The sequence below is a fragment of the Phycicoccus avicenniae genome, from assembly GCF_018139485.1.
Taxonomy (GTDB): domain Bacteria; phylum Actinomycetota; class Actinomycetes; order Actinomycetales; family Dermatophilaceae; genus Phycicoccus; species Phycicoccus avicenniae.
In genome coordinates, this window is the sequence record NZ_JAGSNF010000006.1 from 55462 (window position 1) to 113132 (window position 57671).

A 57671-nucleotide genomic window follows, 5' to 3' on the forward strand; every position below is an offset into this window, starting at 1 on the left:
GGCGTCGTTGACCGAGGTGCAGACGTGGTGCCCGAACGGGCCCCGCCCGAAGGACGGCTCGTAGTCGACGTAGCAGGACAGGGCGCCGGCGTCCTCGATCATCGCCTTCGCCCAGCCGTCGATCTCGAGGAGGTTCGTCCCCGGCCCGCACCGCTCCCGGAGGGTGGCGAGGATGCGGCCGACGAGCGCCCCGGTGCGGCGGGCCCGGTCGACCTCGGACGGGGCGAGGATCTCGATCACGGCTCAGACGTCCGTCGTGCCGAGGAGCATCCGGACCTCGGCGGCCGTGACGACCGAGCCCGTCGCGAGGACGCCTCCGCCCACGCCACCCTCGTCGGCGAGACCGGCGGCCGTGTCGAGCGCGTCGGGGAGGTCCTGGACGACCGTCACCCGGTGCTCGCCGAAGATGTCCGCGGCGATCTGGCCGAGCTCGGACGGACGCATCGAGCGCGGCGAGGAGTTGCGGGTGACGACGACCTCGTCGAGCGCGGGCTCGAGGGTCTCGAGCATCTCCGTCGCGTCCTTGTCGGACATGACGGCCAGGACCCCGACCAGCCGGACGAACGTGAAGGCCTCCGACAGCGCGGTCCGCAGCGCCCGGGCACCCGCCGGGTTGTGCGCGGCGTCGACGACGACCGTGGGGCTGCGCCGGACGATCTCGAGCCGTCCCGGCGAGGTGACGGCGGCGAGCCCGGCGCGCAGGACGTCGAGGTCGAGGGGCTGATTCCCGCCCCCGACGAACGCCTCGACGGCGGCGACGGCCACGGCGGCGTTCTGCGCCTGGTGCGCCCCGTACAGCGGGAGGAAGAGGTCGGGGTAGTCGGCGGCGAGGCCGCGCAGCGAGATCTGCTGGCCGCCGACGGCGACGTCCTGGGCGGTGACGCCGAAGTCGTTGCTCTCGAAGACGATCCGGGCGCCGACCTCGGCCGCGCGCTCGACGAGCACCTCGGCGGCGTCGCGGTCCTCCTGCACCCCGCTCACGGCGATGCCGTCGGCCTTGATGATCCCGGCCTTCTCCTGGGCGATCTCCTCCGGGGTGTCGCCGAGGAAGCGGCGGTGGTCGACGTCGATCGGGGTGACGACGGACACCGGGGCGTCGACGACGTTCGTCGCGTCCCACGAGCCGCCCATGCCGACCTCGACGACGGCGACGTCGACCGGCAGGTCGGCGAAGGCCGCGTAGGCGACGGCGACGAGGACCTCGAAGTACGTCATCGCCGGGCCGCCGGCGGTGATCGAGCGGGCGTCGACCATCTCGACGAACGGGATGACGTCGTCGTAGGCGGCGAGGAAGCGCTCGGCGTCGATCGGCTGCCCGCCGATCGCGATGCGCTCGAGCATCGAGTGCAGGTGGGGGCTCGTGAACCGGCCGGTCTTCAGCCCCATCTCGCGCAGCACCGACTCGGCGATGCGGGCGGTGGACGTCTTGCCGTTCGTGCCGGTGACGTGGAGGACCGGGAAGGTGCGCTGCGGGTCGCCGAGCAGCTCCATGACGGCCTGGATGCGGTCGAGCGAGGGCTGCAGGTCGTGCTCCGGCGCGCGGGAGAGGATGGCCTCCTCGACCTCGCGGAGGCGCTTGCGGACCTCGAGCTGGTGGGCGGCCTCACGCTGGGCGGCGTCGGGTGCGGGACTCACCCGCCCATCCTCCCGCAGCCGGGTGGGCGGGCGCACATCCCGTCCCCACGAGACGCAACCCGACCACGCGCCCCACCGGCCTCCACATTTCGGGGTGACCCCGAAATGTCCGGTGAGACAAGACCTCGGAGGTCCTGCCTCACCGGACGTTCTCTTGTCTCGCAGTCAGGTGCCGACCGGTCAGGGCTGTCTCGGGGTCAGGTGCCGACCGGTCAGGGCTGCCTCGGGGTCAGGTGCCGACCGGTCAGGGCTGTCTCGGGGTCAGGTGCGCACCGGTCAGGCCCGCTTCGTCACCCGGAGGTGAGCCTTGTGACCGTCGCCGACGGCCGCGACGACGACGCCGTCACCGTCCGGGGACTCCAGCTCGACGACCTCGTCGGCGAGGGTCTCCCCCGCGACGAGGGTCCGGTGGGCCTCCAGCGCCTCGAGCACCTCGGGGTCGCCGCCGACCGCGAGCACGATCCGGTCCGACACCTCGAACCCGGCGTCCTTGCGCGCCTGCTGGACGGCCCGGACGAGGTCGCGGGCCAGCCCTTCGCGGGCCAGGTCGGCGCTCACCTCGGTGTCGAGGACGAGGAACCCCCCACCGGGCAGCATCGCCGTCGCCCGTGACCCGCCGGCCGCCGCGTCGACGACGGTGTCGAGCGTGTACTCGCCCTCGAGGAGGACGAGGCCGCCGGCCGTCACGGTGCCGTCCTCGCCGACCGACCAGTCACCGGACTTCGACCCCTTGATCGCGCCCTGGACCTCCCGCCCGAGGCGCGGACCCGCGGCCCGGGCGTTGACGGTGAGCCGCTGGCTGATGCCGAAGTCGGCCTCCGACGCCGTCGCGAGGTCGACGACCGACACGCTCTTGACGTTGAGCTCGTCGCGCACGATGCCGGCGAACGGCTCGAACGCCGCCGGGTCGGCCGTGACGACGGTGAGCTCGCGTAGCGGCAGCCGCACCCGCAGGTTCTCGGCCTTGCGCAGCGAGGACCCCGTCGAGCAGACCGCCCGCACCTGGTCCATCGCGGCGACGAGCACGTCGTCGGCCGGCAAGTCGTCCGCGTCCGGCCAGTCCGCGAGGTGCACGGAGCGACCGCCGGTGAGCCCGCGCCAGACCTCCTCGGTGACGAGCGGCAGCAGCGGCGCCGCGACCCGGGTGAGCACCTCGAGGACCGTGTAGAGCGTGTCGAACGCCGCCTCGGCCGCCGAGGAGTCCCCGGACCCGGTGTCCCAGAACCGCTCCCGCGAGCGCCGGATGTACCAGTTCGTCAGCACGTCGACGAACCCGCGCACCGCGTCGCACGCCCCGGCGACGTCGTAGGAGTCCATCTGGCCCGTCACCGTCTCGACGAGGCGGCGGGTCCTCGCGAGGAGGTACCGGTCGAGCGGGTCGGGCGAGCCGGTGGACCAGCGTGCCTCGTACCCGGCGCCGCCGGCCATCGCGTTGGCGTAGAGGCCGAAGAAGTACCAGGAGGACCACAGCGGCAGCAGCACCTGGCGCACGCCCTCGCGGATGCCCTCCTCGGTGACGACGAGGTTGCCGCCCCGCAGGATCGGGCTGGCCATGAGGAACCAGCGCATCGCGTCGGCGCCGTCGCGGTCGAACACCTCGCGCACGTCCGGGTAGTTGCGCAGCGACTTGCTCATCTTCTGGCCGTCGTTGCCGAGGACGATGCCGTGGCTGATGCACGCCTCGAACGCCGGCCGGTCGAACAGGGCCGTCGCGAGGATGTGCAGGGTGTAGAACCAGCCGCGGGTCTGCCCGATGTACTCGACGATGAAGTCGGCCGGGAAGTGCGCGTCCTGGCTGTCGGTACCGGCGAACCAGTCCGCGTTCTCGAACGGGTAGTGCACCTGCGCGTAGCTCATCGAGCCGGAGTCGAACCACACGTCGAGGACGTCGGTGACGCGGCGCATCGTCGAGCGGCCGGTCGGGTCGTCCGGGTTGGGCCGGGTCAGCTCGTCGACGAACGGGCGGTGCAGGTCGGGGTTGCCCTCGCGGTCGCGCGGCAGGTCACCGAAGTCCCGCTCCATCTCGGCGAACGAGCCGTAGACGTCGATCCGCGGGTACGCGGGGTCGTCGGACTTCCACACCGGGACCGGGCTGCCCCAGAACCGGTTCCGCGTGATCGACCAGTCGCGGGCGTTCTCGAGCCAGGTGCCGAACTGGCCGTCCTTGACGTGCTCGGGCACCCACGTGATCTGTTGGTTCAGCGCGACCATCCGCTCCTTGACCGCGGTGACCTCGACGAACCAGGACTCCACGCCCTTGTAGATGAGGGGCTCGCGGCAGCGCCAGCAGTGCGGGTAGCTGTGGTCGTAGGTCTCGCGGCGCAGCAGGACCGTGCCGGGCGAGACCGACCCGGTCGGGCCCTCGCCGCGGGTCATCGCGCGGAGGTGGTCGATGACGAAGGCGTTCGCGTCGAAGACCTGCATGCCCTCGTAGTCGGTGACCGGCGCGGTGAACTTCCCGTCCCGGCCGACCGGCATGACGGCCTCGATGCCCTCGCGGTCGGTCACCTGCTTGTCGACCTCACCGAAGGCGCCGGCGGTGTGCACGACCCCGGTGCCGTCGGTCGTCGTCACGGCGTCGTCGGCCGCGACGACGCGGAAGGCGTTCTCGTGTCCCGCGTAGTACGAGAACGGCGGGGTGTAGGAGCGCCCGACGAGGTCGGCTCCGCGGTACCGCCCGAGCACCTCGGGCTCCCCGTCCCCACCGGCGAGCTCGCGGGCGTACGCGGCGAGACGGGCCTCGGCGAGCACGTACCGCGCCCTCGCCTCGGTCCCGGGCACCGGTGCCTCGACGACGACGTAGTCGATGTCCGAGCCGACCATCGCCGCGAGGTTGCTCGGCAGCGTCCACGGCGTCGTCGTCCACACGAGGAGGTGCGCGCCGTCGAGGAGCCGGTCGGTGCCGGTGTCGTCCAGGAGGTAGCCGACGGTGACGGAGGGGTCCTGCCGCATCCGGTAGGTCTCCTCGTCCATCCGCAGCTCGTGGTTGGATAGCGGGGTCTCGTCGTTCCAGCAGTACGGCAGGACCCGGAAGCCCTCGTAGACCCAGCCCTTGTCGTACAGGGACTTGAAGGCCCAGATGACCGACTCCATGTAGTCGGCGTTCATCGTCCGGTAGTCGTGGTCGAAGTCGACCCACCGGGCCTGGCGGGTCACGTAGTCGCGCCACTCGCCGGTGTACTTCATCACCGACTCGCGGCAGGCGGCGTTGAACTTCTCGATGCCGAGCTCGAGGATCTCGTCGGTCGTCTTGATGCCGTTCAGGCGCATCGCCTCGAGCTCGGCGGGCAGGCCGTGGGTGTCCCAGCCGAAGCGCCGCTCGACGCGCTGGCCGCGCATCGTCCGGTACCGCGGGACGACGTCCTTGACGTAGCCGGTCAGCAGGTGGCCGTAGTGCGGCAGCCCGTTCGCGAAGGGCGGGCCGTCGTAGAAGACGAACTCGTTCTCGCCCCGCTCCCCGGGGTCGCGCTGCTCGACCGAGGCCCGGAAGGTCCCGTCTGACTCCCAGTGCGCGAGGACGGCCTCCTCGACCTGCGGGAAGCGCGGGCTCGCGGGCACGCCGAACGCGGCGCCGGTGTGCTCACCGGTCGTGGAGACCTTGGGGTACGTCATCGCGGGGCTCTCCTGCGGGGGCTCGACTCGTGGGGCCACGAGGACGACGGGTCCGGCCGCTGGGCCGGGCACCACCGCGGTGCCACCTCGCTTGCCGCCCCATCGGGACGGCCGCTCTTGCGGAAGGTCGTGACGTGACCCCGACGTCCGGGTCTAGTGAGACGAGGGCTGGGCCCTCGCCCGTTCTTCCGGAGGCTCGCCGCTGATGACGGCTCGGTCGCCTGTGCCCTCGATGATAACGGCAGGTGGTCCCCGGTTCCGACGGGGTTGCGCAGGGGGTACAGTCCAGGTCGTCGCCCCGGTGGCGACACCCACACGCACCTCACGGGGGAAGCCGGTCGAAGTCCGGCACTGTCCCGCAGCCGTAGGCCACGTCAGTGGCGAGTCGGAATGCCCGAGGGATGCGAGCGGCTCCACACACACCGTCGAGGAACGCGGGACGGAGCCCGGCAGGCCGGCGCCGTCCGGCGGTTCGGGTCATCGTCACGAACCGCTCAGGAAGGCCCCATGCCCACCACCACGCTCCGCCCCGGCGCCCGCGCGCTCGGGGCCCTGCTCGTCTCCGCCGCACTCGTCGGCGCCCCCTCGGCCGCCCTGGCCGACGAGACCCCGAGCCCCACGTCCACGCCGACGTCCACCGCGACCGCCTCCCCGGAGCCGACCGCGACCACCACGGACGAGGCGACCCCCACGACCTCCTCCACGCCCGAGGCCACCGCGACCCCCGAGCCGCCGGCCACCACCGAGCCGACCACGGACGCGACCGGGGCCACGGACCCGACGCCCGCCGAGCCGACCCCGTCGGCGTCCGACGACGCGGCGACGACGGCCCCGATGGTCCCCGGCGGCGACGCGGCGCGCTACGGCGTGCAGGCCGTCGAGGGTCCCGCGACCTCGACCGACCCGGTGCTCGTCGGGGCGAACTACCTCGAGGAGGAGCTGCGCCGGGGGGACCACGTCCTGTCCCAGGTCTTCGACGGCGTGTCCTACCCCGACTACGGGCTCACCGCCGACGCGGTGCTCGCGCTCGCCGCGTCCGGCACCGGGCAGGACGAGGCGACGCTCGCGACGGAGGCGCTCGCGGACAACGCCCTGCAGTACGTCGGCTTCGGCGACCCGAACGAGATCGCCGCCGGTGCCGTCGCCAAGCTGCTCAACGTCGCCGTCGCCCAGGGGGTCGACCCGACCGCCTTCGGCACCTACGACCTCGTCGCAACGCTCCAGGCGCGCGAGAACGCGCAGGGCCGCTTCGTCGACCAGTCCGCGTACGGCGACTACTCCAACACCTTCGGCCAGTCCTTCGCCGTCATCGGCCTGCACCGGGCCGCGCCGGGCGGCGCGAGCGCCGACGCGTCGGCCTACCTCGCCGCGCAGCAGTGCCCGGGGGGTGGCTTCGCCCTCACGATGACCGACGCCGGCTGCTCGGACGACGCGAACGCCGACCCCGACGCCACGGCGATGGCCGTCCAGGCGCTCGACGCGGTGGGCGGCTACTCCGCCGAGACGGGCGCCGGGCTCGACTACCTCGCCGGCCTCCAGGACGCGGACGGGGGCAACGGCGGTGGCGGCCCCACCGCGCCGGTCAACGCCAACAGCACCGGGCTCGCCGGCCAGGCCTACCTCGCGGGCGGTCGCACGGCGCAGGCCCGGTCCAGCGCGTCCTTCCTCACCGACCTCCAGCTCGGGTGCGACGTGGCCGCCCCGCTACGTGGTGCCGTCGCGTACGACGAGGCGCGCTTCGACGCCGCGACGGCCGCGGGCCAGGACGCCGCACCCAGCGACCAGGACCGTCGCTCCACGGCCCAGGCCCTGCTCGCCCTCGCGGGGGTCCCGCTCGGGACGGTGACCGCCACGGGCGCCGCCGCCGAGGCCCCGGAGCTCGCGTGCGCCGAGCCGGAGCCCACGGCGACGCCGACGGCCACCCCGACCGCCACCCCCGGCGACCCGACGGCGGAGCCCACGGCCGACGCCTCGGACGAGCCGACCTCCGGCGCCGTCGGCGGCGGGTCCGACACCCCCGTCGCGGCGGGCCCCACGGGCGCGCTCGCCCAGACCGGCACGGACCCGATCCTGCCGGTCGCACTCGGGCTGCTGCTCCTCGTGCTCGGCGCCGCCGCCGCGTACGCCTCGAAGCGGCAGCGAGGGGCGCACGCCTGATGCGGCGCGGCATCGCCTCCCGTCTCCTCGGGACGCTCGCGGCGGCGGGGCTGGCCTCGGCCGGCCTCGTCGCCGCGGCGGCGCCCGCCCAGGCCGCCGCCTGCGAGGGCACGTCCGGCGTCACCGTCGTCGTGGACTTCGGCGGCTCCACCCAGGTCCGGTGCGCCGCAGGTGACCCCGGGTCCGGGCTCGCGGCCCTCGCGGCCGCCGGCTTCTCCGTGACCCAGGTGCAGACCCAGCCCGGGTTCGTCTGCCGGATCGACGGCGCCCCGAGCAGCGACCCGTGCCGCAACACCCCGCCGACGACGGCCTACTGGTCCTACTGGCACGCCTCGCGGGGCGGGTCGTGGTCCTACAGCAACCTCGGCGCGGGGTCCTACGACCCGGCACCGGGCAGCGTCGAGGGCTGGTCCTTCGGCGGGGGCGGTCAGCCCGGCACCGCCCCTCCGGCGCCGACCCGCACGACCGCACCGGCACCGACGACCACCCCGAAGAAGACCTCCACCCCGAAGCCGACGTCCGGAGGGTCGTCGACGACGCCGTCCCGCGGGGGGTCCGGTGGCGGGTCCACCTCCGGCGGGTCCGGCGGGACGACCTCCGGTGGCTCCTCGACGGGTGGCGGCACCGGCGGAGGCGCCGACGCCGACGACCCCACGGCCTCCCCTTCGGCGACGAGGAAGCCGCCCCGCGCGAAGGCCTCCCCGAGCCCGAGCGCGTCGGACAGCGTTACGCCCTCCTCGTCGGCCACGCCGTCGGACGCCCCCGGCGATGCACCGAGCGAGGACCCCCGGGAGCTCGCCGCGTCGCCGACCTCCGCCACGGGGTCCGGGTCGGGCACGGGCACGCTCCTCACCGGGCTGGGGCTCGCCGCGCTCGTCGCCGCGGGCGCCGGCTGGACGATGTGGCGACGGCGCAGCGCCTGAGGTGAGCACGCCGTGAGCCGCGCGCTGCCCCGGAGCGTCCACCCCGCCGCCTGGTGGGCGTGGGCGCTCGGGCTCGCCGTGGCCGTGAGCACGACGACGAACCCGCTGGTGCTGCTCCTCGCCCTCGCCGTGGCGGCCCTCGTCGTCGCCGCTCGGCGCGGGTCCTCGCCGTGGGCCCGGGCCTTCCGGCTCTACCTGTGGCTCGGCCTGGCGATCGTCGTCCTGCGGGTCGTCCTCCATGTCGTCGTGGGGCTGAAGGTCGGCACGGTCCGGGTCCTGCCGCTCCCGGAGGCGACACTGCCGTCGTGGGCGGCCGGCATCCAGCTCGGTGGGGACGTGTACCTCGAGGGCCTGCTCGGTGCCGCGACCCTGGGGCTGCGGCTCGCGGTCATCATCGCGTGCATCGGGGCGGCCAACGCCCTGGCGAACCCCAAGCGCCTCCTGCGCACCCTTCCCGGGGCGCTCCACGAGGTGGGCGCAGCGGTCGTCGTGTCGGTCTCCGTCGCGCCACAGCTCGCGGAGTCGGTCGTCCGCGTGCGCCGGGCGCGGCGGCTGCGGGGCGACGACCGGCGCGGTATCCGGGCCGTCCCCGCCGTCGCGCTGCCCGTGCTCGAGGACACCCTGGAGCGCTCGCTCGTCCTCGCGGCGGCGATGGACTCCCGCGGGTACGGCCGGTCGGGGACCGCGCCCGCGACGACGCGCCTGGTGAGCGGCCTGCTCACCCTCGGCGGCCTCCTCGCCTGTGCGGTGGGGCTGTACGGCATCCTCGACGCGACGACGCCCGCGCTCATGGGCACCCCGGCGCTGGTCGCCGGGCTGGCTCTCTGCGGCGGCGGGCTGTGGCTCGGTGGCCGGCACGTCACCCGGACGACCTACCGTCCCGACCCCTGGCGCGGCCCGGAGTGGCTGACCCTCGCGTGCGGCGCGGCGGCGGCCGCGGCCGGGACCGTCGTCCTGCGGACCGACCCGGACGCCCTGTCGATGCCCCTCTCCCCGCTCGCCGTCCCCGACCTTCCCCTCCTCGCGGTCGCCGGGCTGCTCGTCGCGGCCCTGCCCGCGTTCCTCACCCCCGAGCCGCCGGCAGCCCCGTCCCGCCGGCCGGCGCGGGGCGCGGGGACGGCCCGGGCCGCCCGGGAGGCGCGGCCCTCGGCCCCGGCCCCCACCCCACGGAAGGAGACGGCCGGTGTCTGAGCCCGCCGTCCTCCTCGAGTCAGTGTCCGTCGTCCCGGCGGGTGCCGACCGGCCGGTGCTGCGCGACGTCGACCTCGCGGTCGAGGAGGGCGAGCTCGCGCTCGTCGTCGGCCGGACCGGCTCGGGCAAGTCGACCCTGCTCGGCGCGATGTGCGGCCGGGTGCCGCACTTCACCGGCGGGACGCTCCACGGGCGCGTCCTCGTCCGGGGTCGCGACACCCGGCAGCACCGGCCGCGGGACCTCGCCGACGTCGTCGGGGTCGTGGGGCAGGACCCGCTCGCCGGCTTCGTCACCGACACCGTCGAGGAGGAGCTGGCGTACGGGATGGAGCAGCTCGGACTGCCCTCCGCCACGATGCGCAAGCGGGTCGAGGAGACCCTGGACGTCCTCGGCATCCCCGAGCTGCGCCACGTGCCGCTGCGCGAGCTGTCCGGCGGCCAGCAGCAGCGGGTCGCGATCGGGTCCGTCCTCACCGCGCACCCGCGGCTCGTCCTGCTCGACGAGCCGACGTCGGCGCTGGACCCCACCGGGGCGGAGGAGGTCCTCGCGACGGTCACCCGCCTCGTCCACGACCTCGGTGTCACCGTCGTCGTCGCCGAGCACCGGGTCGAGCGCGTCCTGCACCACGCCGACCGCGTCGTCCACGTCTCCCCCGGCGGAGAGGTCCGGGCCGGCCTCCCCGCCGACGTCATGGAGTGGAGCGACATCGCGCCGCCCGTCGTCGAGCTCGGCCGCTGGGCGGGGTGGCGCCCGCTGCCGCTGTCGGTGCGCGACGCCCGCCGCGCCGCGGGCGACCTGCGGGACCGCCTCGACGGCGCGCCCGTCCCGACCGGCCGCGGCGCCGCCGGCGCCCCCGTCCTGCGGGCCCGTGACGTCGTCGTGCGCCACCCCGGGGACGTCGTCGCCGTCGCGGGCGTCGACGTCGACCTCCTGCCCGGTCAGGTCGCGGCCGTCATGGGGCGCAACGGGTCGGGCAAGTCCTCGCTGCTGTGGGCCCTCCAGGGCAGCGGCGCCCTCACGGCCGGGCGCGTCGAGGTGCTCGACTCCGAGGGTCGGTCGGTCCGCCCGGCCGACCTCTCGCCCGCCCGCCGTCGCTCCCGGGTGGGGCTGGTGCCGCAGACCGCGACCGACCTGCTCTACCTCGACACCGTCGGCGGCGAGTGCGCCCAGGCCGACGCCGAGAGCGACGCCCCCGGCGGGACGTGTGCCGCGCTCCTCGAGCGCTTCGCCCCCGGCATCCCCGACGGCCGCCACCCGCGTGACCTGTCCGAGGGCCAGAAGCTCTCGCTCGTCCTCGCGGTGCAGCTGACGGCGGACCCGCCCGTCCTCCTCCTCGACGAGCCGACCCGCGGCCTCGACCCCGGCGCCAAGGCGGCGCTCGCCGACACCCTCCACGACCTCGCCGGCCGGGGCCGGTCCGTGCTCGTCTCGACCCACGACGTCGAGTTCGTCGCCGAGTGCGCCGACCGGGTGCTCGTCATGGCGACCGGCGAGGTCGTCGCCGACGGGCCGACCGCCGACGTCGTCGTCTCCTCCCCCGCCTTCGCCCCGCAGGTCTCCAAGGTGCTGACGCCCGCGCCCTGGCTCACCGTCGGCGCCGTCCGCGACGCCGCGTCCCGGGCGGGGGCGTCGTGAGCGCCGATCGGGGACCGCGGCTGCGGGCCATCGAGCTGCGCCCCCGCTCGACGGCCGCCGTCGCGCTCGTGAGCGTCGCCGGGCTCGTCGCCTTCGGCTGGCCGCTGTTCGTCAGTCCCGAGTCGGGCCTCGCCCACGGCGGGGACGCCCCGCTCGTCTTCGCCCTCGTCCTGCCGCTGCTGCTCGCCGTCGTCCTCGCCGAGATCGCCGAGGGCGGCCTCGACGTCAAGGCCGTCGCGATGCTCGGCGTCCTGTCGGCGGTGGGCGCCGCGCTGCGTCCGCTCGGCGCCGGGACGGCCGGGCTCGAGACCGTCTTCTTCCTCCTCGTCCTCGGCGGACGGGTCTTCGGGCCGGGGTTCGGCTTCGTGCAGGGGGCGGTGACGCTCTTCGCCTCCGCCCTCATCACCGGCGGCGTCGGTCCGTGGCTGCCGTTCCAGATGCTCGGGGCGGCGTGGGTCGGCTGGGGCGCCGGACTACTGCCCCGGGCGTCCGGCCGACGCGAGGTCGCGCTGCTCGCCGGCTACGGGGCGCTGTCGGGGCTCGCCTACGGGCTGCTCCTCAACTTCTCGTTCTGGCCGTTCGCGACCGGCGGCGACGGACAGCTGTCCTTCGTGCCCGGCGCGCCGGTCGCCGAGAACCTCCACACCTTCCTCGTCTTCAGCGTGTCGACGAGCCTCGGCTGGGACCTCGGGCGGGCGCTGACGAACGTCGTGCTCATCACGGTGACCGCCCGACCGGTCCTCGGGGCGTTGCGGCGGGCGGCCCGGCGCGCCGCGTTCGACGCCCCGGTGACCTTCGAGGACCGGCCGTTGGCACAATCGCAGCCATGAGCCCCCTCGACCTGGACCGCGACCCCGCCTGGCTGAGCCGGGAGGAGCTCGACCAGGCCCGCGAGCGCCTGCCGATCCTGTACGTCGACGCGGTCCCCGTCCGGGTCGACGACCGCGGCGAGGTGACCCACGTCGGCATCCTCCTGCGGATCGACGACGGCGGGACGGTGTGCCGCGAGCTCGTCGGCGGCCGGGTGCTGCACCACGAGCGGGTGCGGGACGCCCTCATGCGTCATCTCGAGAAGGACCTCGGGCCGGTCGCCCTCCCCCGCGTGCCGGTGGCGCCGCAGCCGTTCACCGTCGCGGAGTACTTCCCGACGCCGGGCGTCACCCCCTTCCACGACCCGCGCCAGCACGCGGTGTCGCTCGCCTACGTCGTCCCGGTCGCCGGAGACTGCGCCCCGCAGAACGACGCCCTCGACCTCACCTGGCTCACCCCCGACGAGGCCCTCGACCCGGGGGTGCAGGCCGAGATGGACCGCGGTCACGGCGTGCTGCTGCGCCAGGCGCTCGCCCACCTGGGCCACCCCGTCTGACCGACCCCCCGTGCCCTCCGCGTCGTCGAGGGCGGCGCCGGGTCAGGCCTGGGCGGCGACCGAGGTGTCGGCGCAGAGCACCCCGCGGTTGCCCTCGGGGTCGGCGAGCACCGTGAGGCCCGGCGACCCGCTGTCGTCGACGACGATCCCGCCGGCGGCGAGGACCGCGGCGACCCGCGCCTCGACGACCTCCCGGGCGACGTAGACCTCGACGTGGACCCGCTGGCCGGTGGGCCCGCCGTCGGCGCCGTCGTCGAACCACAGGTTCGGCACCCTGGCGGTCGCGTCCCGGACCTCGTCGCCGGGGCTGCCCCGACCCTGGTCCTCCGGGTCGCCCGTGAGCAGGGCTGCCCACACCGGGGCGCACGTCGCCGAGGTCGTGACGTCGAGGCCGAGCTCGACCTCCGACACCGCCGCCGGGTCGGCGGCGAGGCCGTGCTCGGCGGCGATCCCGGTGATCGTCCGGGCGAGGTCGACGTCCTGCCGGGTCACCCACTCGACGACGTACTCGCTGCCCTCGTCGTCGCGGTACACGGCGTCGTCGCTCACGAGCTCGAGGTCGACGTGGCCGCGTCCGACGACGACCCGCGGGTGGTGCCCGACCGCGTCGCCGGCCGCCGCGACGTCCGCGACGAAGCGCGCGCCGGCCGTGAAGCCCTCGGTCAGGTAGCGGGCGTGCAGCCCCTGCGCCAGCTTGCGCCAGTCGGTGAGCCCCGCCCCGGCGATCTCCGTCCCCCTCAGCATGTCCATCCCGGGACCCTAGACCCGTCGGCCCCCGGCCGGTACCTCTTCCGGGGCCCGGCACGGACAGGGGGTGCTCACGAGAAGCACCGGATCCGGTGGAGACGCTCCGGATCCGGAGCGTTCCGCACGACCCCAGGTCGGAGCAGCGGCGGGAGGGTCGACCACGCCGTGGCGGGGTGGATGCTCCCCACCGGGCACCCGGGACGGGGGCGAGCACCGCCTCGGGGACGGGGCGACCACGGCCTCGGGGACGGGGCGACCACCGCCCCGGACCGCGTCAGCCGGTGAACTCGTCGCGGGTCCGCCGCATGTCGGCGGCGTCCCGCTCGTGCGCCTCCTCGGGCGTCGGCGCCGTGCCGCCGAGCCGCGCGGGGACCCACCGCAGGTCCTCGCCCGACAGTGCTGGGTAGGCCGCCTGCTGCCGGTCGAGCAGCGCCTGCATCGCCGCCCGGACCCGGGCCGTCGCGGCCGTGACGTCCTCGCGGCGCTCGACCGTGATCGGCTCGCCGACCGCGACGAGGACGGGGATGTTCGCCCTGCCCCGCTGCTTCGGCAGCTCCTTGGTCCACACCCGGTGCCCGCCCCAGATCGTCGTCGGCAGGATCGGCACGCCGGCCGCCTGGGCGAGCTTGACGGCGCCCGGCTTGAACTCCTTGAGCTCGAAGGAGCGGGACATCGTCGCCTCGGGGAAGACCCCGACGATCTCGCCGGCCCTGAGCGCCGTCAGGGCCTCCCGGAAGGCCTGGCCGCCGCTCGCCCGGTCGACGGGGATGTGCTTCATCCCGCGCATGAGCGGACCGGCGACGGGGTGCCCGAAGATCGACTTCTTCGCCATGAACCGGACGTACCGCCCGTGCTTGCGCGGCGGCAGCCCGCCGTACATGAAGTCCAGGTAGGAGGTGTGGTTGATCGCCATGACCGCCCCGCCGGTCCGCGGGACGTTCTCCCGCCCCTCGAGGGTGAACCGGGTGCCCTGGACGAAGAAGAGCGTGCGCGCCGCTCCGACGACGGTGCGGTACAGCGGGTCCATGAAGACAGCCTAGGGCTCAACCGTGCCGCGGCGGCTGCCACGCGGTCTGGAACACCTGGTCGCCGAGGTCGCGGGAGACGATCCGCGCCCGGCCGGGAGGCTGCACGGACGGCTTGACCCGGCCGATGAGCATGCCCTCGTCCGGGTTGCCGGACAGCAGGACACCCGGGGCGCCGAGGTCGCGGATCGTCTGGAGCACCGGCTCGTACATCCCGCGCGAGGCGCCACCGGTGCGCCGGGTGACGACGAGGTGCAGCCCGACGTCGCCCGCCTGGGCGAGGAGGGGCACGAGGGGCCGCAGCGGCGACCCCGACGAGGTGACGACGAGGTCGTAGTCGTCGACGAGGAAGAAGACCTCCGCGCCCTGCCACCAGGACCGCGCGCGCAGCTGCTCCGGGGTGACGTCCGGACCGGGCAGCCGGGTCCGGAGGAACTCCGCGACGCCCTCGACCGCCTCGGTCGTCTGCTCCTCGGTCGTGAGGTACTCCCCGACGTGCGCCTCGGGCAGCTCACCGAGCAGCCCGCGCCGGTAGTCGACGACGAACAGCTTGGCGTCGTCCGGGGCGTACAGCCGGGAGACCTCGTGCGCGACGGTCCGCAGGAAGCCGGTCTTGCCGCTGTCGCCGTCACCGAGCAGGTACAGGTGCGGGTCCTCGCGCAGGTCCAGGCCGATCGGCGCGAGGGCGGCCTCGTCGACGCCCAGGAGCAGCCGCCGGTCGTCCGGACCCGCGAGCCCGCGCACCGCATCGAGGTCGACCCGCTCGGGCAGCAGCCGCAGCTTCGGGCCCTCGGGGCCGGTCCAGGCGGCGCCGACGCGCGCGACGAGGTCCTCGACGCCGTCGCCGAGGTCCTGGACCTCGCCGCTGCCGTCGAGCCGGGGCACCGCGCCGAGGAAGTGGTGCCGGGTCATCGTCAGCCCGCGTCCCGGCCGCCCCTCGGGCACGTTGGCCGCGACCTTGCGGTCGATCTCGGAGTCCGTCGGGTCACCGAGCCGCAGCTCGACACGGGTGCCGAGGACGTCGCGGATCTGGTTGCGGAAGTCCATCGAGCGGGAGGTCGTGACGACGACGTGGACGCCGAAGGTCAGCCCCCTCCCCGCGAGCTCCATGATCACCGGCTCGAGCTCGTCGAAGTCCGAGCGCACCGTGGGCCACCCGTCGACGACGAGGAAGACGTCGCCGTACCCGTCGTCGACCCGGCCGGCCGCCCGCCGGCGACGGTAGGTCTCGATGGAGTCGACGCCGTGCGCCCGGAAGTAGGCCTCGCGGGCGTCGACGATGCCGGAGATCTCGGCGACGAGCCGGCGGACGACCTCGGGCTCGTTGCGGTTGGCGACACCGGCGACGTGCGGCAGCCCGGCCATCGGGGTGAAGGTGCCGCCGCCGAAGTCCAGGACGTACACCTGGCTCTCCAGCGGCGTCGTCGTGAGGGCGATCGAGGCGACGACCGTCCGTGCGAAGGTGCTGCGTCCGGACCGCGGCCCGCCGACGACGGCGACGTGCCCGGCCGCGCCCCCGAGCCGCAGCACGAAGAGCTCGCGCCGCTGCTCCAGCGGCCGGTCGACGAGACCCACGGGCAGGACGTAGTCGCCCTTCTCCCGCCAGGACCGGCTCACGAGACCGAGCTCGGGGTCGGCGGCGAGGTCGCCGAACATCCGGTCCATCGACAGCGGGACGTCGAGCGGCGGCAGCCAGACCTGGTGGGCCGGGCGTCCCTTCCCGGCCATCCGGCCGACGGCGATGTCGAAGACCGCCCGGGTCTCCTCGGGCTCGGGCCCACCCGACGGGGCGACCTCCTCGGCAGCACGTCGCCCGGCGGCCACCGGTGCGAGCGTGAAGGGCAGGATGTCGCTCGTCCGTCCCGGGCCCTCGCCGGAGGACGAGCCCGGGCCCGGACCCCGTCGGCGGCCCTTCGGCGGTCCCGACACGTACGCGGCCTTGAACTTCGTGAGCGTCGTCTGGTCCGGCTTGAGGTAGCCCAGGCCCGGCACCGGCGGCAGCTCGTAGGCGTCCGGGACGCCGATGACCGTCCGGGACTCCCCGGCGCTGAAGGTCCGCAGCCCGATCCGGTACGACAGGTGCGACTCCAGCCCCCGCAGACGCCCCTCCTCGAGCCGCTGCGAGGACAGCAGGAGGTGCATCGACAGCGACCGCCCGAGGCGGCCGATGGCGACGAAGAGGTCGGCGAACTCCGGCTTGGCCGCGAGCAGCTCGGAGAACTCGTCGGCGACGACGAGCAGGGCCGGCAGCGGCTCGAGGTCGGCGCCCTGGGCCCGGGCCTTCTCGTAGTCGGTGACGTTGGCGAAGTTGCCGGCCGAGCGCAGCAGCTCCTGGCGCCGGGTCATCTCGCCCTGGAGCGCGTCCTGCATCCGCTCGACGAGCGTCAGCTCCTGGCCGAGGTTGGTGATGACGGCCGAGACGTGGGGCATGTCGGCCATCCCGGCGAACGTCGCGCCGCCCTTGAAGTCGACGAGGACGAAGTTCAGCGACTCCGAGGAGTGCGTCATCGCGAGCGCGAGGACGAGCGTGCGCAGCAGCTCGGACTTGCCGGAGCCCGTGGCCCCGATGACGAGGCCGTGCGGCCCCATCCCCTGCTGCGCGGACTCCTTGATGTCGAGGGCGACCGGGCGGCCGGCCTCGTCGACGCCGATGGGGACCCGCAGGCGGTCGCGCTGCAGCCGGGGCCGCCAGGCGGTCTCGACGTCGAAGTCGCGGACGTCGCCGGTCCCCAGCAGGTCGACGAGCTCGGTCGAGGCGGACAGCGCGTCCCGGGCCTCCGGCTCGTCGGCGGTGTAGCGGGGCGCGAGCCGGCGGGCGGCGGCCTCGGCCCGGGTCGTCGACAGCTGGTCCGCGACGCCGTGGGCGACCCCTCGGGCGAGGCTGATGATCTCGAGCGGTGCCCGACCGGCGTGCGGCCCGGTCTCGGCCGGTGGCCCGACGGCCAGCCGCAGCGTCGTCCCGCCGTCGAGCTCGCCCCACTGCTCGGGGAGGTCGAGGACGGTGACGCCGAGCACGCCGTCGGCGGTGACGACGGGGTTGCCCGGCGGGACGTCACCGCCGTCGACGACGAGGAGGACGTGCGGCAGGGTCGGTCGGTCGGTCGGGCCGAACCGCGGGCGCTCGACGATCTCCTGCGGCAGGAGGGGCAGCAGGTCGTGGACGGACTCGCCGACGAGCCGGACGGGCCCCACGGCGTCGCGCTCGCGGGGGCTGAGGGCGTGCGGCAGCCACTTGAGCCACTCCCACTCCGCGCGGGCCTCGCGCGAGACGACCGCGGCGACGACGAGGTCCTCCGGGGCGTGCTGCATCGCCGCGGACAGCACGACGGACCGGGCGAGGGCCCGCGCCGGGGCCGCGTCCCCGGTGACCTCGACGTGCGGCCAGGCGCGCAGGGCCGCGGAGGCCGGGAGCCCGGGCTGCACCCGGTGGGTCGAGAGCAGCCGGTGCAGACCGGACGCGGCGACCGGGTCGAGCTGGGCGAGCGGCGCCGTCTCCGGCGGCACGAGGTCGAGGCAGAGCGGCTGGGCCGTCGTTCCCATCCGGACCTGGAGGAAGTCACCGTCCGACGGCGTCCGTTCCCACACCCGGGTGCCCTCGGCGGCCAGGAGCGGCAGCGTCGCGGGGTCGGGGTAGTCCCAGAGGGCCGCGGCCCGCTGCCGTCCGGCGGCGTCGCGGATCGTGGCGCGGACCTCCGCGAGGTAGGCGAGGTACTCCCGCCGGGCGGCGAGGACCTGCGCCGTGTGCTGCGAGCGCTGCCGCACCCCGGAGGCGAGGACGAAGCCGACGCTCGCGACGAGGAACATCCCCGCCGTGAACCAGGCCCGTGGACCGGTCTGGGAGAGGGCGACGAAGCCGATCGTCCCGAGCGAGCCGAGCATCGGGACGGCCTGCATGAGCAGGCCGCTCGCCCCCTCGGAGGGGGTGATCTCCGGCGGTGGCTGGAGCTCGAGCCGTCCGCTCGGCACCTCGGGCGCCTGCTCCCGTCCCCCCGCTCGCGCGGCCACCGACATCCTCGGTCCTCCCCTCGTCACGTCCGACGGTCGGGGACACGCTATCCCGTGGATACTGTCCTCACGGCGAGAGCCGCGCACCGGGGCCGCAGCCGAGGGGAGGGCCGAGCAGTGAGCACGACCCAGCAGCTGACGCTCGTCGCCGACGAGCGCCACTACGACCTCGTCGTGCCCGTCGGCACCCGCGTCACCGAGGTCCTCTCCGTCCTCGGGATCCCGTCCGCCGCCGGGACCGGGTCGGTCGCGACGGCCGCCGGCCACGTCTACGGCCCCCAGGACCGGATCGGCGAGGACCTGCCGCAGGGCTCGGTCCTCACCGTCGTGCGGACGACGACGCACCGGGTGCACCGCGACGTCGTGAGCCTGGACCGCTCGTCGTCCGCCGCGGGGGCCCGGCCCTCGGCACCGGCCTGGGCCGGGGGGTCGCGGCTGCAGGCGGACGAGGGGCCCGCCGTCAGCCTCGTCGACGACGCGACCCGCCGACGGTCGGACGACCCGGACGCGACGGTGAGCCGGGCGGAGCTACGCCGGGCGAGGACCGACCGCCGGGTGCGCGCCGCACGTCCACGCCCCCCGGGCGCCACGACCGCCGTCGTCACCGGCGCCGGCCTCGTCGTCGTGCTCGCCGGTGTCCTGGGCCTCGCCGCCGATCCCTCCGGCCTGCCGGCCCCGGTCCGCTGGACCGGGGCCGCCCTGCTCCTCGCCGCCGCGGTGGCGGTCGTCCTCCTCTCCCCCCGCGAGCGTGCGACGGCACCGGTCGCGCGCCTCGTCGCCGCGCCCGCGCTCGCGGCCGCCGGCGGCCTCCTCACGCCCCTCCCCGACTCCCCCGCGCGGGTCGCGGTGTCCGTCGTGCTCGCCTGTGCCCTCGCGGCCGTCGTCACGGCGGTCGCCTCCGCGGACGGGTCGCCGGCCTCCCGGGCCGAGCGCACCGCCACGGCGTGCCTCGCCGGGGTGGGCGTCCTCGTCGCCGCGTCCGTGCTGTGGGAGCGGCCCCCCGCCGCCGCGGCGGCCGTCGTCGTCGGCCTCGTCCCGGTCCTCCTGCGCGCGCTGCCCTCGGCGAGCCTCGACGTCGACCCGACGCAGCTGCTCGACACCGACCGGCTGTCGACGACGGTGTGGTCGGTGCGGGCCCCGCAGGACGGCCGACGCCGTCGGGTCACCGACCTCGACGTCCGTGACCGGGTCGCCCAGGCCCGTGCCGTCGTGTCGGCCGGCACCGTCTACCTCGCCGTCGCCGCCGCCGTGGCCGGTTGGGTCCTCGCCGTCACGCCGGCCCTGTCGACGCTCGCCCCGTGGTCGCGCTGGGTCGTGCTCGTCCTCGCGGCCGTCGCCCTCGGCTACCAGGCGCGCCAGGTCCGCGACCGCACCGCCCGCTTCGCGATGCTCGCCGCCGCCGGCTCGCTCGTCGTGAGCGCCGCGGTCGCGGTCCTCGGATGGGACCGCGGTCTGCTGTGGCCGACGGTCGCCCTGGGCGTCGTCCTCGGCGGCGTCGCGCTGCTCGCCTCGGTGGCCCTGGCGGGCGGCTGGACCTCGACGCGGATGTCCCGCTCGGCCGACCGGCTCGAGTCCTTCGCCGTCGTCACCGTGCTGCCCCTGGCGCTCGTCGCGGCCGGCGCCGTCGAGGCCCTGCGGCGGCTCACCTCCGGCTGACGCGACCGGACCGCTCCGGCCGCCGGGGAGGAGCCCGTCAGTCCCAGACGGGGGGCGACGCGTCGTCCTCGCCCTCGAACCACGTGCTCTCGTCCTCGTGGGTCAGTGCGTCGACGTCCTCGGGTCGGCCCTCGTCCCGTCCGCCCCGGCCACGGCCACCGGCCGCGCCCCCGGCGGCGACGGCGGAGCCGCGACCCGGGGTCTCCCCCGGCCGCGGGAGGCCGGACCGGCCGCCCGTGCGCGTCCCCGCGCCCCGGACCCCACCCCCGGAGCGGACACCGGCACCGCCGGACCTGGCCGCCCCCTGCTGGCCCGCCGCGAGCACCGAGCGGCCCGAGCCGCTCGCCGTCCCACCGGACCCGCCCGGGGCCCCGCCCCGGACCCCGGCGCTCGTCGAGCCGCGCGCGCCGGAGGCCGCCCCCCGGGCCGTCCCCTGCTGTCCCGGGACGAGGCCGGGTCGCGGACCGCCGGCCGCGCCGCGACCGCCGAGGATCCCGCCGACGCCGCCCCCGCCGCGCAGTGCCCGTCCCAGCAGACCGGCGCCACCGGCGACGGCGGCACCGCCGACCCCCGCGGCGCCGACCGACCCACCGGGACCGCCCGTGCCGGGCGAGGTGCCGGACGGGGTCACGCCGCCGCCCGCACCGCCCGGCGCCGTCGAGCCCGTGCTCGGGCCGTCGACGCCGAGCCCCACGGGGGGCTGGGCGACGGGGTCCGGCCCGGGCGTCGGGTCCGGGGACCACGGGGGCACGTGGCTTCCCGTCGGCCCGTCCCACCAGCCGACGGCCGGGACCGGCGACGAGGGGCCGGAGGACCCCGGAGGTCCGGACGGCGCGCCGGTCGGCGGCCGGTACCCGCCGGGGGTCGACCCGGACGGAGGGATCCCCCCGCCTCCGCCGCCCCCGGCGCCCCCACCGGCGTCGATGCCGGCCGGGTCGTACGGGGCCTCGACCGGCATCGTGCGCGCGGCCCCGGCCATCGACCCGGTGAACTCGGCGAGCGCCGTCGCGGCCGCACGCTCCCGCTGCTGCCGCAGGTCGGCGACCGCACGGTCGTAGCCCGCCGCGTCGAACACCGGACGCTCCTGGGCCGGGCTCGTCACGGGGCCGGACGGCGCCCGGACGGTGGTGTGGTCGGCGCGGTCGACCTCCGTCGACACCGCGGCGACCCGGGTCGAGTACGCGGACCGCGCCGTGTCGGCGGCCTCGGCCGCCTCGTCGAGCGACTTCCGGATCCGCTGCAGCTCCTCGGCGTGCCGGTCGAGCGAGCCCGCGAGCGCGGTGAGGCTCGCGTAGGCGTTCTCGGCCGCCGGGCCCTCCCACGGCTCGTCGGCGTGGCGCAGCGCGTTCACGACCCGGCGCACGCTCTGCGCCAGGCCCGTGACACCGTCCCCCGCGAGCTGCCAGTCCTTCGCGGTGTCGCGCACGAGCGGGCTGGAGAAGCCGAAGACCTTGTGCAGCTCCCGCTCCTTCGGCCCGGCGTCGGCCGGCAGCGCCGGGACCGCCGCGCCACCGTCCCCGGACGGGATGGCCATCAGGCGTCCCCTCGCGCGTCGTCGGTGAGCGCGTCGCGCTCGGCGGCGCCCTCGCGCATCTCGTCCCCCTGCTCGGCCCGCGCGTGCCGGCGGTCGCTGTGGAACCCCTCGCCCGCGCTCCACCGGGGCGCGATGGCGGCGAAGGTGTCGGCGGCGAGGTCGTCCCGCTCCCGCATCGCACCCGCAGCCGCGGCGAGGGCGGCCCCCGCCTCGACGAGGTCCTCGCGGATCCCCCGGAGGGTCTCCTCGTAGGCCAGCGCCGCGGCCTCGTACACCTGCGCGTACGCCCGCGCGGGCGCGGCGTCGCCGAAGGTCGAGGTCGCCGTGAGGCTGGAGCGCACCCGGGTCACCTCGGTGTGCGCGGACTCGCGCCACTGCTCGCGGTGGTCCGCGGCCAACGTCCGCAGGACCGGCGGGTAGCTGAACCCGCCCTCACCCTTGTCGAGAGCCACTGCTCGTCCCTCCTCCCGGTCGGCCCGGGCGCCACGGGCCCCTCGTCGGGGCCCCGCTGGACGCGGCCCGTGCCGGCACCCTCGTCGGGTACCGGCACGGCCGCACTGCCTGTCGGGGCCTGCGGCCCCTCGTGCCCGTCGGAGGCGCTCAGCCCCACATGTTCGTGTTGCGCAGCTCCCCGGCGAGGTAGTCCTCCTTGGACTGCACGACGGCGAGGCGGACGTCCTCGAGGAGCGCCCGGCACTCCTCGATCTGCTTGTCCCACTCCTGCTTGGCGTGCCGGTACGCCTCCTGGGTCGTGCCCTCCCAGTCCGTGACGTACGGCTTGAGGTCGCCCTCCATCGTCGTCAGCCGGCTCTCGATGTCCGCCAGGCCCTTCTTCATGTCCTGGACCATCGCGTCGATGCCGGCTCCGCCGACCTTGATCCCGTCGCTCATCGCGTCGTCTCCCTCGTGTGTGGTGGTCAGCTCTTGCCGAGCATGCTCGAGTACTTGGACAGGTTCGACGCCACGTTGCTGTCGTCGGCGTCGTACTGGCGCTGCGCGCCGGTGAGGTTGGCCTCGAAGTTCTCGAGGGCGTCGACGATGTCCTGGGTCTGGATCCGCCACGCCTCGCTCACCGAGTGGAAGCTGCGCGCGCCCTGACCCTCCCAGTGGGCCCGGACGGCGTCCATCTGGCCCTGGAGCTTCTTGACCTCGGTCGTGAGGTCGCCCCGTGCCTGCCCGACGATGTCGGCGCTCTTCTTGACGACGCCGGCGCCTGCCCTGAACTGCTCTGCCATGACTGTCCTTCCCTCGTGCGATCGGACCTCGCGGTCGCTGTGACTGTCCCCCCGGGGGGCCGTGCCTCGGACCCGGGCCGTACCGCCCCTCGTCCTGCCCCGGACACTACGGTCGCAGACGGATCGCGCCAATGGGGAGAACTCCCCGCAACTGCCCCGTCTATGCTCGTCGCGGTCGGGTCCACGCCGCCGTCGGCGGCCGTCGGAGGGGAGCACTGTCGTGAGCGGGAGCAACGCCACCGCGTCGCTCGTGCGCGTCTCGGTGTCCTCGGGGACCCGACGTGCGGACCTCGGTGTGCCCGGGGGCATCCCGGTCGTCGAGATCCTCCCGGAGCTGGCCCGGGAGCTCGGCGTCCTCGACCCCGAGCACGCGACCCACGGGTTCCGGCTCGTCGCCGGCGGGGGCACCGTGCTCGACCCCGACCGCAGCCTCGCCGCCCAGGGGGTCCTCGACGGCGCGATGCTCTCGCTCGAGGTGCTCGACCCGAGCACGACGAAGGTCTACGACGACGTCGTCGAGGCCGTGGCGGACGTCGTCGAGACCCAGTTCTCGCCGTGGACCGCCCGGCACAGCGCCGGGACGGCCGTCGGGGCCGCGACCGTGTTCTTCCTCTGCGCCGCGTGGGCGCTCTTCACCGCCCGCGACGCCGGGGCCCTCGTCACCGCGGTGGCGGCCGGCGTCGCCGTCCTCCTCCTCGGCGCGGCCGCGCTGCTGCACCAGCGGACGCAGCACGGGGGTGCCCTCGCCCTCGGCGCGACGTCCCTCGTCTTCGCGGCGGTCGCCGGGGCGGCGGTGTCCCCCGACCGGCCGCTGTGGGGAGAGGGGCTGCTCTGGTGCGGCGGCGCCGTCGTCGTCGGCGGTCTCCTCGGGGCCCTCGCGGTCCCGGCGCACCGGCTCGTGCTCGGTGCCGGCGCGGTCGTCGGCCTCGGCGGGGTCGTCCTCGGCGCCCTCGGGGGCCCGCTGGGAGTGGACCTCACGACGGTCGCGGCGGCCGTCTTCGTCGTCGCCGTCGTCCTCGGCAACGTCCTCCCATGGGCCGGGCTCACCTCGAGCCGGCTCACGAGCCGCGCCCCGCGCACCGAGGCCGAGATCGAGGCCGACGTCCCCGCCGTCGACCGCGACGACGTCCGGGCCCGGGTGGCCGCCGGCCACGACGTCATGGTGGCCGTCTCGCTCGCGACCGGAGGGGTCGCCCTCCTCACGACGCCGCAGCTCGCGGCCTCCGGGGTCCCCGGGACGGCGCTCGTCGTCGCGGGCGCCGCCGCGACGCTCCTGCGGACCCGGCACAGCCGCACCCGCACCTCGGTCGTCCTCGCCATGGCGACCGGCGTCGGCCTGCTCGCCCTCGCCGCCGTCGTCGCCGCCCTCGCCCACCCGGGCTGGCGCCCGGTGCTCGCCGTCGTCCTCGGCACCGCCGGCGCCGTCGTCGTGACCCTCGCGGTGCTCGCTCCGCGCAGCCGCGTCCGCCTCGGCCGGGTCGCCGACGCCCTCGACGGCGTCGCGCTCGTCGCGCTCGTCCCGCTCGCCGCCGCCACCGTCGGGGTGGTCTGACCCCGTGGCGACGAAGAAGGACCTCGTCGAGGCCCAGTCGTTCAGCAGGCGACGGCTCACGACGGCGTTCGTCAGCGGCGCGCCGGGGGGCCGCGAGGTCGAGCCCGACCGGCCGCTGCGGGCCGTGGTCGGCGGCGTCGCCCTGTCGGTCGTCCTCGTCCTCGGGAGCATGGCGTTCGGCTGGCTGCGCTCGTCCCTGCCCGACGACTGGGGCGACAACCGGCTCGTCATCGCCGAGGACAGCGGTGCGCGCTACGTGTCGGTGAACGAGGTGCTCCACCCCGTCGTGAACACGACGAGCGCCCGGCTGCTCATCCCCGCCGACGAGTTCGAGGTCCTCGCCGTCCCGGACGAGGAGCTCGCGGACATCCGACCGGGACCGACGCTCGGCATCCTCGGCGCCCCGGACTCCCTCACCCCCCGGGACCGGCTCGTCGGCACCGGGTGGGTCTCCTGCCTCGGGGCGTCCGAGACGGTGACCACCACCATCGGGCCGGGAGGCGCGGCCACCCCCGCCGCGGGCCGGGCCGTCCTCGTGACCTCGGGCGAGGAGACCTTCGTCCTCGCCGACGGACGCCGCTACCCGGTCGCGCAGGACGACCTGTCCGCGGTGTCGGTCGCGCTCCGGCTCGACGGCCGACCGGCCGTCCCCGCCCCCGCCGCCTGGCTCAACCTCTTCCCCGAGGGCAGCCCCCTCGCGCCGCTGCGCATCGAGGACCTCGGCGCTCCCCTGCCGGGTCTGCCGTCCGGGGCGGCCGTCGGCTCGGTGCTGCGGCTCGACTCCGACGGGCGCCGCTACGTCGTGACGCCGGAGGGCGACCTCGAGCTGCTCCCGGAGGTCGCCCTCGCGATGTACGGGCTGGGCTCCGGGGCCTCCGGGACGGAGATCCCGGTCGAGGCCGCCCAGATCGCCCGGCTCGAGGTCCGCTCCCCCGAGCTCGCGCCGACGGACTGGCCGCAGGCCCTCCCGAGCGGCCTGGAGTCCGCCCCCTGCGCGACGCTCGTCGCCGCGGCGGGCGAGCCGCCCGAGGTCGCCCTCACGACCGTCACCGACGACCCTCCCGCCACCGACCGGGGACGGACGACCGTCGACACCGGCTACGGCGCCCTGGTCCGGTCCGTCACCGGCGCGGCGCTCTCCGACGGCCCGGTCTACGCCGTCGACCAGACCGCCACGGCGTACGCGGTCGAGGGGGCCGACACCGAGGTCCTCGCGCGTCTGGGCTACCGGACCGACGACGTCGTCCCCGTCCCGCAGGCGTGGACCGAGCTCTTCCGCTCCGGTCCCGCGCTCGGTGTCGACGCGGCCCGGACCGTCGTGTCCGGCGGCTCGTGAGCGCCCGCCGGACCGTCGCTCGGGTGCTGCTCGCCGGCGCCGTCGCGGGCGTCGTCACCGTCCCGGGTCCGGCCGTCGGCGCCGACTCCTGCGAGGAGGGGCGCACCCGGTACGTCGCGGACACCCCGGCGGGTCTCGTGCGCCTCGGGGCCTCGCAGGCGTGGCCGCTCGCCACCGGCGCCGGGACGACCGTCGCGGTCCTGGACTCCGGCGTCGCGGACGCCAACGCCCACTTCCCCGACGGGTCCGTCCTCCCGGGGCGCTCCTTCGTCGGGGGGTCGGCGACCGAGGACGTGCGCCTCCACGGGACCGCCGTCGCCGGGGTCGTCGCGGCCCGCCCGGTCGAGGGGTCGGGCGTCGTCGGGCTGGCCCGCGGGGCGAGCGTCCTGCCCGTCAAGGTCGTCGCCGACGACACCCGTGAGGGCCCGGACGCCGACGCCGGGGTGCTCGCCGAGGCCATTGCGTACGCCGCCGACGAGGGGGCCGAGGTCATCGTCGTCGCGTTGAGCACGTTCGTCGACGACGCGCGCCTGCGGGACGCGACGGCCGCCGCGCTGCGGAGCGGGTCGCTCGTCGTCGCGTCCGCCGGCAACCGGGCGTCCAAGGACGACCCCGCGACCGGTGTCCGCTACCCCGCCGGCTATCCCGGGGTGCTCGGCGTGGCCGCCACCGACGACGGTGACCGCGTCGCGGAGAACGCCGTCCGTGGTCCGCACGTCGACCTCGCGGCTCCCGGCGTCGAGGTGCTCACGACGTACGGCGCCTGGGGCGACTGCTACCTGAGCGCCGACGCCGGCTCCTCGAGCTACGCGACGGGGTACGTCGCCGCGGCCGCCGCGCTCGTCGCGCAGCGCTACCCCGGTGCGGGGCCGCGCGGCTGGGCCCACCGTCTCGAGGCGACGGCCGCCCGGGCCCGCCGGGACGCCCGCGACGACGTCGTCGGCTGGGGGGTCGTCCAGCCGGTCGCCGCCCTCACGGCTGTGCTCGACGGCTCGCTCGCCGGACCGCCGCCGCCGGGGTCGAGCCCCGCACCGAGCGAGGAGGCACCCGTGGAGCGGCTCGCCGTCACGCAGGTCCCCGACCCCGGCGCGGCGGACCGTCGGCGGGTCACGTGGGTCGCCGTCGGGGCCACCGGACTGCTGCTCGCCCTCGCCCTGCTGCGCCTCGGGCGGACGCGCCGCGGGGGCTGAACCCGGGTGAGCCGCACGGTCCGCTTCTGGGACACTGTGGCCATGACCGACCACTCCTCACCGTCCACCCCTGCCGCCCTCCCGGAGCGGCCCTCCCTCGAGGGCCTGGAGGAGAAGTGGGGCGCGGTATGGCAGGAGCAGGACACGTACGCGTTCGACCGCGAGGCGGCCCTCGCCGGGCCCCGCGAGGCCGTCTTCGCGATCGACACCCCGCCGCCGACCGCGAGCGGGTCGCTGCACATGGGACACGTCTTCAGCTACACCCACACCGACTGCATGGCGCGGTACAAGCGGATGGCGGGCTTCAACGTCTTCTACCCGATCGGCTGGGACGACAACGGCCTGCCGACCGAGAAGCGCGTCCAGAACTACTACGGCGTGCGGGGTGACGCCTCGCTGCCCTACGACCCGGGCTTCGAGCCGCCGCACCGTGGGGACGCGAAGAGCACGAAGGCCGCCGACGAGCGGCCGATCTCGCGGCAGAACTTCATCGAGCTGTGCGACGAGCTGACCGTCGAGGACGAGAAGGCCTTCGAGTCCCTCTTCCGCCGGATCGGGCACAGCTACGACTGGTCGATCGGCTACCGGACGATCGACGACCACTCGCGTGCGACGTCGCAGCAGGCGTTCCTGCGCAACGTCCGCCGCGGCGAGGCCTACCAGGCCGAGGCTCCGGGGCTGTGGGACATCACGTTCCAGACCGCCGTCGCCCAGGCCGAGCTCGAGGCCCGCGACTACCCGGGCGCCTACCACCGGGTCGCCTTCCACGGCGCCGACGGCCCGGTCCACATCGAGACGACCCGCCCGGAGCTCATCCCGAGCGTCGTGGCCCTCATCGCCCATCCCGACGACGAGCGGTACCGGCCGCTGTTCGGCCGGGCGGTCCGCTCGCCGCTGTTCGACGTCGAGGTGCCCGTGCTCGCGCACCCCGCCGCCGAGATGGACAAGGGCGCCGGCATCGCGATGTGCTGCACCTTCGGTGACCTCACCGACGTCATGTGGTGGCGCGAGCTGCGGCTGCCGACCCGCTCGCTCGTCACCCGCACCGGGCGTCTGCAGCGCGAGGTGCCGGAGTGGCTCGCCGGCTCCCCCGGCGAGGCCCTCTACCGGGACGAGGTCGCCGGCAAGACCGCGTTCGGCGCCCGCGAGGCGATCGTCGGGGCGCTGCGGGCCTCCGGTGACCTCGACGGCGAGCCGGCCGCGACCCAGCGCAAGGCGAACTTCTACGAGCGCGGCGAGAAGCCGCTCGAGATCGTCACGACCCGCCAGTGGTACATCCGCAACGGCGGGCGCGAGGCCGACCTCAACGCCGCCCTCATCGCGCGCGGGCAGGAGGTCGACTTCCACCCCGGCTTCATGCGCTCGCGGTACACGAACTGGGTCCAGGGCCTCAACGGTGACTGGCTCGTCTCGCGCCAGCGCTTCTTCGGCGTCCCGATCCCCGTCTGGTACCCCGTCGACGCCGACGGCGAGCCGGACTGGGACACCCCGATCCTCCCCGAGGAGTCGGCCCTGCCGGTCGACCCCGCGGCGAACCCGCCCGCCGGGTACACCGAGGACCAGCGCGGCGAGCCCGGCGGCTTCGTCGGCGACCCCGACGTCCTCGACACGTGGGCGACGTCCTCGCTCACCCCCCAGATCGCGGGCGGCTGGCGCAACGCCGACGGCACCGGCAGCGAGGCCCTCTTCGAGAAGGTCTTCCCGATGGACGTGCGTCCCCAGGGCCACGACATCATCCGGACCTGGCTGTTCTCGACCGTCGTCCGCGCCCACTTCGAGCACGGCAGCGTGCCGTGGACGAACAGCGCGATCTCCGGCTGGATCCTCGACCCGGACCGCAAGAAGATGAGCAAGTCCAAGGGCAACGTCGTCACGCCCGAGGACCTGCTGCGCGAGCACTCCGCCGACGCCGTCCGCTACTGGTCGGCGAGCGGCCGGCTCGGCACGGACGCGGCCTATGACGTCGCCCAGATCAAGGTCGGCCGGCGCCTCGCGATCAAGATCCTCAACGCGAGCAAGTTCGCCCTGTCCTTCGGCCCCGTCGAGGGCGACCTCGCCGCTCAGGTCACCGACCCCCTCGACCTGTCCGTCCTCGCCCGGCTGCGGGACGTCGTCGAGCGCGCCACCGCGGGCTTCGAGGCGTGGGACCACACCCGCGCCCTCGAGGCGACGGAGTCGTTCTTCTGGTCCTTCTGCGACGACTACCTCGAGCTCGTCAAGGACCGCGCCTACGGGTCCCGCGGCGAGGAGGCCGCAGCCTCCGCCCGCGCCACCCTGCGGCTCACCCTCGACGTCGTGCTCCGGCTCTTCGCGCCGATGCTCCCGTACGTCACCGAGGAGGTCTGGAGCTGGACCCACGACGGGTCGGTGCACCGGGCGTCCTGGCCGGGCGTCGACGAGGTGCCGGCCGGCGGCGACCCGGCCGTGCTCGGCTCCGTCGGCGGCGCTCTCGCGGCGGTCCGCAAGGCCAAGTCCGAGGCGAAGGTCGGGATGCGCGCCGAGGTGCCGACGATGACCCTGCTCGCGCCGGCCGCCGCGCAGGACCACGTGCGGCTCGCCGAGGCCGACCTGCGCGCCGCGGGCCGGCTCACGGGGACCCTCGACTACGCCGACGGCGAGGACATCACCGCGCGCGACGTCGAGCTCGTGCCGGTGGCCAAGCCCACCCGCTGACGCAGGGACGGGTCAGGCCGGCGCGGGACGCGGGCTCCGGGCCCGCTCGTGCGCCCGGGCGGTCCGGTGCCCGGTGGGGCGCACGACCATCCACGGCACGTCCCAGCCGGACAGCCGGAGCCGGTGGTGGACGACGACGTCCCGGCGCAGGTGGTCCACCCGTCCCGTCGCCGGGTCGTAGACGTCGAGCATCCGGTCCCCGTCGCCGGGCAGGACGAGGACCACGTGCCGCGGCAGCAGGCCGTTGCCGACGTAGAGCAGCGCAGGCTGCCCGTGCGCGACGACCCGCACGAGGGCGTCGAACGCCTCGACGAGACGGTACTCGTCCAGGCCCCGCACGACGTCGACGCGGTAGCGCGTGCCGATCGTCGAGGCCCCTCGCTCCAGCTCGGCGCGCGCGCCCCACGGCGGGGTGCCGAGGGAGCGCGGCCACGGCGGGCCGACCCGCGGCCCTCCCCGCCGCACCCCGTTGGTGCGGCGCATGACGACGCGCTCGTAGGCGGCGAAGCGCTCGGCCTCGGTCTCCCCCGGTGGCGAGCCCGGCGGACGGGGCCGCCCGGTGCGAACCCACGAGGCGAAGACCGGGTCGACGAGCATCCGGGCGACGGTGAGGCACGCCGAGCCGCAGGTCACCGGGGACTGCTGGACCGGCCCGGTGTCGCCGGCGCGCAGCCGGTACGTCGTCGCCACGCCCCCATCGTGGCCGCCCGACCGCCCCGTCGCCAGCACCCGTGTGGTTCAGTGTGTCCCGTGGGGAGGACGGACACCGTGCGACGCCGGGCGACCGGCCCGGTGCTGCTGTGCGCCGGGCTGGTCCTCGCCTGCCTCGCCGTGCTGTGGGCCGCCTCGGCCCCCCGCCCCGGTCCGGACTACTCGCTCGGTGTCGCGACGACCACGAACGTCCCGCAGGACGCCCTCCCCATGGACCTCGACGCCGACGCGCTCGACGGCAGCCCACCCCCCGTCGGTGACCCCGCCGACGACGACGGGATCGTCGGGTACCTCGTCGCGGGCCTCCTCGTCCTCGTCCTCGCCGTCGTCGCCGCCCTCCTGCTCCACCGCCTCGTCCGGGCGCTGCTGCGCGCCTGGCGCGAGCGACGGTCCGTCGGGGCCGACGACACCACCGCGCCCGACCTGGAGCGGGTCGCCACCGCACTCGTCGTCGACGCCGAGGGGCGCCGCGTCGCGCTACGTGGTGGCACGCCCGCCGAGGGCATCGTCGCGGCGTGGACCCGGCTCGAGGACTCGCTGCGCTCGGCGGGCCTGGCGATGCCGGCCTCGCGGGTGTCCAGCGAGACGACCCTCGCCGCCCTCGCCCGGTTCGGCGTCGACGCCACCGCCCTGACGACGCTCGACGACCTCTACCGCCAGGCCTCATGGTCGAGCCACGCGATGACCGAGGACGACCGCGCCCGGGCCGAGGCCGCCCACGACGCCCTCGACGCGGAGCTGGCGGCGGCCTCGACCCGGCGGGATGCCGCGAGCCGTGCCTGACCTGCGCTCCCGCCGGCTGGTGGGCCTCCTCGCCGCTGCGGGCGTGGCGGTCGTCGTCCTCACCGCGGTGCGCGGGGTCGTCGTGCTCCTCGCCGTCGCCTCCCTCCTCCTCGCCGCCGCCGTCGGCCTCGGGCTCCTGCCCCTGCTGCGCCGCGACGACGTCGACTGGGACTGGCTGCCCGGCCGGGCCGAGGCCCCCACGCCCGAGCCCGGCCTCGCCCGGCTCCACCGGCTCGTCGCCCCCTCCGCGACCGACACCACCGCCGACCGCGAGCTGCACGACCTCGTCGGGACCCTCGCCGACGAGCGCGGTGCCACCGGTCGTCCCGGACCGCTCGCGGACTACCTCGCGGGCCCCCCGCGCCGCCTCGACCTCGCCGCCCTGGAAGCCGTCGTCGACGACCTCGACACCGTCCCGCCCCCCGAGGAGCACCCGTGACCGACATCCCCACGACGCACCGGCGCGCCACCGCCGTCCTCGACGAGGTCGACACCGTCGTCGTCGGCAAGCGCGCCGCCACCGAGGTCGTCCTCGCGGCCGTCCTCGCCGGGGGGCACGTCCTCATGGAGGACTACCCGGGGCTCGGCAAGACCCTCGCCGCGCGCACCTTCGCGACCACGCTCGGTCTCGACTTCACCCGCGCGCAGTTCACCCCGGACCTGCTGCCCTCGGACCTCACCGGCTCCTTCGTCTACGACCAGGGACGGGGCGGCTTCGAGTTCCGGCACGGCCCGGTCTTCACCGGTCTCCTGCTCGCCGACGAGATCAACCGCACCCCGCCGAAGACCCAGGCCGCCCTGCTCGAGGCGATGCAGGAGCACCAGGTCACCGTCGAGGGCCAGACCTTCCCGCTCCCCCGGCCCTTCCACGTCCTCGCGACGGCCAACCCGGTCGAGTACGAGGGCACCTACCCCCTGCCCGAGGCCCAGCTCGACCGGTTCCTCGTCCGGGTGGCGTTCGGGTACCCCGACGCCGACGAGGAGTGGCAGGTGCTGTCCCGGCGGATGGAGCGGCGCCAGGAGGACCAGCAGGCCCGTCAGGTCGTCGACCCCGCCCAGCTGCTCGAGATGCAGGGCGCCCTCGAGGACGTGACGGTCGCCCCGGAGGTCGGCCGCTACTGCGTCGCCCTGGCGCGGGCGACCCGCGGGCACGAGCACGTGCTCATGGGGTCCTCGCCTCGGGGGTCCCTGGCGCTGCTGCTCGTCGGCCGGGCACTCGCCGTCGTCCGGGGGCGGGACTACCTCGCCCCGGACGACGTCAAGACGGTCGCCCCGGCGGTGCTGGAGCACCGCGTCGTCGTCCGCCCGGAGCTGTGGATGACCGAGGTGACGAGCGGGTCGGTCGTCGCCGACGTCCTGCGGACGGTGCCCGCGCCTCGCGTCACCGTCCAGGAGCGGTGAGCGGCGGCTGGCGGCCGACCCGGTCCCTCGGCCGGGGTGCGGCCGTCGGGGTGCTTGCGCTCGTCGCGGGTGCGGTCGCCGGGCGCGCGGACCTCGCCGTCGTCGGCGTCCCGCTCCTCGCGGCCGCCGTGTGGGCCGTCGCGACCCACCCCCGGGCGACGCCCACGGTGCGCTGCCGGGTGGGCGAGGTGACCCTCCGCGAGGGCGGGACGACGACGTGGCGCGTCGACGTCGACCCCGTCCCGGGCCTGCGCGAGGTCCTCGCCCACCTCCCGGGGTCGCGGTGGGCGCCGGTCCGCCCCGCGCACGGCCACGTCGCCGCGACGGTCACCTCCGCCGCGGAGGCGGTCCCCGTCGCCGTGGAGGTGACTCCGACGCGGTGGGGCCGGCACCCGCTCGGTCCGGCGCAGGTCGTCGCGGTCGGCGACCTCGCGGGCTACGTCTGGACGTGGCCGGTCCAGCGGACCGAGGAGGTCGGGGTGCTGCCGAACCCCGGGACCTTCACCTCGCGGGCGACGCTGCCGCACCCGGTCGGCCTCGTCGGGGCCCACCGGTCGACGCGGCCGGGCAGCGGGACCGAGCTCGCGGACATCCGGCCCTTCCGCACCGGGGACCGGCTGCGCCGCATCCACTGGCCGGTCTCGCTGCGGGCCGGGGAGCTGCACGTGACGACGAGCCACGCCGACGAGGACGCCGAGGTCCGCATCGTCCTCGACGCCGTCCGGGACCTCGGGACTCGGGACCCTGCGACCGGCCGGGTGTCATGCCTGGACGTCGCCGTGGAGGCGGCCGGTGCCGTCGCTGCCCACTACCTCGGCACCGGTGACCGGGTGGGGCTGTCCGTCCTCGGCGGTGGGCTCGTCGAGGTCCCCGCCGTCGGGGGTCACCACCAGCTCGAGCGGATCCTGTCGGGGCTCAGCCGGACCCGGCCGTCGACGGGGACCATCGGCGAGGACCGGACGCTGCGCGCCCAGCTGAACCGGCCCGTGCCGCCCGGGGCGGTCGTCGTGCTGATGTCCTCGCTCGTCGCCGCCGCCCCGCTGGCGCGCGCGGTCCGGCTCGCCCGGACGGGTCACGTCGTCATCGTCGTCGACACCCTGCCGCCCGCCCTCGCCGGCCCCGCCGTCACCGCCGAGGAGGCCGCCGCCGCGAGTGGCGTCGAGGACCCCCGGGCGGCGCGGGTCGTCTGGCGGCTGCGGATGCTGGACCGCGAGCGCGAGGTGCGGCGGTGTGCCGCCGCGGGAGTCCCGGTCGTGCCGTGGCGGGGGGCGGGGTCCCTCGACGCCGTGCTGCGCGGCACCTCGCGTCGCGGCCGAGCCCCCCGGGCGGTGCGGCGATGATCCCCGCCCGCCGCTGGCGACCGACGACGTGGGCGGCGGTCGGGGGCGCCGACCTGCTCGTCGTCCTGCTGGCGGCGCCCGGGAGCACGGGCCTCGTGCTCACCCTCGTCGTGCTCGCCCTCGTCGTCCTCACCGGCTGGGCGCTGTGGCGACCGGGAGGCTGGGGTGCCCTCGCGCTCGTCGTCGCGCAGGTGTGGGCGGCCGTCGCGACCCGTCCCGCTCCCGTCACCCCGGTCGAGTGGGCCCTCGTCGTGGCGGTGGCGACGGGGGTGCTCGTGACGCACCTGTCGCTGGCCCTGCTCGCGGCGTGGCCGCCGGGGGCGGGCCTGCCCCGTCCGACCGCGGCGCGGTGGGGGCGGCAGGTCGGTGCGCTGGCCCTCGGTGGCGGGCTGGCCGCGGTCGTCGCCGCGGTCGCGTCGTCGACCCCGCTCGGGTGGGAGGTCCGGCTCGGGGCGGTCGCCGTGCTGCTGCTCGGGGTGGTGACCGTGCAGCTGGCGGTCGCGGCCCGCGACTGAGGGGTCGCACGCGCCGCACGCGGGCCGGCGGTGGATCGGGTGCGCGTCAGGCGGAACGCTTGCGGGGCGTGCGCTTCCGGCCGCCCTCGTCGTGCCGGACGATCGTCGGCAGCACGTTCTCGAGGACGACCTCGCGGGTCACGACGACCTTGGCGATCTCGTCGTCGCTCGGGACGTCGAACATCACGGGGAGGAGGACCTCCTCCATGATCGCCCGCAGGCCGCGGGCGCCGGTGCCGCGGGCGAGCGCCTGCTCGGCGACGGCCTCGATGGCGTCGTCGCTGAACTCGAGGTCGACGCCGTCGATCTCGAACATCTTCCTGTACTGCTTGACGAGGGCGTTGCGCGGCTCGGTGAGGATCCGCACGAGGGCGGCGACGTCGAGCGGCGCGACCGTCGTGATGACGGGCAGGCGGCCGATGAACTCGGGGATGAGGCCGAACTTCATGAGGTCCTCGGGCATGACCTCGTGGATGCTCTCGGCGAGGTCCTTCGGCGTGTGCAGCTCGGAGCCGAAGCCGAGCCCCTTCTTGCCGTGCCGCGACTCGATGAGCTTCTCCAGCCCGGCGAACGCGCCGCCCACGATGAACAGCACGTTCGTCGTGTCGATCTGGATGAACTCCTGGTGCGGGTGCTTGCGGCCACCCTGCGGGGGGACGGACGCGGTCGTGCCCTCGAGGATCTTCAGCAGCGCCTGCTGGACGCCCTCGCCGGAGACGTCGCGGGTGATCGACGGATTCTCGCTCTTGCGGGCGATCTTGTCGACCTCGTCGATGTAGATGATGCCCGTCTCGGCCTTCTTGACGTCGTAGTCGGCGGCCTGGATGAGCTTGAGGAGGATGTTCTCGACGTCCTCGCCGACGTAGCCGGCCTCGGTGAGCGCGGTGGCGTCGGCGATGGCGAACGGCACGTTGAGCATCTTCGCGAGGGTCTGGGCGAGGTAGGTCTTGCCGCAGCCGGTCGGGCCGATGAGCAGGATGTTCGACTTGGCGATGTCGACGTGCTCGGCGTCCTTCTTGCTCGGCGCCGCCTCGCCGGCCTGGATGCGCTTGTAGTGGTTGTAGACGGCGACGGCGAGCGCGCGCTTGGCGACGTCCTGGCCGACGACGTAGTTCTGGAGGAACTCGAAGATCTCCCGGGGCTTGGGCAGCTCGTCGAGGCCCAGCTCGCCGGACTCCGCGAGCTCCTCCTCGATGATCTCGTTGCACAGGTCGATGCACTCGTCGCAGATGTACACCCCGGGACCGGCGATGAGCTTCTTGACCTGCTTCTGCGACTTCCCGCAGAAGGAGCACTTCAACAGGTCACTGGTCTCTCCGACGCGTGCCACTGACGTGTCCTTCCCTCGGCTGGCGACGACGGGCCCGACGCTACCCGCCGCGATCTGCTGACGCACCCATTGAAACGCCGCCCCGCGCGCCGCGTCGCGACGGTTCGCTGTCAGCGCAACACCCCGCTCCCCCACCGGCCCCACCCGCCCCGCCGGGGGGCCAGACGTCTCCCAGTCCCGTCACTCCCGCCCACTCCTGCTGTCGTCGTCGAGTCCCGGCGTCATGACACCCGTGGTCGGCGACATCAGCGCGACACGACGAGATCGGCATGCCTGGGAGAGGTCTCGCGGCATCGGCATCGACCGGCGACGGGGGCGGGTCAGCCGGCCTTTGCCGCACCGAGGTCGAACCACGAGCTCCGCGGGGAGCCGTGGACGCCGATGTCGGCGAGGACCGGCCGGAGACGCTCGGGGTGCGACGCCTCGGTCCATCCCCAGCGGCCGACGTCCGCCTGCCGCCGGAGTCGGTCCTCCCGCCGCTTCTCCGCCCAGAGCACCTCGGCCGCCTCCTGCGGATCGGTCCCGTCGGCGACCTGGTACTTCACCCGGCCGTCGAACTCACCGACCGCATGCACCCACTCGAAGTCGACGTACCCGATCAGACCCTGGGCGTCCTCTCGCTTGCCCTGCAGTGTCGGCCGCGGCACGTTGAGCCGGAACATCTGCACCCGGGACAGGCTCTCGCCCGGGGACATGCTGTCGCCGTCGGCCAGGTCCCGCACGAGAGCACAGCGCCTGCGCCCCCGCGTCCCTGCGGGGACGGCGGCGACCTCGTCCGCCAGCTGTTCCGCCGTGCACAGCCCGTACCGCAGCGCGTGGTCCGCCGCCGCGACCGCCGTGACGAGCGAACCGGTCCGCGCGAGGTCGACCACCGTCCGTTCCGCCGACGTCACCCGCAGTCCGCGGCGCACGACCTGCCGGGCCGGTGCGCCGACGTGCGGCCGGACCAGGCGTGAACCCCTCGCCGACGGATGAGCCGCGAGGACGTGCACGGTGGTCGGCCACGGCTCGATGCGGGGCAGCCCCCACACCGCAGCTGCGGAGGTGAGCGCATAGACGCGATCGGACGAGGACGCCGCTCGGAGGTCGCTCGCGTGGACGAGGGCCGCGTGCCGTTGCTCGGGCGTCAGCCCGTTCCACTGATGCACCGGGAGCCAGGCCCCGTGACTCACGTGGTGCCATCCCGTGACCCGGCACGGTTCCAGCCCGGCGAGCCGGAGATCCCGCCCCAGGCGGAGCGCGGTCGGGTCGAACGATGACGGTGCTGTGGGTCCCCTCATCACCTCAGGCTGACACTGGCACGTCCCCCGCGGTGTCCGATATCCACAGGCCCCGTGCCCCGACGACGCGGGAGATGTACTCCCAGCGGAGTCGCTGTCGCCGATCCCTGTCGACCTCGTCGAGACCTGCCGTCATGACGCCATGGATCGGCGAGATCGGCATGACCGAGCAGGAGCGACGTGCTGGAACGAGACCGACGTGGGGCGACGGCGCCGCCATGGTGGGGAAGAGCGTCCGCTCCGGGAACGACGACGCCGCCCGGTCGCGGGACCGGACGGCGCCGTGGAGCGCAGCGGCCGTCAGTTGGCCTTGCGGGAGGTGAGGATCTCGTCGACGAGGCCGTAGTCCTTGGCGCCCTGCGCGGAGAGGATCTTGTCGCGCTCGATGTCCTTGCGGACCTCCTCGGCGGACTTGTTGCTGTGGTGCGCGATCGTCTCCTCGAGCCACTCGCGCATCCGGATGATCTCGTTCGCGTGGATCTCGAGGTCGGACGCCATACCGCCGGTGCCCTCGATCGCGGGCTGGTGGATGAGCACCCGGGCGTTCGGCAGGGCGAACCGCTTGCCCTGCGCGCCGGCACCGAGGAGCACCGCCGCCGCGGACGCCGCCTGGCCGATGCAGTAGGTCTGCACGTCGGGGCGGACGTACTGCATCGTGTCGTAGATCGCCGTCATCGCGGTGAACGAGCCACCGGGGCTGTTGATGTACATGAGGATGTCGCGGTCGGGGTCCTGCGACTCCAGCACGATGAGCTGGGCGATGACGTCGTCCGCGGACGCGTCGTCGACCTGCACCCCGAGGAAGATGATGCGGTCCTCGAAGAGCTTCGTGTAGGGGTCGAGGCGCTTCATGCCGTACGAGGTGCGCTCCTCGAACTGCGGCATGATGTAGCGGCTGCTCGGGGCCGGCACCTGGAGGCGGCCGGTGATGTCTGGGTTCATGTCTCTCTCTCAGCTCGTCTCGGCCGGGATCAGTCGGAGGTGACGGGGTTGTCGCCGTGGCGGCCGGCCATGTCGGCCTTGGTGATGACGTGGTCGACGAAGCCGTACTCCTTGGCCTCGGACGCCGTGAACCAGCGGTCGCGGTCGGAGTCCTTCTCGATCTGCTCCTCGGACTGACCGGTGTGCTCGGCGATGAGCCCCGCCATCTGCTTCTTGATGTGGATGAGCTGCTCCGCCTGGATCTTGATGTCCGACGCGGTACCGCCGATGCCGCCGGAGGGCTGGTGCATCATGACGCGGGCGTGCGGGGTGGCGTAGCGCTTGCCGGGCGTGCCCGCGGAGAGCAGGAACTGCCCCATGGAGGCGGCCATGCCCATGGCGACGGTCGCGACGTCGTTCGGCACCCACTGCATCGTGTCGAAGATCGCCATGCCGGCCGTGACGGACCCGCCCGGGCTGTTGATGTACAGCCAGATGTCCTTCTCGGGGTCCTCGGCGGCGAGGAGCAGCATCTGCGCGCAGATCGCGTTCGCGTTGTCGTCGCGGACGTCGGACCCGAGGAAGATGATCCGCTCCTTGAGGAGGCGGTTGTAGATGTGGTCGTCCAGGCCGGACTTCTGGCCCTCGCCCTGGGCGACGACGGTCTCGGTGTCGGTCACGCTGGGTCGCTCCTCGCTCGTTCGGGATTCGTTCCTGTCAGTGACCCTAACGCCCGCCCGGGCGACCGGTACTCCCGGTCCGGCGCCTGTTCGCCGTGAGCGTAGGAGGGCTCAGCGGGCCTCCGGCTCGCGGACCGAGGTGACGACGGAGAGGGCGAGCAGGGCCAGCGCCCCGACGACGAGCAGCGCGTGGAGCACCCCGACGGCGTCGCCGAGGAACCCGAGCACCGGCGGGCCGGCGATGAAGGCGACGTAGCCGATCGTCGCGACGACGGACATCCGGGCGGCGGCCCGCTCGGGGTCGTCGGCGGAGGCGCTCATCCCGACGGGGAACCCGAGCGACGCGCCGACCCCCCAGACCGCCGCGCCGACGAAGGCGAGCACCGGACCGCCGAAGACGACGAGCAGCGCACCGACGACGGCGAAGCCGAACCCGACCCGCAGCGTCGGGACGCGGCCGTACCGGTCGAGCAGACCCGTGCCGAGGACGCGGCCGATGGTCATGAAGGTGAGGAAGGTGGCGAAGCCCAGGACCCCGGCCCAGGCAGGCAGGTCGTAGCCGTCGACGAAGGCGACCGAGAGCCAGTCGTTGGCCGTGCCCTCGGTGGCGGCGGCGGCCAGGACGACGACGCCGATGAGCAGGGTCCGCGGCTCGAGCCACGCCGAGCGGACGACCGGCCGCGGGGTCGACGCCGTCGCGTCCGCGGTCTCCTCGCCGTCGCCGGGGACCATCGCCGCGGGCAGGAACCGGCGCAGCGCCCACGCGGCGACGGCGACGGTGAGCACCGCGGTGACGGCGAAGTGCACGACCAGCGGCACCCGGCCCCACGACGCGGCCGCCCCGACGAGCGCCGAGAGCACCGTGCCCCCGGAGAAGGCCGCGTGGAAGTGCGGCATGACGGAGCGGCCGAGCGCCCGCTCGACCCCCGCCCCCTCCAGGTTCATCGCGACGTCCCAGAATCCGACGCCGAGCCCGAGGAGGAAGAGGCCGACGGCGACGAGCGGCAGCGGACCCCCGGCGTCGACGGCCGCCCCCACGGCGAGGAGCCCGACGACGCCGACGGCGGCGCCGAGACCCACGGTGCGCCCGGCGCCGATCCGCTCGCTCACCCGGCCCGCGAGCGGCAGGCCGAGCACCGAACCGACGCTCATCGCGAGCAGAAGGGTCCCGAGCCGGCCGGGCGTGAGGTCGAGGTCGAGCTTGGCGTCGGCGATCCGGCTGGCCCACGAGGCGAACACGATCCCGGCGAGCGCGAAGACGGCGAAGACCGCCGTCCGCGCGGCGACGACCCGCTCGCGCGGCGGGGCGGGGATCTGCGCGGTCGTGCTCACGGTCGGGTCTCCTCGGGACGCGGGTCGCGGGTCGAATCGATTCGATCGAATCGATTCGATATCGTGCCACCATGCCGTCCGCAGGTCAAAAGCACGCGAGCGAGGCCCGCCGTCGTCCGACGATGCGCGCCGTCGCCGAGCGCGCCGGGGTCTCCACCTCGACCGCCTCCCTCGTCTTCAGCGGCCGCGGGCCGGTCGCGGCGGCGACCGCCGAGCGGGTCCGCGCCGCCGCCGCCGACCTGGGCTTCAGCGGCCCCGACCCGCTCGCCTCCTCGCTGCGCCGCGGCCGGGTCGGCACCGTCGCGGTCGTCGTCGAGGGACCGCTGCGGTACGCCTTCCGCGACCCGTTCGCGCTCGGCGTCCTCGACGGCCTCGCCGAGGAGCTCGACGCGGCGGGCCGCACGATGCTGCTCGTCGCGCAGCACCCGGAGGAGCCCGAGCGGGCCGTCGACCAGCTGGCCACCCAGGCCGTCGACGCCGCCGTCTTCCCGCTCTGCGGCATCGCGGACAACCCCCTCGTCGACCACCTCGGCGCCCGCGGAGTCCCGGTCGTCGGCAGCGGCGCCCCTGTCGACCCCAGGGTCTCCCACGTGCGCACCGACGAGGAGGCGGGCATCGCGCTCACGACACGACACCTGCTGGACCTCGGCCACACTCGGCTCGGTCACGTCGCGATGCCCCTCTCCCCCGGTGTCCGCACGGCGACCGCGGGCCTGCAGGACGTCGAGACGGCCGGCTACCCCGACGCCCGCGACCGGGCGCGGGGCTTCCTCGCCCTCGCCGGCGCGCACGCCCCCGTCGTCCAGACCGCGGACCTCACGGTCGAGGCCGGGGAGGAGGCTGGCCGGCTGCTGCTCGCCGTCCCGGCGGACGTCCGCCCGACCGCCGTCGTCTGCCAGGCCGACCTCCTCGCCGCGGGGGTGATGCGCGCCGCTGCGGCGCTCGGGCTGCGTGTCCCCGAGGACCTCTCCGTCACCGGGTTCGACGGTGTCGACCTGCCGTGGCTCGACGAGACCCTCACGACCGTCGTCCAGCCGGGGGTCGAGAAGGGCCGGGCGCTCGGGCGTCTCGTCCGGCGCGTCCTCGACGGGGAGCAGGTCGGCGACGAGCCGTTCCCCACGTCGTTGCGGGTGGGGACGACGACCGCTGCCCCGCCGGGCTGATCGGGCCCCGGACGCGACGCGGCGCCGCACCCCGTCCGGGGTGCGGCGCCGTCGTCGGGTGCGCGGGTCAGGCCTGCGCGGGCTTGCCCTCGTCGCCGTGGGCGGCCTCGGCCTCCGGGGCGGCACCGGCCTCGTCGGTGGTCGCGTCCGCGGCCTCCTCGCCGGCGGCGTCACCCTCCTCGTCGGGGACGAGCGCGTCGAGGTCGACCTCGTTGCCGCTCGCGTCGGTGACCTTGGCCTCGTCGAGGACGGCCGCGAGCGCCTTGCGCCGGGCGACCTCCTGGACGATGGAGGGGATCTGGCCCTGCTGGTCGACGGCCTGGGCGAACTGGTTCGGGTCCATGCCGTACTGCTGGGCGCTCATGACGAGGTACTCGATGAGCTCGGGCTGCTCGACCTTGACCTCGAGCCGCTCGGCGACCGCGTCGAGCAGGAACTGCGCCCGCAGCGCCTTGCGGGTGCTCTCCTGCACCTCGGCGCGGTGCTCGTCGTCCTCGAGCCGGTTCTCGCCCTCGAGGTGCTGGTGCACCTCGGCCTCGACGACGCCGTCCGGGACGGGGACCTCGACGGTCTCCAGGAGGTGGTCCAGGAGCCGGTCGCGCGCCTGGATGCCCTGCTCGTAGGCCTTGGCCTGCTCGGCCTGCTTCTCGACGTCGGCGCGCAGCTCGTCCATCGTGTCGAACTCGGAGGCCAGCTGGGCGAACTCGTCGTCGAGCTCGGGGAGCTCGCGGACCTTGACGGACTGCACGGTGACGGTGCACTCGGCGTCCTGGCCCTCCTGGTCGCCACCGGCGAGCGGGGCGGTGAAGGTCTTCGTCTCGCCGGCCGACATGCCGGTGAGGGCGTCGTCGATGCCCTCGAGCATGTTGCCCGAACCGACCTCGTAGGAGACGCCCTCGACGGAGTCGATCTCGTCGCCGTCGATCTCGGCCGAGAGGTCGATCGACACGTGGTCGCCGGTCTCGACGGGGCGGTCGACGCCGACGAGCGTGCCGAACCGCTCGCGCAGCGCGGTCATCCGCTCCTGGACGTCCTCGTCGGTGACGGCGACGTCGTCGACGGAGACGGCGATGCCACTGAGCTCGGGGAGCTCGATCGTCGGCCGCACGTCGGTCTCGACGGTGAACTCGAGGTCCTGGCCGTCCTCGAGCGGGACCCCGGTGACGTCGACCTCGGGCTGGCCGATGGCGCGGAGGTCCTCCTTCTCCGCGGCCTGCGCGAAGAACTGGGGCAGCGCCTCGTTGACGGCCTCCTGGACGACCGCGCCGCGGCCGATCCGCTGGTCGATGATGCGGTTCGGGACCTTGCCCTTGCGGAAGCCGGGCACCTGGACCTGGGAGCCGATGGTCGCGTAGGCCTTGTCGAGCATGGGCTTCAGCTCGTCGAAAGGGACCTCGACGGTCAGCTTGACCCGAGTCGGGCTCAGGGTCTCGACGGCACTCTTCACTTCGGGCACTCCGTACGGATGGGTCGGGGGTCTGCGGTCGGGCGTCGCTCCCGGCCGGGGCCAGGACGTCCGGGGCGCACAGGAGCGCGACGCCCGGAACGACGCCGAACCGTCACTCTAGCGGCGGGGGGCGCGCCGACCGAATCGGACGGGACGTGCTCGCCCCCTTCCCCCACGGCCCCGCCGGGGAATAGCGTCCGCTCACGCGCGCCGACCGACCGGGACGGCGCCCGACCCCGAAGGACGCACATGGGTCCCGTGACCACCACCCGCGGTCGTCTCACCGCAGCCGGCGCCCTGGCGGCCGGCCTCGTCGCCGTCGCCGCCCTCACCGGGAGCAGCGCCGCCGCCACCGCCGCCTCGCCGTCGCCCGGCGTGCTCGAGTGCGACCCGCTGACCGGGGAGCCGACGAGCGCCGCCCGGGTCGCCGACGGCGCGACCGCGAAGGAGCCGAAGCTCTACCCCGACAACGAGGCCAAGGCGTACGGGGTCCTCAAGGACTCCCCGCTCCTCGCGGCGGGGTCGGTGACGATCGACACCGTCTTCCACGTCATCTCCGACGTCGAGCCGACCGCCGACGAGCGGACCCGGACGGAGACGATGATCGAGGACCAGGTCGAGGTCCTCAACGCCTCGTTCTCCGGCGAGACCTCGCCGACCGCGGCCGACAGCCCGTTCCGGTTCGACCTCGTCGACACGACGTGGACGGTGAACGGCGACTGGTACACGGTGACCCCGGGCAAGGCCGAGCGCGACATGAAGAAGGCCCTGCACACCGGCGACGCGACGACGCTCAACGTGTACGTCGCGAACATCGGCGGCGGCCTGCTCGGGTGGGCGTACTTCCCCAAGGGCTACAACAACGGCCGCGACTACATCGACGGCGTCGTGATCCTCGACGAGTCGATGCCCGGCGGCACCGCCGGGATCTACGCCGAGGGCGACACCCTGACCCACGAGGTCGGCCACTGGATGATGCTCGAGCACACCTTCGCCCACGGCTGCAGCGCGGCCGGCGACTTCGTGGAGGACACCCCCAAGGAGGCCTTCCCGCAGTTCGGCTGCCCCGAGGGCGCCGACTCGTGCACGGCACCCGGCCTGGACCCGGTGCACAACTTCATGGACTACACGCAGGACTCGTGCATGAACGAGTTCACGCCCGGCCAGGTCGAGCGGATGAACGACGCGTGGGTCCAGTTCCGCGCGGGCGCCAAGGCCTGAGCCGGCCCGAGGCGCCGCCCGTCGACGGGGTCCCGGCCGCGGTCTGGGCCCCGTCGGCGCGTCACGCCTCGTTCGAGAAGCGCTCGACCTTCGTCCGGTCGCCGGAGACGATGATGACGTCGCCGGCCTGTGGCACCGTCTCGGGGACCGCGTAGGTGAAGGCCTCACCGCGGGGCTTGATGCCGACGACGGTGACGCCGTACCGCGAGCGCACGCCCGCCTCGGCGAGGGTGCGTCCGACGATGCTCTCCGGCGGGGTCGTCTTCACCATCGCGTAGCCGTCGTCGAACTCGATGTAGTCGAGCAGTCGCCCCCGGACCAGGTGGGCGACCCGGCGCCCCATGTCGAACTCCGGCCGCACGACGTGGTGGACGCCGACCTGCTCGAGGATCTTGCCCTGCGACTCGGTGACGGCCTTGCCCCAGATCGTCCGCACCCCGAGGGTGCGCAGGACGAACGCGGTGAGGATGCTCGCCTCGACGTCGCTGCCGATGCCGATGACCGCCTGGCGGAACTCCCCGACCGACAGCTGGCGCATCGCCTCCAGGTCGGTCGTGTCCGCCTCGACGACGTGGGTGAGCCGGCCGGCGAGGTCCTGGACCCGCTTGCCGTCGACGTCGATGCCGAGGACCTCGACGCCGTCCCGCTCGAGCTCGAGGGCGAGCGACTTGCCGAACCGGCCGAGACCGAGGACGACGACGCCCCCCGTGTCGGCGACCTTCCTAGCCAATGATCGGCGCTCCTTCCGGGTAGGTGTACCGGCGCGGGCGCTCCCGGAGCGCGAGCGCCGACACGAGGGTGATCGGGCCGAGTCGCCCGACGAACATGAGGACGACGACGACGATCTTCGCCGGGTCGTTCAGGTTGGGGGTGATCCCCGTCGACAGGCCGACCGTGCTGAAGGCCGACGTCGCCTCGAAGAGCACGTCGGCGAGGGCGAAGTCGGTGAGCTCGGTGAGGAGCATCGTCGCGAACGTCACGATCCCGATCCCGAGGAGGGCGACGGTGAGCGCCTGGCGGACGACCCGGTGCTCGATCCGGCGGTCGAAGGCGACGACCTGCGGGTCGCCGCGCACCTCGGCGACGATGACGAAGAACAGGATGATGAAGGTCGTCACCTTGAGACCTCCCGCCGTGCCGGCGGAGCCCCCGCCGACGAACATGAGGATGATCGTCCCGAGCAGGGTCTCCTGGGTGATCTCCGAGTAGTCCCAGGCGTTGAACCCCGCGGTCCGCGGCTGGACGGCGTGGAAGAAGCCTGCCAGCACCTTCTGGGCCGGGTCGAGGGTGCCGATGGTGTCGACGTTGGTCCACTCGCTCGCGGTGACGAAGAGGGTGCCCCCGACGAGGAGGATGCCCGTCATGAGGACGGTGAGCCGGGTGTGCAGGCTCCATCGGCGCGGGTGGGTGCGGCGGCCGAGCTCGAGCATGACGGGGAAGCCCAGGCCGCCGACGATGATCGCGACCGAGACCGGCAGGAGGATCCAGCCGTCGGTGAGGTAGCGCGTGAGGCTGTCGGAGTAGAGCGAGAACCCGGCGTTGTTGAAGGCCGACACCGCGTGGAAGACCCCGAGCCACGTCGCCCGCCCCGGTGGCAGGCCCTGGACGAGCAGCCGGCCGGTGAGCAGGACGGCCACCGCCACCTCGACGACGACGGTGACGACGAGGACGCCCCGCACGACCTGGCGGACGTCGCCGAGGCCGACGCTCTTGGTCTCCGCGGCGGCGTTGAGCCGGGTGCGCAGCCCGAGACGCCGGCTCACGAAGAGCACGAGGAGGGACGCGAGGGTCATCAGGCCGAAGCCGCCGACCTGGACGAGGGCGAGGATGATCGCGTGGCCGGTGCTCGTCCAGTACGTCTCGGTGTCGACGACGACGAGGCCGGTGACGCAGACGGCGCTCGTCGCGGTGAAGAGCGCGGTGACCGGGTCGGCCCCGCCGCCCTCGGCGCGGGTGCCGGGGAGCATGAGGAGCAGGGTGCCGACGAGGACGGTCGCGCCGAACGCGGCGACGACGACCTGGCCGGGGTGCCGGAAGATCTCGCGCTTCCGACGGCGCGGTGGTGCGGACGTCACGAGGGAACAGCATGGCACCCGCCGGGTGGTCCCGGGGCAGCAATGGCTCGCGGCCTGCGCGACGACCCTCGACGGGGTCCGGCGGTGGCCCGTCGCCGACGGAGCGGGCGACGGGAATCGAACCCGCGTAGCCAGTTTGGAAGACTGGGGCTCTACCATTGAGCTACGCCCGCGCACCTCGTCGGCGTGCACCGCGAGGGCAGCGCTAGCCTAGGGCCCGCGCGCCCGGACCCGAAATCCTCGAGGCCCTTCGGAGCGGCGTGGCGCGGGGTATGGCGCAGGTTGGTAGCGCGTCCGCTTTGGGAGCGGAAGGTCGTCGGTTCGAATCCGGCTACCCCGACAGCTCGGCACCTCCTGAGGCGTCCTGCACGCCCGAGGCAAGGGAACCTCCCGCGAGACACGACCTCCGTTCCCTTGTCTCGGCGGACATTTCGGGGTCACCCCGAAAAGTGGAGGCTCATGAGTCGGGTGGGGCCGCCGTCAGGGGTGCGGGTGCGGGGTCAGCGAGCGGTGCAGCGGAACTCGGACACCGTCCGGCCGTGCCGCAGTCCCTTGGCCTCGAACCCGTCGTCCGGCCGCCAGTCCGGGCGCTCCCCCTCGACGACGTCGAAGCCGTCGTGCGCCGCGAGCTGCTCGCGGCAGTGCTCGGCGTAGGTGTCGATGTCGGTGGCGACGAGCAGCCGCCCGCCCGGCCGCAGCCGCGACGCGAGGAGGGTGAGGCTGTGCTGCTGGACGAAGCGCCGCTTGGCGTGCCGCTTCTTCGGCCACGGGTCGGGGAAGAAGAGGTGGACGGCGTCGAGGGTGTCCGGGGCGACCCGGTCGGTGAGCAGCGGCAGGGCGTCGCCGACGTGGACCCGCAGGTTGTCGACCCCCGCCTCGTCGGCGGCGGCGAGCATCCGCGCCACCCCGGGGACGTGGACGTCGACCGCGACCACGTCGGCGTCCGGATGGGCGGCCGCGTAGGCGATGGCGGCCGCCCCGTGCCCGGAGCCGATCTCGAGGACGACGGGGCCGCGCCGACCGAACACCCGCTCCGGCACGAGGGGGCCCTCGGGCAGCTCACGGCCCGGGAGGAGGGTCGCCATCCGCTCGTCCGTCAGCGGGCTGTTGCGCCACCGGGGGGTGAAGGTGCGCACGCCCTCGCGGGGCGTGTGGTCGAGGACCGGGCGGGAGGCCACGGGCGGAACCTTTCGGGCGGGGTCGGACGGACGGGAGCAGTCGGGCGGGCCGGCGGCGACCGGCGACGTCAGTGGCGCCGGACGGCGACCGCCGCCCGGTCGTCATCCTCCCCCGAACGGGCCGCCTCGCACACGTCGCTCGCGACGTCCCCACCGCGCAGGACCGACATCGCGGCGACCCCCAGCATGCGGTCGATGCCGTCGGTGAGGTCCCGGTCACGGGCCTCGATGACGCCGTCGGAGTACAGCAGCAGCGCGTCGCCGCGGTCGAGCGTCCCGCACTCGCGCTCGAAGCCGATGCCCGGGAGGACCCCGAGCAGCGGCCCGCGCTCGGCGTCGAGGACCGTCCAGCGGGCCCGGCCGGAGGTGTACCGGGCGGGCGAGGGGTGACCGGCGTTCGCGACGGAGTAGCGACCGGTCGCCAGGTCGAGCTCGACGTGGACGGCCGTCGCGAACCCCTCCTCCCAGCCCTGCCGGACGAGGTAGTCGTTCGCGGCGCGGAGGAAGTCGGCGGCCGGGACGGACCCGAGCAGCCCGCCGAGGGCGCCGGACAGCAGGAGCGAGCGGGTGCCGGCGCCGGTCCCCTTGCCGCTGACGTCGACGAGGGCGACCTGCAGCCGTCCCCGGTCGTCGTCGAGGTGGGCGATGACGAAGTCGCCGGAGAACCGGTCGCTGTGCGCCGAGAGGATCCGCGACGTCGCACTCCAGCCGTCGGGCAGCACGGGCATGATCCCGACCGAGGCGATCCGGTCCCGCAGCTCGGCGAACATCCGGTCGGCGCCGAACCCCCGCACCCCGACGAGGTCGCGGGAGCGCGAGATGACGACGACGAGCCCCATGACGGCGAGCAGGGCGAGCACCACCCCGGCCACCCGCGGCCCCGGGATCTGCGCCTGCGGGGCCCAGAGCGCGATGACGACCAGGCTGAGCCCGAGGAACACGAGCAGCCGCTGCGGCGACAGGAGCAGCCCGGACACGACGAGCAGCGGGAAGAGCATCGAGATGGGCAGCCACTCGGAGAACACGATCGAGCCGAACGCGACGGCGGCCAGGCCCACGACGAGACCGAGCGCGATGACCATGCCCTGGTCCAGCCCGCCCCCGCGGGAGGTCACCGTGCGCCGTCGCACCCCGTCGTGCTCGGTCCAGCCCGAGTCGTGCCCTGCCATCGGCCGCCCGTCAGGTGAGCGGCGGCAGCGTGCCGTCCGCCTCGTAGGCGTCGAGCATCGCGATCCGGCGGGCGTGCCGCGCCTCACCGGAGAACGGGGTGGCGACGAAGGCACGGACCATGGCCCGGGCGACCTCGGGGTCGGTCGTGCGCGCCCCGACGGAGATGACCCGGGCGTCGTTGTGCTCGCGGGCGAGCCGGGCGAGGTCCTCGTCCCAGCACAGGGCCGCCCGCACACCGGTCACCTTGTTCGCGGCGATCTGCTCCCCGTTGCCGGACCCGCCGAGCACGACGCCCAGCGAGCCGTCGTCCGCGGCGACCGCCTCCGCGGCGCGCAGGACGAACACCGGGTAGTCGTCGAGGGCGTCGTACGCGTGCGGACCGTGGTTGGTCACGTCGTGCCCGTCGGCCTCGAGCATCGCGACGAGGTCACCGAGCATCTCGAACGCGGCGTGGTCGGCCCCGAGGTGGATGCGCGCCACGGCTCAGTCCTCGGTGTCGAAGATCGGGCCCTGGGTCCGCGAGCGCTTCAGCTCGTAGAACCCGGGGGTGCGGGCGACGAGCACGCAGCCGTCCCACAGCAGCCCGGCGGCCTCGCCCTTGGGGGCGGGGGTGACGACGGGCCCGAAGAACGCGACGCCGTCGACGGCGATGACGGGCGTGCCGACGTCGTCGCCGACGAGCGAGATGCCCCGCTCGTGGCTGGCGCGCAGCTCCTCGTCGTGCTCGGTCGAGGTCGCGGCCCCGGCGAGCGCGGCCGGCAGCCCGAGCTCCTCGAGGGCGCCCGCGATCGCGGTGTCGTAGTCCTGCTGCTCGTGGTGGATGCGGGTGCCGAGCGCGTCGTAGAGCGGCTTGACGATCTCGTCGCCGTGCTCGCGCCGGGCCGCGACGACGACACGGACGGGGCCCCAGCCCTTCTCCATGAGGTCGGCGTACTCCTCGGGCAGGTCGCGGCCCTCGTTGAGGACGGACAGGCTCATGACCGACCACGTGACGTCGACGTCGCGGACCTGCTGGACCTCGCCCATCCAGCGGGAGGTCATCCAGGCCCACGGGCACAGCGGGTCGAACCAGAACTCGGCGGCGGCGCGGGGGGCGGCGGTGGTGTCGGTCACGTCACCATCCTGCCACCGCGGGCCGACGGGCCACAGGGCCGCCCGTGCCAGACTGGGTGGGCGGCGCCCCGACCGGGCGCCGCCCGCTTGCCACCCACCCCGAGGAGACCTCTGTGCCCGGCACGAACCTCACCCGCGACGAGGCCGCGACCCGCGCCTCGCTCGTCTCGGTCTCGACCCACGACGTCGAGCTCGACGTGACGACCGGACCGACGACGTTCGCGACGACGAGCACCATCCGGTTCTCGTGCTCCTCCCCCGGCGCGGAGACCTTCGTCGACTTCCTCGACGGCACCGTCGAGGAGATCGTGCTCAACGGCACCTCCCTCGACCCGGCGACCCACTACGCCGACCACCGGGTCCGCGTCCCCGGCCTCGCCGCGGACAACGAGCTCGTCGTCCGCGGCACCGGGACGTACACGAACACCGGTGAGGGCCTGCACCGGTTCGTCGACCCGGTCGACGACGAGGTCTACCTCTACAGCCAGTTCGAGGTCCCGGACAGCCGCCGGATGTACCCGGTGTTCGAGCAGCCCGACCTCAAGGCCGAGTTCGCCCTCACGGTCACGGCCCCCGCGCACTGGCGGCTCGTGTCGAACTCCCCGACCCCGGAGCCGGAGGCCGCAGGCGAGGGCGTCGCGACGTGGCGCTTCCCGCGCACCCCGCGGATCTCCAGCTACATCACCGCGCTCGTCGCCGGTCCCTACGACGTCGTCCGGGACAGCGTCACCTCGCGCGGCGGCGAGGTCCCCCTCGGGATCTACTGCCGCCGCAGCCTCACGCCCTACCTCGACAGCGACGCGCTGTTCGACGTGACGAAGCGCGGCTTCGCCTTCTTCGAGGAGGAGTTCGACTGCGCCTACCCGTTCGCGAAGTACGACCAGGTCTTCGCCCCCGAGTTCAACGCGGGCGCGATGGAGAACGCCGGCTGCGTGACGATCGCCGAGATCTACGTCTTCCGCTCGCGGGTCACCGAGTCGATCGTCGAGCGCCGGGCCCTCACCGTGCTCCACGAGCTCGCCCACATGTGGTTCGGCGACCTCGTGACGATGCGCTGGTGGGACGACCTCTGGCTCAACGAGTCCTTCGCCGAGTGGGCCTCGACGACGTGCCAGGCCGAGGCGACGCACTGGACCGACGCGTGGACGACCTTCGGCACCCACGAGAAGGACTGGGCCTACCGCCAGGACCAGCTCTCCTCGACCCACCCGATCGTCGCCGACATGGTCGACCTCGAGGCGGTCGAGATCAACTTCGACGGCATCACGTACGCCAAGGGCGCCTCGGTCCTCAAGCAGCTCGTCGCGTACGTCGGCCGGGACGCCTTCCGCGACGGCCTGCGCGCCTACTTCGCGAAGCACGCCTGGGGCAACACGACGCTCGAGGACCTCCTCGTCGAGCTCGAGGCCACCTCGGGACGGGAGCTGCGCGAGTGGTCCCGGCTGTGGCTCGAGACCGCCGGTGTCGCGACCCTGCGCCCGGTCGTCGAGGTCGACGAGTACGGCGGCATCACCTCGGCCGTCGTCGAGCAGACCGCACCCGAGAGCCACCCGACGCTGCGTCCGCACCGGCTGGGCATCGGCCTCTACGAGGTCCGCGGCGACGTCCTCGAGCGGACCGACCTCCTCGACGTCGACGTCGACGGCGCCCGGACCGAGGTCCCGGCCCTCGTCGGCCGCCCCCAGCCGGACCTGCTCCTCGTCAACGACGACGACCTCGCCTACGCCAAGATCCGCCTCGACGAGCGCTCGCTCGCGACGGCGGTCGCGCACCCCCGGGGGTTCACCTCCTCCCTCCCCCGCGCGCTCGTCCTCGCCTCGGCGTGGGACATGACGCGGGACGCCGAGATGGGGGCGCGGGCGTTCGTCGACCTCGTCCTCGCGACGCTGCCCGGGGAGTCGGACTCGACGCTGCTGCGCACCGTCATCGCCCAGCTGCAGACCGCCGTGCACTCCTACACCGCTCCCGAGCACCGGGACGCCACGCGCCGCTCGGCCCGGGACCGGATGTGGGAGCTCGCCGGGGCCGCCGAGCCCGGGAGCGACGCCCAGCTGCAGCTCGTGACCGCGACCGCGGCGCTCACGACGGTCGGGGACGACCCCGCCGTGCTGCGCGGCCTGCTCGACGGCACCGCTCCCCTGGAGGGTCTCGACGTCGACTTCGAGATGCGGTGGACCCTGCTCACCGCGCTCGCGGCCTCCGGGGACGCCGACACGCCCGAGATCGACGCCGAGCGGGCTCGGGAGGACACCGCGACGGGACGCGAGCGGGCGGCCCGGGCGAGGGCCGCGCTGCCCACCCCCGAGGCCAAGGAGGTCGCCTGGCGTGAGATCGTGGAGGAGTCGGGCAAGCCGAACGCCGTCGTCGACGCGGTGGGACTGGGCTTCACCCGGCCGGGCACGCCGGCAGAGCTGCTGCGCCCGTACGTCGAGAAGTACCACGCGTCGCTCGTGACCGTGACGTCCTCGCGGTCGCACGCCATCGCGGAGTCGATCGTCCTGGGGTTCTACCCGCGCCCCCTCGCGGACGCCGCACTGCTCGAGGCGACGCAGGCCTGGCTCGACGACAACCCCGACGCACCCCCGGCGCTGCGCCGCATGGTCGCCGAGAACCGCGACCCCGTGGCGCGCGCCCTGACCGCACAGGAGCGCGATGCCCGTGACTGAGATGTTCGTCCAGCTGCCCGAGCTGCTCGGACTGCCCGACCTCGACAGCCGTGTCATGGCCGACTACGTCGAGAGCGCCCAGGTGTGGCTCCTCAGTGACGGCCTGCGCGTCCTGGCGACGATCGGCTTCGCCCTCCTCGCACGGTTCGCCCTCCACCGGGTCGTCAACCGGACCGTGTCGCGGATGACGGCCCGGTCCACGGCTCGCGCCACCGAGACCGACAAGGACGGCAACCTCCTCGCGACGACGACCGGCAACGCCGGCGAGCGGCACCGGGCCCGGGTCCAGACCGTCGGGTCGCTGCTGCGCAGCGTCGGCACGTTCGTCATCGGCGTCGTCGCGGGCCTGACCGTCATGGGGCTCATCGGACTGCCGCTCGGTCCGCTGCTCGCCTCGGCCGGTGTCGGCGGTGTCGCGATCGGTTTCGGCGCCCAGAGCCTCGTGAAGGACTTCCTGTCCGGGATCTTCATGATCTTCGAGGACCAGTACGGCGTCGGGGACACGATCGACACCGGCGAGGCCATCGGCGTCGTCGAGGAGGTCACCCTCCGGATCACCCGGCTGCGCGACTTCGACGGCGTCGTCTGGTACGTCCGCAACGGCGAGATCATCCGCATCGGCAACCGCTCCCAGGGCTTCGGCGCCGCGTGGGTCGAGATGCCGGTCTCCTACCGCAACGACATGGACGAGGTCCTGCGCATCCTCCACGAGGTCTCCGAGGCGTTCGGCGAGGACCCGGAGTGGAAGGGCAAGCTCATCGAGGCCCCGACCGTGCTCGGCGTCGACGCGATCACCGGCCAGACGGTCACGACGAAGATCATGGCGAAGTGCCTGCCCGGCGAGCAGTTCGCCGTGCAGCGCGCCCTGCGCCAGCGGATCAAGGCCGCCTTCGACGAGGCGGGCATCGAGGCCCCGCCGGTGCCGCTCGCCCAGGGCGGCCCCGCGTGAGCATCTACGAGGAGGTGGGCGGGGCGCCGACGTTCGAGCGCCTCGTCCACGCCTTCTACGAGGGCGTCCGCGACGACGAGCCGCTCCGGGCGCTCTACCCCGAGGAGGACCTCGCGCCGGCCGAGCGCCGGCTGCGGATGTTCCTCGTGCAGTACTTCGGCGGCCCGAGCGACTACAGCGACGAGCGCGGCCACCCGCGGCTGCGGATGCGGCACGCGCCCTTCCCCGTGACGCTCGACATGCGCGACCGCTGGATGCGGCACATGCTGCACGCCGTCGAGGTCGCGGAGATCCCCGAGCCGCAGGCCGAGCAGATGCGCGACTACTTCCTGCGGGCGGCGCACATGCTCGTCAACACCGACGACGGGCACGGCCACCCGCCGCTCACCCCGTAGCCCGACCCGGCGCGCCCACGGGAGGATCGACCCCGTCGTGGCGTGGTCGAACCTCCCATGGAGGCGTGACGCCCGTCAGAGGTCGACGGTCCGGTTCTCGGCGGGGAACTCGTCGGGGTCGTCCCGGCGGATGGCCTTCCCCATCCCGACGAGCTGCTTGACCCGGCTCGTCGCGGCGTCTCAGTACTCGGCGGTGTCGCCGTGCACCTTCAGCAGGGCGAGCCCCTCGGTGTCGAGGCCGTCGGGGAACCACGTCTCCAGGGGCTTGGACCACAGCTCCTCCGCCTTGGCCCGGTCGTGGACGAGCTCCGCCGTCCCGGACAGCGAGGTCCACTCGCTCTTGCCCTCGTTGGACAGCGAGACGTTGACCCTCGGCTCGTCCCGGATCTGGCGCACCTTGTCCGAGTCGTCGTAGGTGAAGAACCACAGGTCCCCGTCGAACTCGGCCTCCTGGACGACCATGGGCCGGCTCACCCGGTCACCGTCCGGGGTCGTCGTCGTGAGCATCGCCGTGCGCGCCCGGTCGACGAGGTCGACCACCGTGCTGCGTGCGTCCTGGGTGTCTGCCATGAGGACCTCCTTCTCGTCAGCCGCGGCCCCGGGTGGGCGCGGTGGCGCCCCGCGGACGCCGTCGTCCCTCCCTTACCCGGATCGGGCGGGGTCACCCCCGGACCGTCCGACGGGCGTCGGCCGTTTCGTGCCGCCCCCGCCGATACGGAACGATGGGGCGGGTGAGCGACCCGACCACGCAGACCCGCGCCCTCGTCCACGCCCCGGAGGCCCCCGACGCCCAGTGGTGGCGCGACGCGGTGATCTACCAGATCTACCCGCGCTCGTGGGCCGATGCGGACGGCGACGGCATCGGCGACCTCCCCGGCATCACCGCCCGGCTGCCCTACCTGCGCGACCTCGGCGTCGACGCCGTGTGGCTCAGCCCGTTCTACGTCTCGCCGATGAACGACGCCGGCTACGACGTCGCCGACTACCGCGACATCGACCCCCTCTTCGGCTCCCTCGAGGACGCCGACGGGATGGTCGCCGCGGCCCGCGAGCTCGGGCTCAAGGTCATCGTGGACCTCGTCCCGAACCACACGAGCAGCGAGCACATGTGGTTCCGGGAGGCGCTGGCCGCCGCCCCCGGCAGCCCCGAGCGCGACCGCTACCTCTTCCGGGACGGCCGCGGCGAGCACGGCGAGGAGCCGCCGAACAACTGGCCGTCCGTCTTCGGGGGCCGCGGCTGGAGCCGGGTCACCGAGGCCGACGGCTCCCCCGGTCAGTGGTACCTCCACCTCTTCGACCGCACCCAGCCCGACCTCAACTGGCAGAACCCGCAGGTCCGCGCCGAGCTCGAGTCCGTCATCGCCTTCTGGTGCGACCGCGGGGTCGACGGCTTCCGGGTCGACGTCGCGCACGGCCTCGTCAAGGCCGAGGGCCTGCCCGACTACTCCGGCAGGGTCGGCCTCTACGACGAGGTGACCTCCGGCGACGAGACCGAGGGCGGGGTCCTCGACCACAACGCGACGGGTGCCGCCCCGATGTGGGACCAGGACGGTGTGCACGAGATCTACCGGTCGTGGCGCCGGCTGCTCGACGGCTACGGCGAGCCCGCCCGCATCCTGTGCGCCGAGGCCTGGGTGACCCCCGAGGAGCGCCTGGCCCGCTACGTCCGTCCCGACGAGATGCACCAGGCCTTCAACTTCGACTTCCTCGAGACGCCGTGGGACGCCGCCGCGCTCACGACGGTCATCGAGTCCTCGTACGAGAGCAACGACTCCGTGGGTGCCGCGACGACGTGGGTGCTGTCCAACCACGACGTCGTGCGGCACGCCTCCCGGCTCGGCCTGGACCAGACCGTCCGCCGCACGAACGGCATCGCGGCCGACGACCCGCAGCCCGACGCCGCGCTCGGCCTGCGCCGGGCCCGGGCCGCGAGCGCCCTCATGCTCGCCCTCCCCGGCAGCAGCTACCTCTACCAGGGCGAGGAGCTGGGCCTGCCCGAGCACACGACGATGCCGCACGAGGTGCGTCAGGACCCGACGTACCACCACACCGGCGGTGAGGTCGTGGGCCGCGACGGCTGCCGGGTGCCGATGCCGTGGACGGCCGACGGGCCGAGCCTCGGCTTCGGCCCGGGCGACCACCCGTGGCTGCCCCAGCCGGAGGCGTACGCCGACCTCGCCGTCGACCGGCAGGAGGGCGTGCCCGGATCGACCCTCGAGCTGTACCGCAGCCTGCTGCACCTGCGCCGCGAGCTGGGCCTCGGCCGCGCCGGCCTGGAGTGGGACGGGCTCGCGTCCGACGCCGTCGTCGCGTTCCGCTCCACGACGGCCGACGGTGGGACCGGCCTCCTCGTCGTCACCAACCTCGGCCCGGACCCGGTCGCCCTGCCGGCCGGGGAGGTGCTCCTCGCCTCCGGCCCCCTCGACGGCGATGCGGTCCCGACGGACACGACGGTCTGGGTGCGGCCCGCGGGGTGAGCGTGCGCGCCGCGGACTTCCCGTACCTCTCGGGCCCGACCCCGCTCGCCCTCGCGCACCGGGGCGGCGCCCTGCTGCCGGACAACGTGGGCCTCGAGAACACCCTGGGGGCCTTCCGGCGGGCCCGGGCGCTCGGCTACCGGCACCTCGAGACCGACGCGCACGTCACCGCGGACGGCGAGGTCGTCGCCTTCCACGACGACTCCCTCGACCGGGTCACCGACGCCGAGGGACGCATCGCGGACCTGCCGTGGTCGGAGGTGTCGCAGGCCCGGGTCGGCGGCGTCGAGCCCGTGCCACGGCTGGCGGACCTCCTCGAGGAGATGCCGGACGCCCTGCTCAACATCGACGTCAAGGCGGACGCGGCCCTCGAGCCGACCGTCGAGGTGCTCCGTCGCCACGGCGCGGTCGAGCGGGTGTGCATCGGCTCCTTCTCCGAGCGCCGCGTCCGGGCCGCCCGCCGCGCCCTCGGGCCGCGGCTCGCCACCGCGGCCGGTCCCGTCGGCACGGCCGCCCTGCGCTTCACCCCCGACGTCGTCGCCCGGGTGCTGCACACCCCCGCGCCGGTCCTGCAGGTGCCGGCCCACCACCGGGTCGCGGGGCGCGTCGTCGAGCTCGTGACCCCGGGGTTCGTCCGGCGGGCGCACGCCGCCGGGAAGCAGGTCCACGTGTGGTTCCACTCGTGGTCGGTCGAGGACGCCCCGGAGTACCACCGGCTGCTCGACCTCGGGGTCGACGGCGTCGTCGCCGACCGCATCGACGTCCTCGCCGACGTCCTCGCCGAGCGCGGGCGGCCCCTCACGGGAGGGGCCGTCGGATGAGCGGACGGGACGGCCTCACCCTCGTCGACGCCGACGAGGTGCCCGCCGACGAGTGGCGGGCCGTGTACCGGACGGTCCTCGCACCGGCGTTCCCGCCCGAGGAGCTCGTCTCCGAGGCCGGCTTCCTCGCCCAGCGTGGGCACGCGGACGCGCACGTGTGGTTCGCGCGGGTCGGTGAGGGGCCCTGGTGCGGGGTGGCGCTCGTCGAGACCGGGCACGCGGACGGCACGGCGCTGCTCGCCTACCTCGCCGCCTCCGCAGCGGCGCGCGGCCGCGGGGTCGGGTCCGCGCTGCTGTCCCACGTGCGCGAGCGGCACCCGATGCTGTTCGTCGAGGTCGAGGACCCGGCCGTGCACACCGACCGCGGCTTCGGCGACCCTTCGCGTCGGGTCGCGTTCTACGACGCCCACGGGGTGCGCGAGGTCGTCGTCCCGTTCGTCATGCCCCCGGTCGCGCCCGGGCTGCCGCGGGTGCCCGGCATCCTGCTCGGCCTCGCCCGTCCGGCCGCCGACACCCCCGACCGGGGCGAGGAGCACGTCCCCGCCGACGCGGTCCGGTCGTTCCTCACCGGCTACGTCCTCGAGGACGACGGCGTTGACGCCGAGGACGCCCGCGTCCTCGGGGAGGCGCTGCAGGCCGACACGCTCGTCGTCCGACCCCTGCTCCCCCGCCCCTGACGGGGAACGCCGTCAGCGCAGGAGGACGTGACCGCCGGTCGCGGTGAGGCGGGTCCAGCGGTTCGAGCGGAACACCGTGACCGGGCTGCCCGGTGCGAGGAAGCCGAGGGAGAAGGCACCGAACGCGCCGCCGGCCCGCACCCCGGGGACGGTCTCCTCGGCCCAGATCCGGTCGCGGACGAATCCGGCGGCGGCCCCGCGCTCGCGGACGGCCGCGCCGACGCTCTCGATCCCGGCGCGGGCACCGCGGGCGAGGACGTCGGCCTCGACGTCCTCGCCCCGCTCCCAGCCGGATCGCGGCGGGGTGACCGCCGACCACGGCGCGAGGGCCCGCGTCGGCGGGATCTCGAACGCCCCGGAGCCGTCCGCGCGGGCCGTCCGGTCTGTCACCGCGCCGAGCGGGACGACGACGTCGCAGTCGGCGGGCTCGGCCAGCGCGAAGGTGCGCAGCCCGAGGACGAGGCCCTCGGCGAGGATGCCGCTGCCCGGCATGACGCACACCCACGCGGCGAGCACCCGGCCGCCGGCCTGGAGGCGCATCGCACCGGCGTCG

49 protein-coding genes, 2 tRNA genes and 1 riboswitch (2 of these 52 only partly in view) are annotated in these 57671 nt (G+C 74.7%); of the genes, 25 read left to right on the top strand and 26 right to left on the bottom strand.

Translation table 11 applies throughout. From position 1 onward, the window contains the following. From map to ileS, 3 genes are all read right to left on the bottom strand, one after another. On the bottom strand, positions 1 to 240 hold the 5' end (the start) of the coding sequence (map, locus tag KC207_RS05870) for a type I methionyl aminopeptidase (RefSeq protein WP_211601983.1). 534 nt of this gene lie to the left of the window's left edge; the window shows 240 of its 774 coding nt (coding positions 1–240); its start codon is at positions 238 to 240; the stop codon falls past the left edge of the window. A gap of 3 nt (positions 241 to 243) precedes the next feature. Beyond that, positions 244 to 1635: a bifunctional folylpolyglutamate synthase/dihydrofolate synthase gene (locus tag KC207_RS05875; protein ID WP_211601984.1), complete on the bottom strand. Its 1392-nt coding sequence runs from the start codon at positions 1633 to 1635 to the stop codon at positions 244 to 246. A 276-nt stretch (positions 1636 to 1911) separates the two neighbouring features. Beyond that, the gene (ileS, locus tag KC207_RS05880; RefSeq protein ID WP_211601985.1) at positions 1912 to 5247 is read right to left on the bottom strand and encodes an isoleucine--tRNA ligase; all 3336 of its coding nucleotides are present in this window, start codon (positions 5245 to 5247) and stop codon (positions 1912 to 1914) included. Between the two features lie 327 nt (positions 5248 to 5574). Beyond that, a riboswitch (cobalamin riboswitch) is annotated at positions 5575 to 5643 on the top strand. Positions 5644 to 5754: 111 nt separating this feature from the next. Between ileS and KC207_RS05885 the strand changes: the two genes are divergently transcribed. The 6 genes from KC207_RS05885 to KC207_RS05910 are packed head-to-tail and all read left to right on the top strand — an operon-like array spanning position 5755 to position 12520. Then, a complete protein-coding gene (locus tag KC207_RS05885; protein ID WP_211601986.1) occupies positions 5755 to 7404 on the top strand; it encodes an LPXTG cell wall anchor domain-containing protein in 1650 nt (549 codons plus the stop codon). Continuing rightward, complete coding sequence (locus KC207_RS05890; RefSeq protein ID WP_211601987.1) at positions 7404 to 8327, top strand: hypothetical protein; 924 nt, start codon at positions 7404 to 7406, stop codon at positions 8325 to 8327. The genes KC207_RS05885 and KC207_RS05890 overlap by 1 nt, the downstream gene beginning before the upstream one ends. A gap of 12 nt (positions 8328 to 8339) precedes the next feature. Beyond that, positions 8340 to 9518 (top strand): CbiQ family ECF transporter T component, encoded by a 1179-nt coding sequence (locus KC207_RS05895; protein ID WP_211601988.1) that lies wholly within the window; start codon positions 8340 to 8342, stop codon positions 9516 to 9518. Then, entirely contained in the window at positions 9511 to 11154 is a 1644-nt protein-coding gene (locus KC207_RS05900; protein WP_211601989.1) for an ABC transporter ATP-binding protein, read from the top strand. The genes KC207_RS05895 and KC207_RS05900 overlap by 8 nt, the downstream gene beginning before the upstream one ends. After that, entirely contained in the window at positions 11151 to 11984 is an 834-nt protein-coding gene (locus tag KC207_RS05905; RefSeq protein WP_249138586.1) for an ECF transporter S component, read from the top strand. Before KC207_RS05900 ends, KC207_RS05905 begins: the two co-directional genes overlap by 4 nt. Then, the gene (locus KC207_RS05910) at positions 11981 to 12520 is read left to right on the top strand and encodes an NUDIX hydrolase family protein (RefSeq protein WP_211601990.1); all 540 of its coding nucleotides are present in this window, start codon (positions 11981 to 11983) and stop codon (positions 12518 to 12520) included. Before KC207_RS05905 ends, KC207_RS05910 begins: the two co-directional genes overlap by 4 nt. 42 nt (positions 12521 to 12562) lie before the next feature. On the opposite strand, the gene KC207_RS05915 is transcribed toward KC207_RS05910, so the two are convergent. From KC207_RS05915 to eccCa, 3 genes are all read right to left on the bottom strand, one after another. Beyond that, positions 12563 to 13270, bottom strand: a complete 708-nt coding sequence (locus KC207_RS05915; protein ID WP_211601991.1) for a 4a-hydroxytetrahydrobiopterin dehydratase — start codon at positions 13268 to 13270, stop codon at positions 12563 to 12565. 271 nt (positions 13271 to 13541) lie between these two features. Further along, complete coding sequence (locus KC207_RS05920) at positions 13542 to 14294, bottom strand: lysophospholipid acyltransferase family protein (protein WP_211601992.1); 753 nt, start codon at positions 14292 to 14294, stop codon at positions 13542 to 13544. Between the two features lie 16 nt (positions 14295 to 14310). After that, positions 14311 to 18303 (bottom strand): type VII secretion protein EccCa, encoded by a 3993-nt coding sequence (eccCa, locus tag KC207_RS05925; protein ID WP_211601993.1) that lies wholly within the window; start codon positions 18301 to 18303, stop codon positions 14311 to 14313. A 111-nt stretch (positions 18304 to 18414) separates the two neighbouring features. On the opposite strand from eccCa, the gene KC207_RS05930 reads away from it, so the two are divergent. Further along, the gene (locus tag KC207_RS05930) at positions 18415 to 19953 is read left to right on the top strand and encodes a hypothetical protein (protein WP_211601994.1); all 1539 of its coding nucleotides are present in this window, start codon (positions 18415 to 18417) and stop codon (positions 19951 to 19953) included. Between the two features lie 37 nt (positions 19954 to 19990). Here KC207_RS05930 and KC207_RS05935 read toward each other — a convergent pair whose 3' ends face one another. From KC207_RS05935 to KC207_RS05950, 4 genes are all read right to left on the bottom strand, one after another. Beyond that, positions 19991 to 21487, bottom strand: coding sequence for a WXG100 family type VII secretion target (locus tag KC207_RS05935; RefSeq protein WP_211601995.1), 1497 nt, complete (start codon positions 21485 to 21487; stop codon positions 19991 to 19993). Then, positions 21487 to 21939 (bottom strand): hypothetical protein, encoded by a 453-nt coding sequence (locus tag KC207_RS05940; RefSeq protein ID WP_211601996.1) that lies wholly within the window; start codon positions 21937 to 21939, stop codon positions 21487 to 21489. Before KC207_RS05940 ends, KC207_RS05935 begins: the two co-directional genes overlap by 1 nt. Positions 21940 to 22087: 148 nt before the next feature. After that, positions 22088 to 22378, bottom strand: a complete 291-nt coding sequence (locus tag KC207_RS05945; RefSeq protein ID WP_211601997.1) for a WXG100 family type VII secretion target — start codon at positions 22376 to 22378, stop codon at positions 22088 to 22090. Positions 22379 to 22404: 26 nt separating this feature from the next. Then, complete coding sequence (locus tag KC207_RS05950; protein ID WP_211601998.1) at positions 22405 to 22722, bottom strand: WXG100 family type VII secretion target; 318 nt, start codon at positions 22720 to 22722, stop codon at positions 22405 to 22407. Positions 22723 to 22942: 220 nt separating this feature from the next. Between KC207_RS05950 and eccD the strand changes: the two genes are divergently transcribed. From eccD to valS, 4 genes are read left to right on the top strand one after another with little or no spacing between them, the layout of a single operon-like run. Next, a complete protein-coding gene (eccD, locus tag KC207_RS05955) occupies positions 22943 to 24274 on the top strand; it encodes a type VII secretion integral membrane protein EccD (RefSeq protein WP_211601999.1) in 1332 nt (443 codons plus the stop codon). 4 nt (positions 24275 to 24278) lie between these two features. Further along, a complete protein-coding gene (eccB, locus tag KC207_RS05960; RefSeq protein WP_211602000.1) occupies positions 24279 to 25610 on the top strand; it encodes a type VII secretion protein EccB in 1332 nt (443 codons plus the stop codon). 23 nt (positions 25611 to 25633) lie between these two features. After that, positions 25634 to 26800 (top strand): S8 family serine peptidase, encoded by a 1167-nt coding sequence (locus KC207_RS05965; RefSeq protein WP_211602001.1) that lies wholly within the window; start codon positions 25634 to 25636, stop codon positions 26798 to 26800. Between the two features lie 42 nt (positions 26801 to 26842). Then, a complete protein-coding gene (valS, locus tag KC207_RS05970) occupies positions 26843 to 29473 on the top strand; it encodes a valine--tRNA ligase (RefSeq protein WP_211602002.1) in 2631 nt (876 codons plus the stop codon). Between the two features lie 12 nt (positions 29474 to 29485). On the opposite strand, the gene KC207_RS05975 is transcribed toward valS, so the two are convergent. Beyond that, positions 29486 to 30163: a hypothetical protein gene (locus tag KC207_RS05975; RefSeq protein ID WP_211602003.1), complete on the bottom strand. Its 678-nt coding sequence runs from the start codon at positions 30161 to 30163 to the stop codon at positions 29486 to 29488. A gap of 60 nt (positions 30164 to 30223) precedes the next feature. Between KC207_RS05975 and KC207_RS05980 the strand changes: the two genes are divergently transcribed. Genes KC207_RS05980 through KC207_RS05995 form a run of 5 tightly spaced genes read left to right on the top strand, consistent with a single transcriptional unit; the run spans position 30224 to position 34223 of the window. Next, positions 30224 to 30967, top strand: a complete 744-nt coding sequence (locus KC207_RS05980) for a hypothetical protein (protein ID WP_211602004.1) — start codon at positions 30224 to 30226, stop codon at positions 30965 to 30967. Beyond that, the gene (locus KC207_RS16870) at positions 30960 to 31406 is read left to right on the top strand and encodes a hypothetical protein (protein ID WP_249138587.1); all 447 of its coding nucleotides are present in this window, start codon (positions 30960 to 30962) and stop codon (positions 31404 to 31406) included. The genes KC207_RS05980 and KC207_RS16870 overlap by 8 nt, the downstream gene beginning before the upstream one ends. Beyond that, entirely contained in the window at positions 31403 to 32368 is a 966-nt protein-coding gene (locus KC207_RS05985) for an AAA family ATPase (protein ID WP_437179124.1), read from the top strand. The genes KC207_RS16870 and KC207_RS05985 overlap by 4 nt, the downstream gene beginning before the upstream one ends. Then, the gene (locus tag KC207_RS05990) at positions 32365 to 33708 is read left to right on the top strand and encodes a DUF58 domain-containing protein (protein ID WP_211602005.1); all 1344 of its coding nucleotides are present in this window, start codon (positions 32365 to 32367) and stop codon (positions 33706 to 33708) included. The genes KC207_RS05985 and KC207_RS05990 overlap by 4 nt, the downstream gene beginning before the upstream one ends. Continuing rightward, entirely contained in the window at positions 33705 to 34223 is a 519-nt protein-coding gene (locus tag KC207_RS05995) for a hypothetical protein (RefSeq protein ID WP_211602006.1), read from the top strand. Before KC207_RS05990 ends, KC207_RS05995 begins: the two co-directional genes overlap by 4 nt. 46 nt (positions 34224 to 34269) lie before the next feature. On the opposite strand, the gene clpX is transcribed toward KC207_RS05995, so the two are convergent. The 5 genes from clpX to KC207_RS06020 all read right to left on the bottom strand — a co-directional run bounded on the left by clpX (position 34270) and on the right by KC207_RS06020 (position 39766). Further along, positions 34270 to 35553: an ATP-dependent Clp protease ATP-binding subunit ClpX gene (gene clpX / locus KC207_RS06000; RefSeq protein ID WP_211602007.1), complete on the bottom strand. Its 1284-nt coding sequence runs from the start codon at positions 35551 to 35553 to the stop codon at positions 34270 to 34272. Between the two features lie 320 nt (positions 35554 to 35873). After that, positions 35874 to 36425 (bottom strand): hypothetical protein, encoded by a 552-nt coding sequence (locus KC207_RS06005; protein WP_211602008.1) that lies wholly within the window; start codon positions 36423 to 36425, stop codon positions 35874 to 35876. Between the two features lie 708 nt (positions 36426 to 37133). Continuing rightward, the gene (locus KC207_RS06010) at positions 37134 to 37775 is read right to left on the bottom strand and encodes an ATP-dependent Clp protease proteolytic subunit (RefSeq protein WP_211602009.1); all 642 of its coding nucleotides are present in this window, start codon (positions 37773 to 37775) and stop codon (positions 37134 to 37136) included. Positions 37776 to 37804: 29 nt separating this feature from the next. Next, positions 37805 to 38434 (bottom strand): ATP-dependent Clp protease proteolytic subunit, encoded by a 630-nt coding sequence (locus KC207_RS06015; protein WP_211602010.1) that lies wholly within the window; start codon positions 38432 to 38434, stop codon positions 37805 to 37807. Between the two features lie 111 nt (positions 38435 to 38545). Beyond that, positions 38546 to 39766 carry an MFS transporter gene (locus KC207_RS06020; RefSeq protein ID WP_249138588.1) on the bottom strand — a complete coding sequence of 407 codons (1221 nt, stop codon included), beginning with the start codon at positions 39764 to 39766 and terminating at the stop codon, positions 38546 to 38548. A 71-nt stretch (positions 39767 to 39837) separates the two neighbouring features. Here KC207_RS06020 and KC207_RS06025 point away from each other — a divergent pair, with 71 nt between their 5' ends. Next, entirely contained in the window at positions 39838 to 40929 is a 1092-nt protein-coding gene (locus tag KC207_RS06025) for a LacI family DNA-binding transcriptional regulator (protein ID WP_211602011.1), read from the top strand. Between the two features lie 67 nt (positions 40930 to 40996). Here the strand turns inward: KC207_RS06025 and tig are convergent, their stop codons facing one another. After that, positions 40997 to 42376: a trigger factor gene (tig, locus tag KC207_RS06030; protein ID WP_211602015.1), complete on the bottom strand. Its 1380-nt coding sequence runs from the start codon at positions 42374 to 42376 to the stop codon at positions 40997 to 40999. Between the two features lie 258 nt (positions 42377 to 42634). Between tig and KC207_RS06035 the strand changes: the two genes are divergently transcribed. Further along, complete coding sequence (locus tag KC207_RS06035; RefSeq protein WP_249138589.1) at positions 42635 to 43597, top strand: zinc metalloprotease; 963 nt, start codon at positions 42635 to 42637, stop codon at positions 43595 to 43597. 61 nt (positions 43598 to 43658) lie between these two features. Here the strand turns inward: KC207_RS06035 and KC207_RS06040 are convergent, their stop codons facing one another. The 3 genes from KC207_RS06040 to KC207_RS06050 form a co-directional block, all read right to left on the bottom strand. Further along, positions 43659 to 44327 carry a potassium channel family protein gene (locus KC207_RS06040; RefSeq protein WP_211602018.1) on the bottom strand — a complete coding sequence of 223 codons (669 nt, stop codon included), beginning with the start codon at positions 44325 to 44327 and terminating at the stop codon, positions 43659 to 43661. After that, the gene (locus tag KC207_RS06045; RefSeq protein ID WP_211602019.1) at positions 44320 to 45672 is read right to left on the bottom strand and encodes a TrkH family potassium uptake protein; all 1353 of its coding nucleotides are present in this window, start codon (positions 45670 to 45672) and stop codon (positions 44320 to 44322) included. Before KC207_RS06045 ends, KC207_RS06040 begins: the two co-directional genes overlap by 8 nt. Before the next feature lie 102 nt (positions 45673 to 45774). Further along, a tRNA-Gly gene (locus KC207_RS06050) sits at positions 45775 to 45845 on the bottom strand. Positions 45846 to 45938: 93 nt separating this feature from the next. On the opposite strand from KC207_RS06050, the gene KC207_RS06055 reads away from it, so the two are divergent. Further along, a tRNA-Pro gene (locus KC207_RS06055) sits at positions 45939 to 46012 on the top strand. 160 nt (positions 46013 to 46172) lie between these two features. Here the strand turns inward: KC207_RS06055 and trmB are convergent. The 4 genes from trmB to KC207_RS06075 all read right to left on the bottom strand — a co-directional run bounded on the left by trmB (position 46173) and on the right by KC207_RS06075 (position 49133). Beyond that, positions 46173 to 46850, bottom strand: coding sequence for a tRNA (guanosine(46)-N7)-methyltransferase TrmB (trmB, locus tag KC207_RS06060; protein ID WP_249138590.1), 678 nt, complete (start codon positions 46848 to 46850; stop codon positions 46173 to 46175). A gap of 68 nt (positions 46851 to 46918) precedes the next feature. After that, on the bottom strand, positions 46919 to 48019 hold the full coding sequence (locus KC207_RS06065; RefSeq protein ID WP_211602021.1) for a PP2C family protein-serine/threonine phosphatase: 1101 nt from the start codon (positions 48017 to 48019) through the stop codon (positions 46919 to 46921). A 10-nt stretch (positions 48020 to 48029) separates the two neighbouring features. Continuing rightward, positions 48030 to 48500, bottom strand: coding sequence for a ribose-5-phosphate isomerase (locus KC207_RS06070; protein WP_282958954.1), 471 nt, complete (start codon positions 48498 to 48500; stop codon positions 48030 to 48032). Between the two features lie 3 nt (positions 48501 to 48503). Next, positions 48504 to 49133 carry a mycothiol-dependent nitroreductase Rv2466c family protein gene (locus KC207_RS06075; protein ID WP_282958955.1) on the bottom strand — a complete coding sequence of 210 codons (630 nt, stop codon included), beginning with the start codon at positions 49131 to 49133 and terminating at the stop codon, positions 48504 to 48506. A 113-nt stretch (positions 49134 to 49246) separates the two neighbouring features. Between KC207_RS06075 and pepN the strand changes: the two genes are divergently transcribed. Genes pepN through KC207_RS06090 form a run of 3 tightly spaced genes read left to right on the top strand, consistent with a single transcriptional unit; the run spans position 49247 to position 53143 of the window. Further along, a complete protein-coding gene (gene pepN, locus KC207_RS06080) occupies positions 49247 to 51799 on the top strand; it encodes an aminopeptidase N (protein ID WP_211602022.1) in 2553 nt (850 codons plus the stop codon). Beyond that, positions 51786 to 52748 carry a mechanosensitive ion channel family protein gene (locus KC207_RS06085; RefSeq protein WP_249138591.1) on the top strand — a complete coding sequence of 321 codons (963 nt, stop codon included), beginning with the start codon at positions 51786 to 51788 and terminating at the stop codon, positions 52746 to 52748. The genes pepN and KC207_RS06085 overlap by 14 nt, the downstream gene beginning before the upstream one ends. Beyond that, positions 52745 to 53143 (top strand): globin, encoded by a 399-nt coding sequence (locus tag KC207_RS06090; protein ID WP_211602023.1) that lies wholly within the window; start codon positions 52745 to 52747, stop codon positions 53141 to 53143. Before KC207_RS06085 ends, KC207_RS06090 begins: the two co-directional genes overlap by 4 nt. 180 nt (positions 53144 to 53323) lie before the next feature. Here the strand turns inward: KC207_RS06090 and KC207_RS06095 are convergent, their stop codons facing one another. Next, positions 53324 to 53713: a pyridoxamine 5'-phosphate oxidase family protein gene (locus KC207_RS06095; RefSeq protein WP_211602024.1), complete on the bottom strand. Its 390-nt coding sequence runs from the start codon at positions 53711 to 53713 to the stop codon at positions 53324 to 53326. A gap of 152 nt (positions 53714 to 53865) precedes the next feature. Here KC207_RS06095 and KC207_RS06100 point away from each other — a divergent pair, with 152 nt between their 5' ends. The 3 genes from KC207_RS06100 to KC207_RS06110 are packed head-to-tail and all read left to right on the top strand — an operon-like array spanning position 53866 to position 57118. Next, positions 53866 to 55620 (top strand): glycoside hydrolase family 13 protein, encoded by a 1755-nt coding sequence (locus KC207_RS06100; RefSeq protein WP_211602025.1) that lies wholly within the window; start codon positions 53866 to 53868, stop codon positions 55618 to 55620. Then, entirely contained in the window at positions 55617 to 56441 is an 825-nt protein-coding gene (locus tag KC207_RS06105) for a glycerophosphodiester phosphodiesterase family protein (protein ID WP_367616032.1), read from the top strand. The genes KC207_RS06100 and KC207_RS06105 overlap by 4 nt, the downstream gene beginning before the upstream one ends. Further along, positions 56438 to 57118, top strand: a complete 681-nt coding sequence (locus tag KC207_RS06110; protein WP_211602027.1) for a GNAT family protein — start codon at positions 56438 to 56440, stop codon at positions 57116 to 57118. The genes KC207_RS06105 and KC207_RS06110 overlap by 4 nt, the downstream gene beginning before the upstream one ends. Before the next feature lie 12 nt (positions 57119 to 57130). Here KC207_RS06110 and KC207_RS06115 read toward each other — a convergent pair whose 3' ends face one another. Next, on the bottom strand, positions 57131 to 57671 hold the 3' portion of the coding sequence (locus KC207_RS06115) for a DUF8185 domain-containing protein (RefSeq protein ID WP_211602028.1). The gene runs 80 nt beyond the window's last position; the window shows 541 of its 621 coding nt (coding positions 81–621); its start codon lies beyond the right edge, outside the window; its stop codon occupies positions 57131 to 57133.

Coding starts and splice junctions, on each gene's coding strand:
- ileS (WP_211601985.1), bottom strand. CDS start 5,247: ATGACGTACCCCAAGGTCTCCACGACCGGTGAGCACACCGGCGCCGCG.
- KC207_RS05885 (WP_211601986.1), top strand. CDS start 5,755: ATGCCCACCACCACGCTCCGCCCCGGCGCCCGCGCGCTCGGGGCCCTG.
- KC207_RS05890 (WP_211601987.1), top strand. CDS start 7,404: ATGCGGCGCGGCATCGCCTCCCGTCTCCTCGGGACGCTCGCGGCGGCG.
- KC207_RS05910 (WP_211601990.1), top strand. CDS start 11,981: ATGAGCCCCCTCGACCTGGACCGCGACCCCGCCTGGCTGAGCCGGGAG.
- KC207_RS05915 (WP_211601991.1), bottom strand. CDS start 13,270: ATGGACATGCTGAGGGGGACGGAGATCGCCGGGGCGGGGCTCACCGAC.
- KC207_RS05920 (WP_211601992.1), bottom strand. CDS start 14,294: ATGGACCCGCTGTACCGCACCGTCGTCGGAGCGGCGCGCACGCTCTTC.
- eccCa (WP_211601993.1), bottom strand. CDS start 18,303: ATGTCGGTGGCCGCGCGAGCGGGGGGACGGGAGCAGGCGCCCGAGGTG.
- KC207_RS05935 (WP_211601995.1), bottom strand. CDS start 21,487: ATGGCCATCCCGTCCGGGGACGGTGGCGCGGCGGTCCCGGCGCTGCCG.
- KC207_RS05945 (WP_211601997.1), bottom strand. CDS start 22,378: ATGAGCGACGGGATCAAGGTCGGCGGAGCCGGCATCGACGCGATGGTC.
- KC207_RS05950 (WP_211601998.1), bottom strand. CDS start 22,722: ATGGCAGAGCAGTTCAGGGCAGGCGCCGGCGTCGTCAAGAAGAGCGCC.
- valS (WP_211602002.1), top strand. CDS start 26,843: ATGACCGACCACTCCTCACCGTCCACCCCTGCCGCCCTCCCGGAGCGG.
- KC207_RS05995 (WP_211602006.1), top strand. CDS start 33,705: ATGATCCCCGCCCGCCGCTGGCGACCGACGACGTGGGCGGCGGTCGGG.
- KC207_RS06010 (WP_211602009.1), bottom strand. CDS start 37,775: ATGAACCCAGACATCACCGGCCGCCTCCAGGTGCCGGCCCCGAGCAGC.
- KC207_RS06025 (WP_211602011.1), top strand. CDS start 39,838: ATGCCGTCCGCAGGTCAAAAGCACGCGAGCGAGGCCCGCCGTCGTCCG.
- KC207_RS06065 (WP_211602021.1), bottom strand. CDS start 48,019: ATGGCAGGGCACGACTCGGGCTGGACCGAGCACGACGGGGTGCGACGG.
- KC207_RS06085 (WP_249138591.1), top strand. CDS start 51,786: ATGCCCGTGACTGAGATGTTCGTCCAGCTGCCCGAGCTGCTCGGACTG.
- KC207_RS06095 (WP_211602024.1), bottom strand. CDS start 53,713: ATGGCAGACACCCAGGACGCACGCAGCACGGTGGTCGACCTCGTCGAC.
- KC207_RS06100 (WP_211602025.1), top strand. CDS start 53,866: ATGGGGCGGGTGAGCGACCCGACCACGCAGACCCGCGCCCTCGTCCAC.
- KC207_RS06110 (WP_211602027.1), top strand. CDS start 56,438: ATGAGCGGACGGGACGGCCTCACCCTCGTCGACGCCGACGAGGTGCCC.